54 protein-coding genes (2 of these 54 cut by a window edge) are annotated in these 55,414 nt (G+C 72.9%); 29 read left to right on the top strand and 25 right to left on the bottom strand.

From position 1 onward, the window contains the following. Positions 1-217, bottom strand: partial view of a M48 family metallopeptidase gene (locus AC2TEW_RS25490; RefSeq protein ID WP_484625673.1) — the 5' end (the start) only. It extends 1,412 nt beyond the left edge of the window; the window shows 217 of its 1,629 coding nt (coding positions 1-217); the start codon lies at positions 215-217; the stop codon falls past the left edge of the window. A 154-nt stretch (positions 218-371) separates the two neighbouring features. On the opposite strand from AC2TEW_RS25490, the gene AC2TEW_RS25485 reads away from it, so the two are divergent. Further along, positions 372-1,526 carry a cystathionine gamma-synthase gene (locus AC2TEW_RS25485; protein WP_484625672.1) on the top strand — a complete coding sequence of 385 codons (1,155 nt, stop codon included), beginning with the start codon at positions 372-374 and terminating at the stop codon, positions 1,524-1,526. A 22-nt stretch (positions 1,527-1,548) separates the two neighbouring features. Here AC2TEW_RS25485 and AC2TEW_RS25480 read toward each other — a convergent pair whose 3' ends face one another. Beyond that, entirely contained in the window at positions 1,549-2,022 is a 474-nt protein-coding gene (locus tag AC2TEW_RS25480) for a MarR family winged helix-turn-helix transcriptional regulator (RefSeq protein ID WP_484625671.1), read from the bottom strand. 123 nt (positions 2,023-2,145) lie between these two features. Between AC2TEW_RS25480 and ilvA the strand changes: the two genes are divergently transcribed. The 3 genes from ilvA to AC2TEW_RS25465 all read left to right on the top strand — a co-directional run bounded on the left by ilvA (position 2,146) and on the right by AC2TEW_RS25465 (position 5,442). Beyond that, positions 2,146-3,357: a threonine ammonia-lyase gene (gene ilvA / locus AC2TEW_RS25475; RefSeq protein WP_484625670.1), complete on the top strand. Its 1,212-nt coding sequence runs from the start codon at positions 2,146-2,148 to the stop codon at positions 3,355-3,357. A gap of 218 nt (positions 3,358-3,575) precedes the next feature. Then, positions 3,576-4,583: an ATP-binding cassette domain-containing protein gene (locus tag AC2TEW_RS25470; RefSeq protein ID WP_484625669.1), complete on the top strand. Its 1,008-nt coding sequence runs from the start codon at positions 3,576-3,578 to the stop codon at positions 4,581-4,583. A 1-nt stretch (position 4,584) separates the two neighbouring features. Then, on the top strand, positions 4,585-5,442 hold the full coding sequence (locus AC2TEW_RS25465) for an ABC transporter permease (RefSeq protein ID WP_484625668.1): 858 nt from the start codon (positions 4,585-4,587) through the stop codon (positions 5,440-5,442). 174 nt (positions 5,443-5,616) lie between these two features. On the opposite strand, the gene greA is transcribed toward AC2TEW_RS25465, so the two are convergent. Further along, positions 5,617-6,114 carry a transcription elongation factor GreA gene (greA, locus tag AC2TEW_RS25460; protein ID WP_484625667.1) on the bottom strand — a complete coding sequence of 166 codons (498 nt, stop codon included), beginning with the start codon at positions 6,112-6,114 and terminating at the stop codon, positions 5,617-5,619. Positions 6,115-6,403: 289 nt separating this feature from the next. Beyond that, positions 6,404-6,820 carry a DUF4307 domain-containing protein gene (locus AC2TEW_RS25455; RefSeq protein ID WP_484625666.1) on the bottom strand — a complete coding sequence of 139 codons (417 nt, stop codon included), beginning with the start codon at positions 6,818-6,820 and terminating at the stop codon, positions 6,404-6,406. A 149-nt stretch (positions 6,821-6,969) separates the two neighbouring features. Between AC2TEW_RS25455 and mca the strand changes: the two genes are divergently transcribed. Both mca and AC2TEW_RS25445 read left to right on the top strand, forming a co-directional pair. Next, on the top strand, positions 6,970-7,839 hold the full coding sequence (gene mca, locus AC2TEW_RS25450) for a mycothiol conjugate amidase Mca (RefSeq protein ID WP_033825461.1): 870 nt from the start codon (positions 6,970-6,972) through the stop codon (positions 7,837-7,839). Positions 7,840-7,904: 65 nt separating this feature from the next. Further along, a complete protein-coding gene (locus AC2TEW_RS25445) occupies positions 7,905-8,096 on the top strand; it encodes a hypothetical protein (protein ID WP_051814248.1) in 192 nt (63 codons plus the stop codon). 169 nt (positions 8,097-8,265) lie between these two features. Here AC2TEW_RS25445 and AC2TEW_RS25440 read toward each other — a convergent pair whose 3' ends face one another. Further along, complete coding sequence (locus AC2TEW_RS25440; protein ID WP_484625665.1) at positions 8,266-8,832, bottom strand: Uma2 family endonuclease; 567 nt, start codon at positions 8,830-8,832, stop codon at positions 8,266-8,268. 290 nt (positions 8,833-9,122) lie between these two features. Between AC2TEW_RS25440 and AC2TEW_RS25435 the strand changes: the two genes are divergently transcribed. From AC2TEW_RS25435 to AC2TEW_RS25425, 3 genes are all read left to right on the top strand, one after another. Next, complete coding sequence (locus AC2TEW_RS25435) at positions 9,123-9,305, top strand: hypothetical protein (protein ID WP_484625664.1); 183 nt, start codon at positions 9,123-9,125, stop codon at positions 9,303-9,305. Between the two features lie 694 nt (positions 9,306-9,999). Beyond that, positions 10,000-12,039, top strand: a complete 2,040-nt coding sequence (locus tag AC2TEW_RS25430) for a thioredoxin domain-containing protein (protein WP_484625663.1) — start codon at positions 10,000-10,002, stop codon at positions 12,037-12,039. A gap of 45 nt (positions 12,040-12,084) precedes the next feature. Continuing rightward, positions 12,085-12,939 (top strand): GNAT family N-acetyltransferase, encoded by an 855-nt coding sequence (locus AC2TEW_RS25425; protein ID WP_484625662.1) that lies wholly within the window; start codon positions 12,085-12,087, stop codon positions 12,937-12,939. Between the two features lie 74 nt (positions 12,940-13,013). Here the strand turns inward: AC2TEW_RS25425 and AC2TEW_RS25420 are convergent, their stop codons facing one another. Continuing rightward, on the bottom strand, positions 13,014-13,946 hold the full coding sequence (locus AC2TEW_RS25420) for a hypothetical protein (protein WP_484625661.1): 933 nt from the start codon (positions 13,944-13,946) through the stop codon (positions 13,014-13,016). A gap of 324 nt (positions 13,947-14,270) precedes the next feature. On the opposite strand from AC2TEW_RS25420, the gene AC2TEW_RS25415 reads away from it, so the two are divergent. The 3 genes from AC2TEW_RS25415 to AC2TEW_RS25405 all read left to right on the top strand — a co-directional run bounded on the left by AC2TEW_RS25415 (position 14,271) and on the right by AC2TEW_RS25405 (position 16,612). Beyond that, positions 14,271-14,960, top strand: coding sequence for a papain-like cysteine protease family protein (locus AC2TEW_RS25415; RefSeq protein WP_484625660.1), 690 nt, complete (start codon positions 14,271-14,273; stop codon positions 14,958-14,960). 10 nt (positions 14,961-14,970) lie between these two features. After that, entirely contained in the window at positions 14,971-15,825 is an 855-nt protein-coding gene (locus tag AC2TEW_RS25410) for a hypothetical protein (protein ID WP_484625659.1), read from the top strand. A 505-nt stretch (positions 15,826-16,330) separates the two neighbouring features. Continuing rightward, complete coding sequence (locus AC2TEW_RS25405) at positions 16,331-16,612, top strand: hypothetical protein (protein ID WP_484625658.1); 282 nt, start codon at positions 16,331-16,333, stop codon at positions 16,610-16,612. On the opposite strand, the gene trhA is transcribed toward AC2TEW_RS25405, so the two are convergent. Continuing rightward, positions 16,583-17,278, bottom strand: coding sequence for a PAQR family membrane homeostasis protein TrhA (trhA, locus tag AC2TEW_RS25400; RefSeq protein WP_484625657.1), 696 nt, complete (start codon positions 17,276-17,278; stop codon positions 16,583-16,585). The genes AC2TEW_RS25405 and trhA overlap by 30 nt on opposite strands. Positions 17,279-17,554: 276 nt before the next feature. On the opposite strand from trhA, the gene AC2TEW_RS25395 reads away from it, so the two are divergent. Continuing rightward, positions 17,555-19,381: a phosphoenolpyruvate carboxykinase (GTP) gene (locus AC2TEW_RS25395; RefSeq protein ID WP_484625656.1), complete on the top strand. Its 1,827-nt coding sequence runs from the start codon at positions 17,555-17,557 to the stop codon at positions 19,379-19,381. A 377-nt stretch (positions 19,382-19,758) separates the two neighbouring features. Here AC2TEW_RS25395 and AC2TEW_RS25390 read toward each other — a convergent pair whose 3' ends face one another. After that, positions 19,759-20,973: a pyridoxal phosphate-dependent aminotransferase gene (locus tag AC2TEW_RS25390; RefSeq protein ID WP_484625655.1), complete on the bottom strand. Its 1,215-nt coding sequence runs from the start codon at positions 20,971-20,973 to the stop codon at positions 19,759-19,761. A 140-nt stretch (positions 20,974-21,113) separates the two neighbouring features. Here AC2TEW_RS25390 and AC2TEW_RS25385 point away from each other — a divergent pair, with 140 nt between their 5' ends. Next, a complete protein-coding gene (locus AC2TEW_RS25385) occupies positions 21,114-21,797 on the top strand; it encodes a prepilin peptidase (protein WP_484625654.1) in 684 nt (227 codons plus the stop codon). A 150-nt stretch (positions 21,798-21,947) separates the two neighbouring features. Here AC2TEW_RS25385 and AC2TEW_RS25380 read toward each other — a convergent pair whose 3' ends face one another. Continuing rightward, positions 21,948-23,537: a chitinase gene (locus AC2TEW_RS25380; protein ID WP_484625653.1), complete on the bottom strand. Its 1,590-nt coding sequence runs from the start codon at positions 23,535-23,537 to the stop codon at positions 21,948-21,950. 370 nt (positions 23,538-23,907) lie between these two features. On the opposite strand from AC2TEW_RS25380, the gene AC2TEW_RS25375 reads away from it, so the two are divergent. The 4 genes from AC2TEW_RS25375 to AC2TEW_RS25360 all read left to right on the top strand — a co-directional run bounded on the left by AC2TEW_RS25375 (position 23,908) and on the right by AC2TEW_RS25360 (position 29,331). Next, positions 23,908-24,702, top strand: a complete 795-nt coding sequence (locus tag AC2TEW_RS25375) for an isoprenyl transferase (RefSeq protein ID WP_484625694.1) — start codon at positions 23,908-23,910, stop codon at positions 24,700-24,702. Positions 24,703-24,905: 203 nt separating this feature from the next. Next, the gene (phoH2, locus tag AC2TEW_RS25370; protein ID WP_484625652.1) at positions 24,906-26,240 is read left to right on the top strand and encodes an RNA 5'-3' helicase PhoH2; all 1,335 of its coding nucleotides are present in this window, start codon (positions 24,906-24,908) and stop codon (positions 26,238-26,240) included. 464 nt (positions 26,241-26,704) lie between these two features. Continuing rightward, complete coding sequence (locus tag AC2TEW_RS25365; protein ID WP_484625651.1) at positions 26,705-27,388, top strand: aggregation-promoting factor C-terminal-like domain-containing protein; 684 nt, start codon at positions 26,705-26,707, stop codon at positions 27,386-27,388. 470 nt (positions 27,389-27,858) lie between these two features. Then, positions 27,859-29,331 (top strand): AI-2E family transporter, encoded by a 1,473-nt coding sequence (locus AC2TEW_RS25360; RefSeq protein WP_484625650.1) that lies wholly within the window; start codon positions 27,859-27,861, stop codon positions 29,329-29,331. Positions 29,332-29,416: 85 nt separating this feature from the next. Here the strand turns inward: AC2TEW_RS25360 and AC2TEW_RS25355 are convergent, their stop codons facing one another. Together AC2TEW_RS25355 and AC2TEW_RS25350 are read right to left on the bottom strand one after the other, a co-directional pair. After that, positions 29,417-29,953 carry an alkyl hydroperoxide reductase gene (locus tag AC2TEW_RS25355; RefSeq protein WP_033819732.1) on the bottom strand — a complete coding sequence of 179 codons (537 nt, stop codon included), beginning with the start codon at positions 29,951-29,953 and terminating at the stop codon, positions 29,417-29,419. A gap of 3 nt (positions 29,954-29,956) precedes the next feature. After that, positions 29,957-30,508, bottom strand: coding sequence for a peroxiredoxin (locus tag AC2TEW_RS25350; protein ID WP_033819747.1), 552 nt, complete (start codon positions 30,506-30,508; stop codon positions 29,957-29,959). Positions 30,509-30,713: 205 nt separating this feature from the next. Here AC2TEW_RS25350 and AC2TEW_RS25345 point away from each other — a divergent pair, with 205 nt between their 5' ends. The 3 genes from AC2TEW_RS25345 to AC2TEW_RS25335 are packed head-to-tail and all read left to right on the top strand — an operon-like array spanning position 30,714 to position 33,479. Further along, on the top strand, positions 30,714-31,658 hold the full coding sequence (locus tag AC2TEW_RS25345; RefSeq protein ID WP_484625693.1) for a LysR substrate-binding domain-containing protein: 945 nt from the start codon (positions 30,714-30,716) through the stop codon (positions 31,656-31,658). A gap of 46 nt (positions 31,659-31,704) precedes the next feature. Then, positions 31,705-32,748, top strand: coding sequence for an AAA family ATPase (locus tag AC2TEW_RS25340; RefSeq protein ID WP_484625649.1), 1,044 nt, complete (start codon positions 31,705-31,707; stop codon positions 32,746-32,748). Next, entirely contained in the window at positions 32,745-33,479 is a 735-nt protein-coding gene (locus tag AC2TEW_RS25335; protein WP_484625648.1) for an HNH endonuclease, read from the top strand. The genes AC2TEW_RS25340 and AC2TEW_RS25335 overlap by 4 nt, the downstream gene beginning before the upstream one ends. On the opposite strand, the gene AC2TEW_RS25330 is transcribed toward AC2TEW_RS25335, so the two are convergent. The 4 genes from AC2TEW_RS25330 to AC2TEW_RS25315 form a co-directional block, all read right to left on the bottom strand. Next, complete coding sequence (locus AC2TEW_RS25330; protein WP_484625647.1) at positions 33,462-34,121, bottom strand: hypothetical protein; 660 nt, start codon at positions 34,119-34,121, stop codon at positions 33,462-33,464. The two genes, AC2TEW_RS25335 and AC2TEW_RS25330, sit on opposite strands and share 18 nt — an antisense overlap. Positions 34,122-34,313: 192 nt before the next feature. Continuing rightward, positions 34,314-36,110: a SpoIIE family protein phosphatase gene (locus AC2TEW_RS25325; protein ID WP_484625646.1), complete on the bottom strand. Its 1,797-nt coding sequence runs from the start codon at positions 36,108-36,110 to the stop codon at positions 34,314-34,316. Positions 36,111-36,148: 38 nt separating this feature from the next. Beyond that, positions 36,149-36,808, bottom strand: a complete 660-nt coding sequence (locus AC2TEW_RS25320) for a class I SAM-dependent methyltransferase (RefSeq protein WP_484625692.1) — start codon at positions 36,806-36,808, stop codon at positions 36,149-36,151. 586 nt (positions 36,809-37,394) lie between these two features. Continuing rightward, positions 37,395-40,373 (bottom strand): AfsR/SARP family transcriptional regulator, encoded by a 2,979-nt coding sequence (locus AC2TEW_RS25315; protein WP_484625645.1) that lies wholly within the window; start codon positions 40,371-40,373, stop codon positions 37,395-37,397. A gap of 223 nt (positions 40,374-40,596) precedes the next feature. Between AC2TEW_RS25315 and AC2TEW_RS25310 the strand changes: the two genes are divergently transcribed. Continuing rightward, positions 40,597-40,821: a hypothetical protein gene (locus AC2TEW_RS25310; RefSeq protein WP_484625644.1), complete on the top strand. Its 225-nt coding sequence runs from the start codon at positions 40,597-40,599 to the stop codon at positions 40,819-40,821. 81 nt (positions 40,822-40,902) lie between these two features. Here the strand turns inward: AC2TEW_RS25310 and AC2TEW_RS25305 are convergent, their stop codons facing one another. After that, complete coding sequence (locus AC2TEW_RS25305) at positions 40,903-42,570, bottom strand: fumarate hydratase (RefSeq protein WP_484625643.1); 1,668 nt, start codon at positions 42,568-42,570, stop codon at positions 40,903-40,905. Positions 42,571-42,727: 157 nt separating this feature from the next. Here AC2TEW_RS25305 and AC2TEW_RS25300 point away from each other — a divergent pair, with 157 nt between their 5' ends. Together AC2TEW_RS25300 and AC2TEW_RS25295 are read left to right on the top strand one after the other, a co-directional pair. Next, positions 42,728-43,459: a DUF1707 SHOCT-like domain-containing protein gene (locus tag AC2TEW_RS25300; protein ID WP_484625642.1), complete on the top strand. Its 732-nt coding sequence runs from the start codon at positions 42,728-42,730 to the stop codon at positions 43,457-43,459. Between the two features lie 258 nt (positions 43,460-43,717). Continuing rightward, a complete protein-coding gene (locus AC2TEW_RS25295) occupies positions 43,718-44,110 on the top strand; it encodes a WhiB family transcriptional regulator (RefSeq protein WP_484625641.1) in 393 nt (130 codons plus the stop codon). A 60-nt stretch (positions 44,111-44,170) separates the two neighbouring features. On the opposite strand, the gene glpX is transcribed toward AC2TEW_RS25295, so the two are convergent. Beyond that, positions 44,171-45,211, bottom strand: coding sequence for a class II fructose-bisphosphatase (glpX, locus tag AC2TEW_RS25290; protein WP_484625640.1), 1,041 nt, complete (start codon positions 45,209-45,211; stop codon positions 44,171-44,173). A 205-nt stretch (positions 45,212-45,416) separates the two neighbouring features. Between glpX and AC2TEW_RS25285 the strand changes: the two genes are divergently transcribed. Then, complete coding sequence (locus AC2TEW_RS25285) at positions 45,417-45,938, top strand: DUF4245 domain-containing protein (protein ID WP_484625639.1); 522 nt, start codon at positions 45,417-45,419, stop codon at positions 45,936-45,938. Positions 45,939-46,013: 75 nt separating this feature from the next. On the opposite strand, the gene AC2TEW_RS25280 is transcribed toward AC2TEW_RS25285, so the two are convergent. The 4 genes from AC2TEW_RS25280 to AC2TEW_RS25265 form a co-directional block, all read right to left on the bottom strand. Further along, positions 46,014-46,607: a malonic semialdehyde reductase gene (locus AC2TEW_RS25280; RefSeq protein WP_484625638.1), complete on the bottom strand. Its 594-nt coding sequence runs from the start codon at positions 46,605-46,607 to the stop codon at positions 46,014-46,016. Between the two features lie 143 nt (positions 46,608-46,750). Further along, positions 46,751-47,035, bottom strand: coding sequence for an exodeoxyribonuclease VII small subunit (locus AC2TEW_RS25275; protein WP_484625637.1), 285 nt, complete (start codon positions 47,033-47,035; stop codon positions 46,751-46,753). A 39-nt stretch (positions 47,036-47,074) separates the two neighbouring features. Further along, entirely contained in the window at positions 47,075-48,286 is a 1,212-nt protein-coding gene (xseA, locus tag AC2TEW_RS25270) for an exodeoxyribonuclease VII large subunit (protein ID WP_484625636.1), read from the bottom strand. Between the two features lie 52 nt (positions 48,287-48,338). Next, on the bottom strand, positions 48,339-49,697 hold the full coding sequence (locus AC2TEW_RS25265; RefSeq protein ID WP_484625635.1) for an APC family permease: 1,359 nt from the start codon (positions 49,695-49,697) through the stop codon (positions 48,339-48,341). Between the two features lie 89 nt (positions 49,698-49,786). Here AC2TEW_RS25265 and AC2TEW_RS25260 point away from each other — a divergent pair, with 89 nt between their 5' ends. Together AC2TEW_RS25260 and ppgK are read left to right on the top strand one after the other, a co-directional pair. Next, positions 49,787-50,761, top strand: a complete 975-nt coding sequence (locus AC2TEW_RS25260; protein ID WP_484625634.1) for a 4-hydroxy-3-methylbut-2-enyl diphosphate reductase — start codon at positions 49,787-49,789, stop codon at positions 50,759-50,761. Between the two features lie 243 nt (positions 50,762-51,004). Continuing rightward, positions 51,005-51,748, top strand: coding sequence for a polyphosphate--glucose phosphotransferase (ppgK, locus tag AC2TEW_RS25255; protein ID WP_484625633.1), 744 nt, complete (start codon positions 51,005-51,007; stop codon positions 51,746-51,748). 98 nt (positions 51,749-51,846) lie between these two features. Here ppgK and AC2TEW_RS25250 read toward each other — a convergent pair whose 3' ends face one another. Then, positions 51,847-52,416 carry a DUF6542 domain-containing protein gene (locus AC2TEW_RS25250; RefSeq protein WP_484625632.1) on the bottom strand — a complete coding sequence of 190 codons (570 nt, stop codon included), beginning with the start codon at positions 52,414-52,416 and terminating at the stop codon, positions 51,847-51,849. A gap of 109 nt (positions 52,417-52,525) precedes the next feature. Between AC2TEW_RS25250 and AC2TEW_RS25245 the strand changes: the two genes are divergently transcribed. After that, a complete protein-coding gene (locus AC2TEW_RS25245) occupies positions 52,526-52,942 on the top strand; it encodes a VOC family protein (protein WP_484625631.1) in 417 nt (138 codons plus the stop codon). A gap of 76 nt (positions 52,943-53,018) precedes the next feature. Next, positions 53,019-54,092, top strand: a complete 1,074-nt coding sequence (gene ychF, locus AC2TEW_RS25240; protein ID WP_484625630.1) for a redox-regulated ATPase YchF — start codon at positions 53,019-53,021, stop codon at positions 54,090-54,092. Positions 54,093-54,198: 106 nt separating this feature from the next. Here the strand turns inward: ychF and AC2TEW_RS25235 are convergent, their stop codons facing one another. From AC2TEW_RS25235 to AC2TEW_RS25225, 3 genes are all read right to left on the bottom strand, one after another. After that, positions 54,199-54,462, bottom strand: coding sequence for a type II toxin-antitoxin system RelE family toxin (locus AC2TEW_RS25235; RefSeq protein WP_484625629.1), 264 nt, complete (start codon positions 54,460-54,462; stop codon positions 54,199-54,201). After that, a complete protein-coding gene (locus AC2TEW_RS25230; protein ID WP_007266282.1) occupies positions 54,455-54,724 on the bottom strand; it encodes a type II toxin-antitoxin system Phd/YefM family antitoxin in 270 nt (89 codons plus the stop codon). The genes AC2TEW_RS25235 and AC2TEW_RS25230 overlap by 8 nt, the downstream gene beginning before the upstream one ends. A gap of 488 nt (positions 54,725-55,212) precedes the next feature. After that, positions 55,213-55,414, bottom strand: the final stretch of a protein-coding gene (locus AC2TEW_RS25225; protein WP_484625628.1) for a Uma2 family endonuclease. It continues 380 nt past the right edge of the window; 202 of the gene's 582 nt are visible here — the last part of the coding sequence; its start codon lies beyond the right edge, outside the window; it ends in the stop codon at positions 55,213-55,215.

The following is a 55,414-nucleotide window of genomic DNA, read 5'->3' as shown; positions in this document are numbered from 1 at the left end:
CCACCCGCAGCACCGGGTAGACCACCAGCGCGGAGAGCGCCCAGATCTTCAGCAGGCCCGGCCGCAGATGGTCCGATTCGAAGTAGAGCGCGATGTCGAGAGCGAGCAGTCCGGCCACGATCGCGGCGGCGAACAGGTAGAAGCCGATCAGCAGCGCCACGGCCTGGACGGCCCTGGTCGAGGCGCGCAGAGCGGCGGGTTGCCGGGTCGCGGCCACGCGCGTCCACCCCCGTGAAGACGATGACCAGCTTTTCTGATCATGTGTGCAGAGGGGGGAGATCGTAGCGGTACGGCCGGGCCCCGCGGCAGCGGGTTTTCGCCGGGTTCCGGGTCGGCCGACCGGTCCGGCGTTCGCGCACTAGGCTCGTCGTATGACCGAGCACCAGCTTCCCCAGGGCTTCGAGACCCTCGCCATCCATGCGGGTCAGGAAGCGGACCCCCAGACCGGGGCCGTCGTCACGCCGATCTACCAGGTCTCCACCTACAAGCAGGACGGGGTGGGCGGCCTGCGCGGCGGGTACGAGTACAGCCGCAGCGCCAACCCGACCAGGACCGCGCTCGAGGAGTGCCTCGCCGCCCTGGAGGGCGGCAGCCGCGGCCTCGCCTTCGCCTCGGGCCTGGCCGCCGAGGACACCCTGCTGCGCACCGTCCTCAAGCCGGGCGACCACATCGTCATCCCGAACGACGCCTACGGCGGCACCTTCCGGCTGTTCGCCAAGGTGCTGACCCGCTGGGGCGTGGAGTTCTCCGTCGCCGACATGCAGAACCTGGCCGACGTCCGCGCCCAGCTGCGCCCGGCCACCCGCGCGGTGTGGGTGGAGACCCCGTCCAACCCGCTGCTGGGCATCGCCGACCTGGCGGGCCTCGCCGAGATCGCGCACGGCGCGGGCGCCATCCTGGTGGTCGACAACACCTTCGCCAGCCCGTACCTGCAGCAGCCGATCGCGCTCGGCGCCGACGTCGTGGTGCACTCCACCACCAAGTACATGGGCGGCCACTCGGACGTGGTCGGCGGCGCGCTGGTGGCGGCCGAGGCGGGCCTCGGCGAGGAGCTGGCGTACCACCAGAACGCGATGGGTGCGGTCTCCGGCCCGTTCGACGCCTGGTTGGTGATGCGCGGCATCAAGACCCTGGGCGTGCGGATGGACCGGCACAGCTCCAACGCCGAGAAGGTCGTCGAGCTGCTGAGCGGCCACGCCAAGGTGACCCAGGTGCTCTACCCGGGCCTGCCCGAGCACCCCGGCCACGACATCGCGGCCAAGCAGATGAAGGCGTTCGGCGGCATGGTGTCGTTCCGGGTGGCCGGCGGCGAGCAGGCGGCGGTCGAGGTCTGCAACCGCGCCCGGCTGTTCACCCTGGGCGAGTCGCTCGGCGGCGTCGAGTCGCTGATCGAGCACCCGGGCCGGATGACCCACGCCTCGGTGGCCGGTTCGGCCCTGGAGGTGCCCGCCGACCTGGTGCGCGTCTCGGTCGGCATCGAGTCGATCGACGACCTGCTGGCCGACCTCCAGCAGGCGCTCGGCTGATCCCCGCCGCGCCGACGGCCGGTCACTCCGGCCGCCCGGCCCAGTACGACTCCAGCGAGTCGTTGAACCGGGCCAGCAGGGTGCAGAAGGTCCGCTGCTCCTCGGCGGGCCAGCCGGCCGTCAGCGCGCGCATCAACTCCTCGCGGTCGGCCCGCACCTCGGCCAGCCGGCGCCCGCCGAGCGGGGTCAGCGCGAGGTGCACCGAGCGCCGGTCGGCCGGGTACGGCACCCGGCCCACCAGCGCCGCCCGGACCAGCGGCGCAGCCTGCCGGGTCACGGTCGAGGAGTCGATGCCCAGCGCCTCGGCCAGTGACTTGACGTTGGCCGGGCCGTGCCGCTGCAGGTGGTCCAGCAGCAGGTAGCCGGCCCGGTCCAGGGCGCCGACCGCGCCGAGCCGGGCCTGCTCCATCCGGCGGGCGAACACCGCGATCTGGTACTGGAGTTGGGAGTGCAACGGGTCGTCGGTTCCGATGGCCTGGGGCGAGGTGGTCGTCATCGCGGCTCACGATCGGGGTGCGGTGAGGGTGGCTCGTGGAGCAGCAGCGTACGCGCGCCGGGCGGGCCCGGGAACAGCGCCGACGTCCCGGCTTCCGGCGGGCGCCGCCCGTACCCTGACCGCATGCACAGTTGGCCGATCACCATCGACGATGTCCGCGGCGCCCAGAAGATGCTGGCCGGGATCGCCCGCGTCACCCCGATGGAGACCAGCCGGCACCTCGCCGCGCTGGTCGGCGCGCCGGTCCACCTGAAGTGCGAGAACCTGCAGCGCACCGGCTCCTTCAAGCTGCGCGGCGCGTACGTGCGGATCGCCGGGCTCTCCCCGGTGCAGCAGGCCGACGGGGTGGTCGCGGCCAGCGCCGGCAACCACGCCCAGGGCGTGGCGCTGGCCGCCGCGCTGCTGGGGGTGCGCGCCACCGTCTTCATGCCGCTCGCCGCCCCGCTGCCCAAGGTCGCCGCGACCCGGGGCTACGGTGCGGAGGTCCGGCTGCACGGCGCCACCGTCGACGAGGCGCTGCAGGCCGCGCAGCGGTACGCGGACTCGACCGGCGCGGTCTTCATCCACCCCTTCGACCACTGGGACGTGGTGACCGGCCAGGCGACCGTGGGCCTGGAGATCCTGGAGCAGTGCCCCGAGGTGCGCACCATCCTGGTCGGGGTGGGCGGCGGCGGGCTGCTGGCCGGGATCGCGCTGGCGGTGAAGCCGCTGCGGCCGGACGTCCGGGTGATCGGGGTGCAGGCCGCCGCGGCCGCCGCGTACCCGCCCTCGCTGGCGGCGGGGCGGCCGATCACGCTGGAACGGTTCGCCACCATGGCCGACGGCATCCAGGTGGGCCGCCCGGGCGACATCCCGTTCGAGGTGGTCAACACGCTGGCCGACGGCGTGCGCACGGTCTCCGAGGAGGCGCTGTCGCGGGCCCTGCTGCTCGGCCTGGAGCGGCTCAAGCTGGTCGTCGAGCCGGCCGGGGTCAGCCCGGTCGCGGCGCTGCTGGAGCAGCCGGACGCGTTCGAGGGCCCGGTGGTGGCGGTGCTGTCCGGCGGCAACATCGACCCGCAGCTGATGCAGCGGGTGCTGCGGCACGGCCTGGTGGCGGCCGGCCGCTACCTCTCGCTGCGGGTCCGGCTGACCGACCGCCCCGGCTCGCTGGCGGAGCTGCTGGGCGTGCTGACCCGGGCGGACGCCAACGTGCTGGACGTGGCGCACGTGCGGATCGACCCGCGGCTCGGCCTCGCGGAGGTCGAGGTCGACCTGCACCTGGAGACCAAGGGGCCGGAGCACTGCGCGGCCGTCGTCGGCGACCTGCGGGACGCCGGGTACGTGGTCACGCAGTAGACGGCCGACGGGCGGCCGTTGTCAGTGGCGGCTGCGATGGTGGGGACCGCGGTCCCGGTGTCCGGCGCCCGATGGAAACACCTTGACGCGATATATCGCGAACTGCCAAGCTCGCGATGTATCGCGAGCTTGGCGGGCAGCCTGCTCGGGTACGGCTATCCACAGCCAGTGGACAAACAAGTCAAATCAGTCATTTCACAACGGGAATGAGGCGGCTCATGGCGCCAGCCATCCAAGCCGAGAACCTGGTGAAGACCTTCGGTGACGTCCGCGCGCTCGACGGCGTCAGCCTCGACGTGCCCGAAGGCACCGTCCTCGGACTGCTCGGCCCGAACGGCGCCGGCAAGACCACCACCGTCCGGGTGCTGACCACCCTGCTGCGCCCCGACTCGGGCCACGCCACGGTGGCCGGGGTGGACGTGCTCAAGCACCCCAACAAGGTCCGCAGCCTGATCGGCCTGTCCGGCCAGTACGCCGCGGTCGACGAGTACCTGACCGGCCGTGAGAACCTCCAGATGGTCGGCGAGCTCTACCAGATGACCCCGCGCGACGCCAAGGCGCGCGCCCTGGAACTGCTCGAGTGGTTCAACCTCACCGAGGCCATGGACCGCACCGCCAAGACCTACTCCGGCGGCATGCGGCGCCGGCTCGACCTGGCGGCCGCCCTGGTCGTCCGCCCGCCCGTGATGTTCCTGGACGAGCCCACCACCGGCCTCGACCCGCGCAACCGGCTGGCACTGTGGGAGGTCATCGAGACCCTGGTCGAGCAGGGCACCACCCTGCTGCTCACCACCCAGTACCTGGAGGAGGCCGACCGCCTCGCCCACGACATCGCGGTGGTCGACCACGGCAAGGTGATCGCCCGCGGCACCGCCGACGAGCTCAAGGCGCAGATCGGCGGCGAGCGGGTCGAGGTGGTCGTCCACGAGCGCGGCGACGTCACCGAGGCGCTGGCCGCCCTCGCCCCGTACGCCAAGGGCGACCCGGCGGTGGAGAAGAACACCCGGAAGATCACCGTCCCGGTCAGCGGCGGCGCCAAGGTGCTCGCCGACGTCATCCGCGAGCTGGACTCCCGGTCCATCGAGATCGACGACATCGGCCTGCGCCGCCCCACCCTGGACGACGTCTTCCTCTCGCTGACCGGGCACGCCACCGAGGCCGAGGACACCGACGAGGAGCAGCAGCCGCCCGCCAAGGGCCGCAAGGGCCACGGAAAGGACGCCTGAGATGACCACCGCCACCTCGCACGCCATCGGCGGCGCCGTCCCCCGCCAGCGCAGCGGCCCGGCCGCCATGGCCCACGACTCCTGGGTGGTCGCCAAGCGCAACCTGCGCCGGATGACCCGGATCCCCGAGATCGTGGTCTTCGGCCTGATGCAGCCCGTGATGTTCGTGCTGCTGTTCTCGTACGTGATGGGCGGGGCGATCCGGATCCCCGGCGCCGAGTCCAGCTCCTCGACGTACACCCAGTTCCTGATGGCCGGCATCTTCGCGCAGACCGTCACCTTCGCGGTGGCCGGCGCCTCGGCCGGCATCGCGGAGGACATGACCAAGGGACTGGTCGACCGGTTCCGCTCGCTGCCGATGACCCGCTCCGCGGTGCTGGTCGGACGCACCCTCGCGGACCTGGTGCAGACCGCCTTCACCCTGCTGGTGCTCGCCATGGTGGCGCTGCTGGTCGGCTGGCGGATCCACGAGGGCTTCCCGAAGGCGCTCGCCGCGTTCGGGCTGCTGCTCCTGCTGGGCTACGCGTTCTCGTGGATCGGCGCGCTGATCGGTCTGTCGGTGCGCAGCCCGGAGGCCGCCACCTCGGCCGGCCTGATCTGGCTGTTCCCGCTGACCTTCATCTCCAACGCGTTCGTGCCGGTCTCCTCGATGCCGAGCTGGCTGCAGCCGATCGCCTACTGGAACCCGTTCAGCGCCACCGTCCAGGCCTGCCGCGAGCTGTTCGGCAACCAGGTCGGCCCGACCCCGGACTCCTGGCCGATGGAGCACGCGGTGGTGGTCTCGGTGGTGTGGTCGATCGTGATCATGGCGTTCTTCTCGTGGCTGTCGGTGCGCAAGTACCGCTCTGCGGTCGGGTAGGCAGGGTCGCTCCGCGGTCGGGTAGGGATAGGCGGGGGCCGCTCCGGCCTCTCCGTCGCAGGCCCGCCCGCAGCGGGAACGCCGGAGCGGCCGTGACGTACGCACGCGTCACGGCCGCTCCGGCGTTGCTGCCCGGGCCCCGCCGCCCGGGTGGGGTGCTCGGGTCAGCTCGGGTCAGCCGTTGTAGGGCTTGGCCTGGAGGATCTTCACGGTGGCCTGCTTGCCGTTGGGCAGCTCGTAGCTGGCCTCGGCGCCGACGGCCTTGCCGTTGATGCCGCGGCCGAGCGGCGACTGCGGCGAGTACACGTCGAGCGAGTCGTCGGTGACCTCGCGGGAGGCCAGCAGGAACTCCATGGTGTCGTCCGGGTCGCCGTCGAAGGCGACCGTCACCAGCATGCCGGGGGCGACCACACCGGAGTCCGCCGGGGCCTCGCCGACCTTCGCACGCTCCAGGAGCTGGGTCAGCTGGCGGATCCGGGCCTCGGTCTTGCCCTGCTCCTCCTTGGCGGCGTGGTAGCCGGCGTTCTCCTTGAGGTCACCCTCCTCGCGAGCCGCCTCGATCTTCTGGGCGATCTCGACGCGCCACGGGCCGGTCAGGTACTCCAGCTCGGTCCTGAGCTGGTCGTAGTGGGCCTGAGTGAGCCAGGTCACGTCATCGCTGGTCTGGGTCACAGGTGCTCCTCGTCGGTGCTGGGGCGGTGCTGAGGGTTTTACGTCAGCAGTCGGTCATGGCGGTGATATCGGGCTTACTACAAAGCAACGCCCGCATCCGAGCCGACGGCCGGGAAGGGGCGAAACCACGAGCCTAACAATTTCCGCGTTCGGGTGGGAGAGTGATCGACGGAGCGTTAACGCGCGGTTGCGCCGGGATGGACCCGGCCCTTCGGTACCGGTTCCCGCTCCAGGTGTCGAATATGCGCCCGATCGGGTGAGCTGCCGTCGGCGCGCCGCCGGGCCGCGCTCACTTCGCGGGCGTGCAGCCCAGCACCTCGGCGGTGGTCCCGCGGGCGGAGGTGCGCAGGGTGACCACCGCGCTGTAGCGGCTGCCGGCCGCCGGCACCGGGAAGTCGGACAGTCCGACCACCGAGCCGTCCGCGCCCTGCGAACGGACCGTGCACGCCCCGGCGGTCCCGTCGCTCTTGCTCACCGACAGCTGGAGCTGCAGCTCGCCGTCCGAGACCGCCTCGAAGGTCGGCACGGTCGCGTTCATGGTGGTCTCGCGCAGCAGGTACGAGCCGCCCAGCCAGCCGAACAGGCCCAGGAACAGCACGCCGCAGACCACCGCCGCGATCCGCAGCCTGCGGTCCGCCTCCTGGTCGGTGCGGCGGCTGTAGCGGCCCTCGGGCACGCCCGGGGTGGTCCTGGTGCTGGAGGCCATGGCTGGCTCGGTCCTTTCGCTGAGAGGCCCTAGGTCGGCAGCGGGAATCGACGGGCCCTCCAGTCCGTCACTATAGGAGGGGCACGTCCGCGCCGACGGCGGCGGGGGAGCCGCCCCACGAACCGGACATACCTGGAAGGAACCAGGCGTTGACTGAGCAGTTGCGACTGATGGCGGTACACGCGCACCCGGACGACGAGTCCAGCAAGGGCGCGGCGACCATGGCCATGTACGTGTCCCAGGGGGTGGACGTCCTGGTCGCCACCTGCACCGGGGGGGAACGCGGTTCCATCCTCAACCCGAAGCTCCAGGGCGACGCCTGGGTGGAGGCCAACATCCACGAGGTGCGCCGCAAGGAGATGGACGCGGCCCGCGAGATCCTCGGCGTCGAGCAGGCGTGGCTCGGCTACGTCGACTCGGGCCTGCCCGAGGGCGACCCGCTGCCGCCGCTGCCGGAGGGCTGCTTCGCCCTCCAGGACGTGGACGAGGCCGCGGGCGCGCTGGTGAAGCTGATCCGCGAGTTCCGCCCGCACGTGATCACCACGTACGACGAGAACGGCGGCTACCCGCACCCCGACCACATCATGACCCACAAGATCAGCATGGTGGCCTTCGACGCCGCCGGTGACCCGGAGGCGTACCCGGAGGCGGGCGCCCCCTGGCAGCCGCTGAAGCTGTACTACAACCACGGCTTCCCGATGGGCCGGATCCGCGCCCTGCACGCGTACCTCACCGAGCACGGCATCGACTCCCCGTACGGCGAGTGGATCGCGGGCTGGGAGAAGAGCGGCCGCGCCGAGCGGGAGATCACCACCCGGGTCAAGTGCGACGACTGGTTCGAGGTCCGGGACAAGGCGCTGATCGCGCACGCCACCCAGATCGACCCGGACGGGCCGTGGTTCCGTGTCCCGATCGACGTCCAGCGCGAGGTCTGGCCGACCGAGGACTACGAACTGGCCAAGTCGCACCTGGACACCGACCTGCCCGAGGACGACCTCTTCGCCGGCCTGCGCAAGTAGCCCGCCCGCACGACACGCACCACCCCGGTGACCCGGCCCGTGTAGGGCCGGGTCACCATGGAGAGATGAGCACCCCCGTGACCCTCACCCACCTCGCCGCGCCGCTCGCCCTCGACGAGACCAAGGTGACCCCCGGCCTGCTGGGCTTCGTCGTCTTCGCCGCCCTCGGGGTGGCCACCTGGTTCCTGCTGAAGTCGATGAACACCCGCTTCAAGAAGATCGACTTCGTCGAGGAGCCCGAGACCCCCAAGGAGTGAGGGTTCCCTCCTCGCGCCCGGCTGATGGTGACCCCGACCCGGGGCGTTTCCATCGAGCGCCGGGCTCGGTGCGTACGGTGACCGGCTGCGCGGCGACACCGGGCGGCCGGGTCGAAGACCGGCCGGCCGCCTCGCCCGGGGTCTGGCCCTGCGCATGGCCCGGGGCGGGTCAGACCGTGGTGAGGTCGATCTCGACCGCGAACGGTGCGGCCGTCCGGATCACGCCGGTGAACATGTCCGCGTCGCGGTAGGACCGGCTCGCAGGGTCGAGGACGTAGGTGTAGACCAGCGGTACACCGTTGGCGGCCTGCTCGATCCGCCAGTAGAAGGCGATTCCGGCCTGGGCGTACTGATCCACCTTCACGATGCGGTCGGTGGTCTCCGAACCCGGTGACACGACCTCGACGACCAGGAGGACGTGCTCCGGCCGGGTGGGGGCGACGTCGATGGTCTCGGCCCGGTAGACCACGACATCGGGCCGCCGGTTGGTGAGGGGTACGTCCTGCAACCGGACATCGAAGTCCGTGTCGGCGTTCCAGTCCGGACCGGCGGCTGCATCCAGGGCGTTCGCCAGGATCCGGGCCAGGCGGTTGTGCCGCTTGGACGCACTCGGGCTCACGACGACCATCCCGTCCACGATCTCGACACCCGCGCACTGCTCCGCGGACCAGGAGTCGTACTCGTCCGCGGTGATCTGCTGGTGCATCCACTCGGGAGCGACCATCTCGGCGGTCATCGGCGTACCTCCCCGGGGGCTCGACGGGCTCGGTGCTGGTGGGCCCAGCGTACTGTTCTGCGGCTCCGGCCCGGTGCTCTTCGGATCAGGACCTCTCCGCGCCCGGCGCTGATGGTCCTCCATGCGGGTAGCTGTGCGCGCACGAGACCTCGCCGTTTCTCCAGCAGCACGCCGACAATCCCGTCGACCGGTGGGAGTGGGGCCCCGCGGCGCAGGCTGACGCGATCACCAAGGCCATCGACTCCGACACCCTCGATCCGCTCCGGGGGTTCCTCCTGCGATGGGCCGCCGTGGTCGAGATCGAACGGCATCCGGAGGCGGCCTCCAAGATCCGCCGAGCCGATTACCTCATGCAGGTGGCGGATGATCCTGATGACTCCCGGCGTCATGCCCTCACCGCCGCCGAGATCGTCCGAGCCGCCTACCGGGTGCTGGGGGCACATGACGTGATCCGGGGAGTACCTCCCCAGTGAGGACCACGTGATCGGCGGAGCACCGCCGGCCTTCGTCGCCGGAGTCGAGAAGAAGGCTGACGAGTTGATCCGAGCTGCGGAAGCCCGCTACCTCGACGGGACCTCGTTTCGGGGCTGGAACCCCAAGAGCAGAACCGCCGATGTCCCCGGCGGCACGAGCAGATCTACATCGTCCAGGTCACTTACTTCGAGGCTTGCAGCGAGAAGCTCAAGGAGCCACTGCCCGTCGCCCGGCGGAGAACATTGTTGCCGCCGTGGTCCAGCGAGGGTCACCAGTTCAGGGACGACCTTGTGCCCGTGGGGAAGTCAGAAGCGGTGTCCACGGCCACCGAGGCAGTGTTCAGCGTTCTGCGTCCGACTCCGCCGCCGCGTTTGTCCGGGATCCCAACCGTGGTGGACACGTTGGCTTGGCGCTCTCGCAGGCCGGTCAGCGGAGCTGACGAGGCTTGGGACGCTGCAACAATCGATGCCGCGGTGCCGACGATCGCCGAGGAAGTCACTCCGAGATTCATGCAGCATTTCCAGGCTCCGGGAGATAGTCGGCTGTTCTGATGCGGAGTCTGAGCTCGCTTCTCGGCGACGTGGTTGTCGCCACGGCCGACGATGCCGGAAGGGCGCAGTCCGGCGCGGTCGGCCCCGGCGTGTTTGGAGGGACAGTCTTCGCAGGTTGGGAGGCTGCTGGGATAATGCCCCCATGGTGAACCGGTTGGCGCACGCGACCTCTCCGTACCTCCAGCAGCACGCCGACAACCCCGTCGACTGGTGGGAGTGGGGCCCCGAGGCGTTCGCGGAGGCGGAGCGGCGGGGGGTGCCGGTGCTGCTGAGCGTCGGGTACGCGGCGTGCCACTGGTGCCACGTGATGGCCCACGAGTCCTTCGAGGACGAGGCGTTGGCCGCGTACGCCAACGAGCACTACGTCGCCGTCAAGGTCGACCGCGAGGAGCGGCCGGACGTCGACGCCGTGTACATGGAGGCGGTGCAGGCCGCCACCGGGCAGGGTGGCTGGCCGATGACGGTGTTCCTCACGCCCGACAAGGAGCCGTTCTACTTCGGCACCTACTTCCCGCCCGAGCCCCGGCACGGCATGCCCGCCTTCCGGCAGGTGCTGGAGGGTGTCACCGCCGCCTGGCGGGACCGCCGCGAGGAGGTCGGCGAGGTGGCCGGCCGGATCCGGGCCGAACTGGCCGAACGGGCCTCGGTCTACACCGCCGCCGCCCCCCACCCGCCCGCCGACGCGGACCTGCACCAGGCCCTGGTCGCGCTCAGCCGCTCCTTCGACGACAAGCGCGGCGGCTTCGGCGGCGCCCCCAAGTTCCCGCCGTCCATGGCGATCGAGTTCCTGCTCCGCCACCACGCCCGGACCGGCTCCGAAGCGGCCCTGGAGATGGCCGCCCGCACCTGCGAGGCGATGGCCCGCGGCGGCATCAACGACCAGCTCGGCGGCGGCTTCGCCCGCTACTCGGTCGACGCCGGCTGGGTCGTGCCGCACTTCGAGAAGATGCTGTACGACAACGCCCTGCTGCTGCGCACCTACCTCCACCTGTGGCGCACCACCGGCGACGAGCAGGCCCGCCGCACCGCCCTCGCCACCGCCGACTTCCTGCTGCGCGAACTGCGCACCCCCGAAGGCGCCTTCGCCTCCGCACTGGACGCCGACTCGCTCGACCCGGCCACCGGGAAGTCCGCCGAGGGCGCCTACTACGCCTGGACCCCCGAGCAGCTGACCGCCGCCCTCGGCGCCGAGGACGCCGCACTCGCCGTCGGGCTCTTCGAGGTCACCGGCACCTTCGAACACGGCAGTTCGGTGCTCCAACTGCTCCGCGACCCCGAGGACCCCGAGGCGTACGAGCGGATCCGCGCCCGGCTGCTGGCCGCCCGCGCCGAGCGCCCCGCCCCCGCCCGGGACGACAAGGTGGTCGCCGCCTGGAACGGCCTGGCCATCGCCGCCCTCGCCGAGACCGGCGCCCTGCTGGCCCGCCCCGACCTGGTCGAGGCCGCCGAACGCGCCGCCGACCTGCTGCTCGCCGTCCACCTCACCCCCGACGGCCGGCTGCTGCGCACCTCCCGCGACGGGCGCCCCGGCGCCAACGCGGCCGTGCTCGAGGACTACGCCGACACCGCCGAGGGCTTCCTCGCGCTGTACGCCGTCACCGGTGAGAGTTCCTGGCTCGACCTGGCCGGCGGCCTGCTCGACACCGTCCTCGCCCACTTCGTCGACCCGGCCTCGGGCGCGCTCTACGACACCGCCGACGACGCCGAACAGCTGATCCGCCGCCCCCAGGACCCGACCGACAACGCCACCCCCTCGGGCTGGACGGCCGCCGCCGGCGCCCTGCTGACCTACGCCGCGTACACCGGCTCCGCCCGCCACCGCACCGCCGCCGAACGGGCGCTCGGCATCGTCGGCGCGCTCGCGGCCAAGGCGCCGCGGTTCATCGGCTGGGGCCTCGCCGTCGCCGAGGCGCTGCTGGACGGACCGCGCGAGGTCGCCGTGGTCGGCCCGGCCGGGGACCCCGGCACGGCCGCGCTGCACCGTACCGCCCTGCTCGGCACCGCCCCCGGCGCGGTGGTCGCCGTCGGCGCGCCGGGCAGCACCGAGGTTCCGCTGCTGGCCGACCGACCGCTGCTCGGCGGACGGCCCGCCGCGTACGTGTGCCGCCACTTCACCTGCGACGCGCCCACCGCCGACGCCGCCGACCTGGCCGAGCGGATCGGGGCGCGCCCGGCGGACTGAGGCAATCCGGGTGCGCACGATCCCGGCCTCGGCCAGGATGGCGGGATGACCTGGACCGTGAGTTCCTCGCCGACCGAATTCCACAGCAGGGCGGGCGAGTTCCTCGCCGCGCACCGGGCCGGGAACACCGTGCTGCTCACGCTGGCCCACCGCCTCGGACGGGACGGCCTGCACGCCTTCGGCCCGCAGCCGCCCCGCTTCGGGTGGTGGCGGGCCGAGGGCGGGGAGAGCGTCGGTGCGGCCTTCCTGTGGACGCCGCCCTTCCCGCTGCGCCTCGGCCGGATGCCGGTGCCGGCCGCCCGGGAGCTGGCGACGGCCCTGCACGGGCGGGGTGAACGGCTCTCCGGGGTGGGCGGGGAGAAGGCGGCGGTGGCCGCGTTCGCCGAGGTCTGGCAGCGGCTGACCGGGGCGGCGGCCGAGCTCGAGGTCGAGGAACGGCTCTACCGGCTGGTGGAGTTGACGCCGCCGGTGCCGGCGCCGGAGGGGCTGGCCAGGCCGGCCCGGGCCGACGAGCACGGCCTGCTGACCCGGTGGAGCGAGGCGTTCTTCACGGAGGTCGCGGTCCCGGCGGTGCCCGACATCCCGGGGGTGATCGCCGGCCGGATCGCCGACGGCACCCTGCAGGTCTGGGAGGAAGGCGGCCGGCCGGTCTCGATGGCCGGGGTCAGCCCGGTGCTCGCCGGGATGTCGCGGATCGGACCCGTGTACACGCCGCCCGAGCTGCGGGGGCGCGGCTACGCGGGCGGGGTGGTGGCGGCGGGGTGCGCCCGGGCGGTGGCCGCGGGTGCGGCGGAGGTGCTGCTGTACACCGACCTGGCCAACCCGACCAGCAACTCCCTGTACCAGCGGCTCGGCTTCCGGGCGGTCGAGGACTGCGTCGTCCTGAACTTCGGCCAGTGACATTCGGCCAGCGATAACGGGCCCGGGGGCTCGTGCGGGGCCGGCGTCCTGCCGCGGCGCGGGACCGCGGAGGCTCAGTCCCAGTCCCAGCGGATGCCGAGGATGCACGGGGGGAGCGCGGTGGCGACCAGGTGGACGCAGTGGTGGCCGTCGAGGGTGAGGTCCTCGGTCTCGTAGGGGCGCCCGCCCGGGGCGCGGCTGGTGAACCGGTGGCAGCGGACGGGTAGGGCCGCGGGGTGGAAGGCGACCTGGAGGACGTACTGTCCGGCGCCGGCGTTGAAGCCGCGGACGTACTCGCTGCTGGGCTCGGGCCCGGGGACGTCCTCGAAGCCGTAGCCGAGCAGGTGGGTGTCGCCGGTGCGCAGACGGCGGTCGAGGAGGAGTTCGGCGACCAGCAGGCCGGCCGCCGGGTCGCGGCGGACCCGGCCCGGCCGGCAGTTCTCCTCCGCGCGGAGGGTGACGCGGGTGATGTCGCAGCCGGGGTCGCCCTGGTAGATCGCCAGGTAGCGGTCGATGCCGTCGTGGTGGGCCCGCAGGACGTGCTGGGAGCTGCGGCGGAGCTGGCGGCGGTCGGCGCCGATGGTGATCCGTTCGATGTGGGTGACGGTGTGCAGGCCGGTGCCGGGCGGACCGGCGATGGTGGCGAGCAGTCCGTCGACGGCCTCGGCGGGGCGGATCAGGTCGCGGTACGGCCGGGTGGCGGGTCCGGCGGCCGCGGTCCCGGCGCTCCGGCGGGGGCCGAGCAGCCGGGTGAGCGAGTGCGCGGGGAGGTCGAGGACCTCCTCCAACTGCTGGACGGCGCGCAGTGATTCGGCCCGCTCGGGCCGGCGGCGGCCCTGCTGCCAGTAGCTGAGGGTGGTGACGCCGACCCGGACGCCGCGGCGGGCGAGGTGCTGCTGCACCCGGTGCAGGGCGAGGCCACGGGTGGCGATGGCGGTGCGCAGCGCGACATGGAACGGGCCGGTGCGCAGGGCGGCGGCGAGTTCGGGCCGGACGGTGTGCTGCATGCGGCTGCCTCCGTTCCTGGGGGTGAATATTCACACCTGGCACCGGAGTTGTCACCAGGCCGGGGGATCGCCGCAGGCGGGGGCGGTCGCGTTCACACCCGGTGGGGTCCGTTCACACCGGGGCCCTCTTGCGTTCCGCGGCCGTTGACCCTGGTCGGGCGGCGGCCCGATGCTCCTCGCAGCGCGTCCGGACGCCGCCACCCCCCCCACATCCCCACTCCTGCGTAGCCGCAAGGAGGAGATTCCCCCATGCCATCACCCCGGACATCCCGGATATCCCGGGCGCCCCGGACACCCCGGCCGCCCCGGCCGCGCCTGCGTCGCGTGGTCGCCGTGCTGGCGCTCGGCGTCCTGGCGCCGAGCCTGACGGTGGCCGCCGCCGCTCCGGCGGGCGCGAGCGCCCGCCCCTTCACCGGTGCCCCCGCCGCATCCGCCCTGACCTCCGCCGTCGGCCCGACCGCCCCCACCGGTCAGCCCGATGCCGCCGGTCAGCCCGCCGTGGCCGGTGCGGCCGACCGGTCCGCATCGGCCGCCACCTGGCGCAAGCTCAACATCACCATGCAGCAACAGCAGCAGAGCAACTGGTGCTGGGCCGGCAGCGGAAACACGGTGGCCGCGTACTTCGGCTACACCTACAGCCAGAACCAGTTCTGCAACGCCGCGTTCAACCGGTCGATCAACTCGACCTGCCCCAACAACCAGGCCACCCTGGGCAACGTGCAGACCGCGCTCGACTGGATCGGCATCAACCCCGGCTCGTACGTCACGGGCTACCTGCGCTACAGCACGGTGCAGACCGAGATCGACGCCGACCGGCCGGTCGAGACCCGGATCCAGTGGAGCTCCGGCGGCGGCCACATGCAGCTGATCTACGGCTACGACGTCTCCAGCAACTGGGTCTACTGGGGCGACCCGTGGCCGTCCAACTCCCGCTACAACTGGGCGGACTACTCGTACTACGTGAGCAACGGCTCGTTCTCCTGGACCCACTCCCTGTACCGGATCGGCGCGTGAGGAGACAGCCATGACCGACAACCGGAACCGGAACCACCTGCGGCGGGCCCTCGCCGCCGCCGTGCTCGCCGCGGGACTCTCGTCGGCCGCCGCCCCGCTCGCCCTGGCGGCGGACGGACCGGCGCCGGCGGCACCCGCGGACCTGGCGCCCGCGGACCTGGCCGCCGCCCGGGCCGCCGTGCAGGCGCCGGCCGTGCTCGACCGGCTCGGCCAGTTCTTCGCCCGCGGCGGTGTCCCGCCGACGCGGGGACCGGCGCTCACCCCGGCCGACGAGGAGCGGGCCGCGGCCGCGGCCGCGCCCCGGCTGACCGGGGAGAGCGCGACCGTGTTCACCCTGGACGCGGGCTTCGTGGCGGGGACGGCCGGCGCGCCGGTGGCCTCGCCCGACTTCGTGGCCACCAAGGCGGTGTCGGCGGACGGGCGGACCGCCTCGGTGTGGACCGTCCGGCAGGGCGCCGGCTGGCGGGTGGTGAACATCGCCACCGGCGGCGACGAGACGGACTACCCGGCCAGGGCGGCCGGCACCGGCGGCGGCACCGCGTTCCGGGAGCCGCAGCTGGACGCCTGGTACGTGCTGCGCGGCGGCCGGGTGCTTCCGCTGGACGAGCAGGCCCGCCGTTCGGTGGGCGCGGACGGGCTCAGCGTGGCGGCGTACCAGAAGCTGGTGCACCAGCGGTACGGCGACAAGCTGCCGGGCAGCGCGTACGACCGGGCGGGCACCGGCGGCGGATTCGACACCGCGGCGCCCGCCCGGGACGGCGGACGGCTGACGGCGCTGTCTGCGCTGACGGCGGGGGCGGCGCTCGGTGCGACCGCGCTGACCGGTGCCGCGCTCGCGGCCCGCCGCCGGTCCGCCCGGCGGTAGCGGCGGGAGCGACGGCGCCCCGGGCGGCCACGGATGGGCGGCCACGGCGGGCCACCACGGACGGGCGCTACGGAAAGGTGCTACGGACAGGGCAGCGGCCCGGCGGATCGGCTCGCCGGGCCGCTGCGCCGTTTGCCGGGTCCGGCCCGCCCTGTCCTGCGGGCCGGCCGGTCCTGCGGTCCGCCCTGTCGCCCGGCCCCTCGTGCGGCCCCGGGGCGCGCCGTACCCCGGGTGGGCGGGCCGTCCCGGTAGGGTGCGGCATCAACGGGGCGGTGCCCGTCGGCGGAGTGCTCCGCCTGACGGGTCCTCACCGTCCGGTGTCCGTACGGCGATGGGTGGCGGCCCGGTGCGGGCGGCCGCGGCCGGCTTCCCGGCAGGGTCCGCACAGTAATTTGGCGCAGCGTTGATCCCCTGTTCGCCCCGGAGCGTGGTGCGGATGTCACCTTGGGTGGGGAGATGTTCCGGTCCGTGGTCATGCGGCGGTCATACGGCGGAGAGGATGCCGATGGCGAACAGGGATGTGCAGTTCTGGGGCGGGCTGCTGGCGCTCGTCGCCGCGCTCGCCGTGGTGGCGGGCTACCTGCTGGGCGGGCCCCGGCTGGTCTGGGCGGTGTCCGCGGTCGAGGTGCTGCTGGTGATGGGGCACGTGGCGGTGCGGTTCCGTGCCAAGGCGCACCTGCGGACGGCAGGCGACGGGCCCGACGCGGCGCACTGCGAGCGCTGCCGGCGGGCCCGTGAGCGGCTGGACGCGCGGGTGTCAGCCGGCCGCGGTGTACGCGACCAGTGAGATCCCCACGTACTGCACGGTGAACGCGCCGAGGGTGAAGGCGTGGAAGACCTCGTGGAAGCCGAACCAGCGCGGTGAGGGGTCCGGCCGCTTCAGGCCGTAGACCAGCCCGCCCAGGGTGTAGAGCACCCCGCCGACCACGATCAGGGTCATCACGGCCACGCCGCCGGTGTGCAGGAAGTCCGGCAGGAAGAAGACCGCCGCCCAGCCGAGCGCGACGTAGCACGGGGTGTAGAGCCAGCGCGGTGCGCCGACCCAGAACACCCGGAAGCCGATCCCGGCCAGCGCGCCGCCCCACACCACCCAGAGCAGGACCTGCTGTGCGGTGCCGTGCAGCAGCAGGATGGTGAACGGGGTGTAGGTGCCCGCGATGATCAGGAAGATGTTCGCGTGGTCCAGCCGGCGCAGGACGGCGTCGCCGCGCGGGCCCCAGTCGAAGCGGTGGTAGACCGCGCTGACGCCGAACAGCAGCCAGGCACTGACCGCGTAGACCGTGCACGCGAGCCGCGCCGCGGTGGAGTCGGCCAGGCAGATCAACACGATGCCGGCGGCGAGCGAGGCCGGGAACATCCCGGCGTGCAGCCAGCCGCGCCACTTGGGTTTGACCCACTCCGCCACGGTCGCGGCGGCCGGGTCGGCAGGTAGGGGCTCCTCCACCAGAGTCATGGAGGTCATCCTACTTACGGGACCGTAGGTTACTAGTCCGTAGGAAGTGGCGATGCTCACTCTTGTACATTTCGTAGAAGTTGGCCGTGGTGGCGTCGGTCACGGGGCTGGCCGGGAATGCCTTGTTACTGGCAAGTAGATGGACGGAGTGTAGTAAAAGTTCACCCGATTGCGCCGTTACGCCGCAAAGAGGGGTCGTAGGCGGAGCTACGCTGCTTACACCCTCAACCCCCGCGATGCCGTCTCCTGGCCGAGATGGTGTGAAACGGAGCGATCGTGTCGTCTTCGAACTCTGCGCTCGCCGAGTCCGCGCCCACCCGCCACAAGCGTCTGCTGGCCTGGGTCGCCGAGATCGCCGAGCTGACCCAGCCGGACCGCGTCGAGTGGTGCGACGGTTCCGAGGAGGAGTACCTCCGCCTCGCCGAGCTGCTGGTCGCCCAGGGCACTTTCAAGAAGCTCAACACCGAGAAGCGCCCGAACTCCTACTACGCCGCCTCGGACCCCACGGACGTGGCGCGCGTCGAGGACCGCACCTACATCTGCTCCGAGCAGGAGAAGGACGCCGGCCCGACCAACAACTGGAAGGCCCCGGCAGAGATGCGGGAGCTCTTCTCGGGCGCGAACGGCCTGTTCAAGGGCTCGATGAAGGGCCGCACGATGTACGTCGTGCCCTTCTCCATGGGCCCGGTCGGCTCCCCGCTGGCCGCGTACGGCGTCGAGATCACCGACTCGGCCTACGTCGCCGTCTCGATGCGCGTGATGACCCGGATGGGCCAGGCCGTGATCGACCAGCTCGGCGAGGACGGCGACTTCGTCAAGGCCGTGCACACCGTCGGCGCGCCGCTCGCCGAGGGCCAGGCCGACGTCGCGTGGCCGTGCAACACCACCAAGTACATCTCGCACTTCCCGGAGACCCGCGAGATCTGGTCCTTCGGCTCCGGCTACGGCGGCAACGCCCTGCTCGGCAAGAAGTGCTACGCGCTGCGGATCGCCTCCACCATGGCCCGCGACGAGGGCTGGCTGGCCGAGCACATGCTCGTCCTCAAGCTCACCCCGCCGGCCGGCGAGGCCAAGTACGTGGCCGCCGCGTTCCCGTCCGCCTGCGGCAAGACCAACCTCGCCATGCTCCAGCCCACCATCCCGGGCTGGAAGGTCGAGACCATCGGCGACGACATCGCCTGGATGCGGTTCGGCGCCGACGGCCGGCTCTACGCCATCAACCCGGAGGCCGGCTTCTTCGGCGTCGCCCCCGGCACCGGCGTGGACACCAACGCCAACGCGATCGACACCCTCTGGGGCAACACCGTCTTCACCAACGTCGCGCTCACCGACGACGGCGACGTCTGGTGGGAGGGCCTCACCGAGGAGCCCCCGGCGCACCTGACGGACTGGCGCGGCAACGACTGGACCCCCGAGTCCGGCACCCCCGCCGCCCACCCGAACGCCCGCTTCGCGGTGCCGGCCTCGCAGTGCCCGACCATCGCCCCCGAGTGGGAGGACCCGGCGGGCGTGCCGATCTCGGCCATCCTGTTCGGCGGCCGCCGCGCCAGCGCCGTCCCGCTGGTGACCGAGTCCTTCGACTGGCAGCACGGCGTCTTCCTGGGCGCCAACATCGCCTCCGAGAAGACCGCCGCCCAGGAGGGCACCGTCGGCGAGCTGCGCCGCGACCCGTTCGCGATGCTGCCGTTCTGCGGCTACAACATGGGCGACTACTTCGGCCACTGGCTGAAGCTGGGCGCGCAGGCCGACGCCGGCAAGCTGCCGAAGATCTACTACGTCAACTGGTTCCGCAAGAACGGCGAGGGCAAGTTCATCTGGCCGGGCTTCGGCGAGAACAGCCGGGTCCTCAAGTGGATCGTCGAGCGGCTCGACGGCGCCGGCCAGGGCGTCGAGACCCCGATCGGCGTGCTGCCGACCGTGGACGCCTTCGACCTCGAGGGCCTCGACATCCCGCAGTCCGACCTCGACCTGCTGTTCTCCGTGGACGCCGACATCTGGCGCCAGGAGGCCGCACTCATCCCGTCCCACCTGGAGCTGTTCGGCGAGCACACGCCCACCGAGCTCTGGGACGAGTACCGCGCCCTGGTCAAGCGCCTGGGCTGACCCCGCCCCACCCCCAGCCTCCGCCGCCCCCGCCCTGACCGGGGGCGGCGGTGCTGTGTTCTCGCCCGTTCGCCTCCGGCCGCTCCGGACCCGACGCCGGCACTCCTCGCTCCGGCGCTCGCTGCGCTCGCTGGTCGTTCGTCGCTTCCGGCGTCGGCGCGCCCTTCGGCTCAGGGCGGGCCGTTCCCGCCCGTTCGCCTCCGGGCGCTCCGGGCCCGACGCCGGCACTCCTCGCTCCGGCGCTCGCTACGCTCGCTGGTCGTTCGTCGCTTCCGGCGTCGGCGCGCCCTTCGGCTCAGGGCGGGCCGTTCCCGCCCGTTCGCCTCCGGCCGCTCCGGACCCGACGCCCTCGCCCGTGGGCGGGGGTCGTTGGGGCGTCAGGGCTGGACGTAGCCGCTCAGGAAGTCGCCGATGCGGGTGACCGCGTCGGTGATCTCCTCCGGGCGGGGCAGGGTGACCAGCCGGAAGTGGTCCGGATCGGGCCAGTTGAAGCCGGTGCCCTGGACGATCAGTATCCGCTGGGCGCGCAGCAGGTCCAGCACCATCTGCGCGTCGTCCTTGATCTTGTACACCTGCGGGTCGAGCCGCGGGAAGGCGTACAGCGCGCCCTTGGGCTTGACGCAGCTGACGCCCGGGATCTCGTTCAGCAGTCGGTACGCCGCGTCGCGGGACTCCAGCAGCCGGCCGCCCGGCAGCAGCAGGTCCTTGATCGACTGCCGTCCGCCGAGCGCGGCGGCCACCGCGTGCTGGGCCGGCATGTTGGCGCACAGCCGCATCGAGGCCAGGACCGTCAGCCCCTCGATGTAGCTGCGGGCCCGGTGCCGGTCGCCGGAGAGCACCATCCAGCCCGAGCGGAAGCCGGCCACCCGGTACGACTTGGACATGCCGTTGAAGGTGACGCAGAACAGGTCCGGGGCGAGCGTCGCCAGCGGGACGTGCTCGGCGTCGTCGTAGAGGATCTTGTCGTAGATCTCGTCCGCGTACAGCACCAGCTGGTGGCGGCGGGCGATCTCGACGATCCCCTCCAGCACCTCGCGCGGGTAGACCGCGCCGGTCGGGTTGTTGGGGTTGATCACGACGATCGCGCGGGTCCGGTCGGTGACCTTGGACTCCAGGTCGGCCAGGTCCGGGTACCACTCGGACTGCTCGTCGCAGCGGTAGTGCACCGCGGTGCCGCCGGCCAGGCTGACCGAGGCCGTCCACAGCGGGTAGTCCGGGGCCGGGACCAGCACCTCGTCGCCGTCGTCCAGCAGTGCGGTCATGGCGAGCTGGATCAGCTCGGAGACGCCGTTGCCGAGGAAGACGTCCTCGACGGTGAGCCCGTGCAGGCCGCGCTCCTCGTAGCTCATCACCACCGCGCGGCGGGCGGCGAGCAGCCCCTTGGAGTCGCCGTAACCGTGTGCCGAGGAGAGGTTCTTCAGGATGTCCTGGAGGATCTCCGGCGGCGCCTCGAAGCCGAAGGCGGCCGGGTTCCCGGTGTTCAGCTTGAGGATGCGGTGGCCCTGGTCCTCCAGCCGCATCGCCTCGTCGAGCACCGGACCGCGGATGTCGTAGCAGACATTGGCGAGCTTGCTGGACTGGATGACCTGCATACCCCCTTACTTTACGGCGCCCCTACGCCGATACCGCAGTGGGATGGGCCACAGGTCACCCGGTCGACCCGACGGATTCCCCGGCCGCTTCCCCGTAGGCTCGGCCGGGTCGGCCTCGCCGGCCGGAGGGGGAGAGGGACATGATCGCGGTGGTGTCGGGTGCGGCGGCGGGTCTGCTGGCGGCGCCGTTCCTGCGGGCGGCGGCCGCCCGCTACGCGGTGCCGGACGGCGAGCCCTGGCGGGAGTGCTGTCCGCTCGGCCGCCGGCTGCACCGCCCGGACGGCCGGTGCCCGCGCTGCGGTGCGGGCGGCGGCCCGGGCGCGTGGCGGATCGAGACCGTCGCCGCGGCGGCCGGCGCGGCGATCGGCGCCGCGGCGTCCTGGCCGGTGGTGCTGCCGCTGGCCTGGGTGGCGCTGTTCGGGGTGGTGCTGGCCTTCGTCGACGCCCGGGTCAGCCGCCTGCCGGACGTGCTCACCCTGCCGCTGGCCGCCGGCACCGCCGTCCTGCTGCTGTTCACCGCGCCCGGCGGTGCGGTGCTGCTGCGCTGCCTGTACGCGGCGCTGGCGCTCGGCGGCGGCTACTTCCTGCTCGCCCTGGTGGCACCGGTCGGGCTCGGTGACGTGAAACTGGCGCCGTCGCTGGGCGCGCTGCTCGGCTGGTACGGCTGGTCCGCGGTGGCGGGCGGTTTCGTCCTGACCTTCCTGGCGGCCGCGGTGTGGGCCGTGGCGCTGCTGGTCTCCGGCCGGGCCGGCCGGGGTGACGACCTTCCGCTCGGGCCGTGGATGCTGCTGGGAACCCTGCTGGCGGTGCTCGCCGCGGCCTGATCGGACGAGCGGGCCGGGGCCCGGCCGGAAGGCCGGAGCCCGTCCCCGCCGGTGCGGCGGCGGGAACGGGCTCCGGGGTGGCGCGTCCTGCCCCACCCTCAGGGGGAGGCGCGCCGGGGGAGTAGCGGCAGAGGGGTCGGGCCGTACGGGTTACGGCATGGCGTGGGCGTGGGCGCCGACGTTGGTGGAGAAGTCGTTGCCGTTGGCGGCGTCCCAGTTGGTGGACCAGGTCATCGCGCCGCGGATGGTCGGCCACTTGGCCGGCGGGACGAAGCTGCCGCAGTGGGTGCCGGTGGCCAGGCAGTCCAGCGCGTTGTTGACCACGGTCGAGTTGACGTAGCCGCCGCCCGCCGCACGGGTCGACGCCGGGACGCCGATGCCGACCTGGTCGGGCCGCAGCCCGCCCTGGATGTGGGTGCAGACCTGGGCGGTGATGAAGTCGATGGTGCCCTGGGTGTAGACCTTGCCGTCGCAGCCGTTCATGCCGCCCGAGTTGTAGAACTGGGTGTTGACGACGGTCAGGATGTCCTTGGTGTTCAGCGCCAGCTGGAAGTAGTTGCCGGCGGTCGAGTACATCCCGATCGTCTCGGGGGCCATGGTGAGGATGAAGCCGGGGCCGACCTTGCTCTGCAGGGTGTGCAGCGACTGCGCCATGTAGACCGGGTCGACGCCGTTCTCCAGGTCGATGTCGACGCCGTCGAAGCCGTACTGCTGGATCAGCGCGTAGGCGGTGTTGGCGAAGGTGTTGGCCGCGGCGGAGTTGTTCACCACGATGGTGCCGTTCTGGCCGCCGATCGACAGCACGACCTTCTTGCCGGCCGCGTGCTTGGCCGCGATGTCGGCCTTGAAGTCGGCGTCGCCGTAGCCGCCGAGCTTGGTGGAGAGCGCCGGGTCCAGGGTGAAGCTGATGCCGCCGGCGGTGGTGGTCGCGTCGGCGAAGGAGACCGCGATGATGTCGTACGCGCTCTGCACGTCCCGCAGCCGCTGCACGGTGGCGCCGTTGTCGAAGTTCTGCCAGTAGCCGGTGAGGGCGTGCTTGGGCAGGCCGGTGGCCGGCGGGGGGGTGGTGGCGGTCGGCGACGGCGAGGTGGGCGCGCTGCTGCTGGCGGACGGCGAGGGGGAGGCCGGGGCCGAGCTGGAGGCGGAGGCCGACGGGGACGGCGAGGCCGGTGCGGAGGAGGAGGCCGACGGCGAGGGCGAGGAGGTGCCGCCCGGGCCGGTCAGCGTGATGTCGTCCGCGGCGTAGGCGGCCTGGCCGTACCAGCCGTGCACGTACAGGGTGACGCTGGTGGTGCTCGCGCCGGTGGTGAAGGTGGTGGAGAGCTGGTTCCAGCTGCTCTGGCTCGACCAGGTGCTCGGGTCGGCGCCGCCGGTGCCGGTGGCGCCGAGGTAGACGTACGGACCCTGGACCCAGCCGGCCAGGGTGTAGCTGGAGTTGGGCAGCACGCTGACGGTCTGCCGGCACTCGGCGGTGTCGGAGGCGCTCGGGGTGGCGTTCAGGGCGGCCGCGCCGGAGTGCGCGGGGGCGCCGGCCACCGCGGTGCCGGTACAGGTCCAGCCGGACAGGCCGGACTCGAAGCCGCCGTTGCCGACCAGGTTGCCGACCGCCGCGCTGGCGCCGCCGGCGAACAGCGCCAGGCCGGTGCCGGCCACGGCGAGGGCGGTGGCGCCCGCGCCGAGGACGGTCGGGAGGTTGGTGCGCCGGCGCCGGTGGGACGGCTGCTGCAGCGTACGGGCCATGTGCGAACTCCTGTGGGAGGAGGGGGAGCCGCCGCGGTGGGGGTCGCGGCGGCTCCGCGTGGGGGAGGGAAGGTCCGCAGTGGTGCTGTGGGGGTGCGGCGGGTGGGGTCCGCCGTGTCCTGCGTCACAAGCTGGACTAGACCAATGCCGGGCGTCAAGGAGTCGGCGCCCGGCTTAGGGGTCGTTTAAGGAACCGGATACCTTTCCGTGTCCGAGCCCGCACAGCCGTGACCAAACGCGTCCGAACGGTTTCGCGACGTGCTCGTGACACCTTCGGTACCTGCGGCTTTACCTCCCCGCGCCCTCCGGGAGTAGGCTGCGCCAGGGGATTTCGCACCCGGGGGTAATGAGCTCGGAGGGGCAGTACGACATGGGTCTGCGCGATGTGGTCGAGCGCACTCCAGGGCTTCGCACCCTGCTGGACAACGCGTACTCGCTGTACGGCCGCCGGGTCGAGGTGCACCTCGACAACACCCCGAACCACATCGGCGTGATCCTCGACGGCAACCGCCGCTGGGCCAAGGCCACCGGCGGCACCACCGCCGACGGTCACCAGCGCGGCGCCGACAAGATCAGCGAGTTCCTGGGCTGGTGCGACGAGACGCACGTCCAGGTGGTCACGCTCTGGATGCTCTCCACTGACAACCTCTCCCGCCCGGCCGACGAGCTGGTGCCGCTGCTCGGCATCATCGAGGACACCGTCCGCCGGCTCGCCGCCGACGGCCGCTGGAAGGTCAACCCGGTCGGCGCGCTCGACCTGCTCCCCCAGCAGACCGCCGACACCCTCAAGTCGGCGGCCCAGGCCACCGCCCACATCCGCGGCATCACGGTCAACGTGGCCGTCGGCTACGGCGGCCGGCACGAGATCGCCGACGCGGTGCGCTCGCTGCTCCAGGAGCACGCGGGCCGCGGCACCTCGATCGAGGAGCTGGCCGAGATCCTCTCCGTCGAGCACATCGCCGAGCACCTCTACACCACCGGTCAGCCCGACCCGGACCTGATCATCCGGACCTCGGGCGAGCAGCGGCTCTCCGGCTTCCTGCTCTGGCAGAGCGCGCACAGCGAGTTCTACTTCTGCGAGGCGTACTGGCCGGCCTTCCGCAAGGTCGACTTCCTGCGGGCCCTGCGCGACTACCAGCTGCGCAACCGGCGGCTCGGGCTCTGACGGCCGCCCTGACAGCCGGTCAATCCGAATACCCGCAGGCCAGCCCGCCAAACGTTCACCATTTGTGATCCCGCCGTTCTTCCCGGCGGGTATGCACCACGCCGACCCTGGGAATAGACCAGTCAAGACCGGTACCCCGGCCACCGGGGTCGCGGGGACCGGTGAGCCGCGGATGACGCTGGGTCATCCGCTCTGGAGGCCTAGTGGTCAGTACCAAGAGCCGCCGGACACCAGACCGGCGCACGTACGTTCTCGACACCAGCGTGCTCCTGGCGGACCCCCTCGCCATGACACGATTCGAGGAGCACGAGGTCGTCCTCCCGGTGGTGGTGGTCACCGAGCTGGAGGCCAAGCGGCACCACCCGGAGCTGGGCTACTTCGCCCGCCAGGCGCTCCGCCTGCTCGACGACTTCCGGGTCCGCCACGGCCGGCTCGACGAGCCGATCCCGGTCGGCGAGTTCGGCGGCACCATCCGGGTCGAGCTGAACCACTCCGACCCCTCGATCCTCCCGGCCGGCTACCGCGCCGGCGGCGGCGAGGCCGACACCCGCATCCTGGCCGTGGCCCGCAACCTCCAGGCGGAGGGGTACGACGTCACCGTCGTCTCCAAGGACCTGCCGCTGCGGATCAAGGCCAGCTCGGTCGGCCTGCTCGCCGAGGAGTACCGGGCCGAGCTCGCCATCACCTCCGGCTGGACCGGGATGACCGAGCTGCACGTCGCCGGGGACACGGTGGACTCGCTCTTCACCGCCGGGCACGACGTCGCGGTCGACATCGAGGGCGCCGCCGAACTCCCGGTGCACACCGGCCTGGTGCTCACCTCCGAGCGCGGGCGCGCGCTCGGCCGGGTCACCCACGACGGACGGGTGCGCCTGGTGCGCGGCGACCGGGAGGCGTTCGGGCTGCGCGGGCGCAGCGCCGAGCAGCGCATCGCGCTGGACCTGCTGCTCGACCCGGAGGTCGGGATCGTCTCGATGGGCGGCCGGGCGGGCACCGGCAAGTCCGCGCTGGCGCTGTGCGCCGGGCTGGAGGCGGTGCTGGAGCGTCAGCAGCACCGGAAGGTGATGGTCTTCCGTCCGCTGTACGCCGTCGGCGGCCAGGAGCTGGGGTACCTGCCCGGCTCCGAGGCGGAGAAGATGGGCCCCTGGGCCCAGGCGGTCTTCGACACCCTCTCCGCGGTCACCACCCCGGACGTGATCGAGGAGGTGATCTCCCGCGGGATGCTGGAGGTGCTGCCGCTGACCCACATCCGGGGGCGTTCGCTGCACGACGCCTTCGTGATCGTGGACGAGGCCCAGTCGCTGGAACGCAACGTCCTGCTGACGGTGCTGTCCCGGATCGGCCAGGGGTCCCGGGTGGTGCTCACCCACGACGTCGCCCAGCGCGACAACCTGAGGGTGGGCCGCTACGACGGCGTGGTCGCGGTGGTGGAGAAGCTGAAGGGGCACCCGCTGTTCGCCCACATCACGCTGACCCGCTCCGAGCGTTCGCCGATCGCCGCGCTGGTGACCGAGATGCTGGAGGACGTCGGCCCCTGACCCCACCGGGTGCGCCGACCGTCTGAAGGCGGGTACGAACGGTACGAAAACGCCCAGGACAAAATCAGACAATCCACCATGAAGGGGCCTGTCGCCGAGCGACAGGCCCCTTGCCTGCCATCACAACTGACGGCGCCTTGTCCACGGATCGGCCGAACTCGGCGCCCGCGAAGATTGTGAGATGCGCCACGCAACCGGGAATTGCGTAGACATGGCCCGGTGCGGCATGGTGAGGGTTCTGTCAGGCCCCGCGTACGGCAGAACCCACCGCTCGGCAACTCCGGTTGGCGAGTACAGAACTGAACATCGATGAGTCGTACGCCGCCCGATCCGTTCGCCGTTCCGAGTCCCTCGGGCCGGCGCCGGGCCAGTGCCTCCCGTGACCAGAGCAGGGGTGGAGGCCAGCGCCAAGGGGCAGATTGCGCCCGCACGGTCACGCGTGGGCGACGCTGGAAGGAAACCATGTGACTCGGATCTCGGTCCGGGGAGTCGCTGTGGCCTCCGCCACCGCGGTCACCGCTGTCGGTGCCGTCGTCGGCGCGGCCTCGGGCAGCGAGGGCAAGGCCGTCACGACGGTCGATGTCGCGAGCGCCACGCTGCTCGCCGACGTTCCCTCGGGTGCCCAGGCGCAGACCGTCAGCGACAACTTCAGCGAGCAGGCCAACGCCCAGCAGGTGTCGGCCGACGCGGCTGCCAAGAAGGCCGCCGAGGAGGCCGCGCGCCAGAAGGCCGCCGCCGACGCGCAGGCCAAGGCCGACGCGGAGAAGGCCGCCGCCAAGGCTGCCGATGACAAGCGCAAGGCAGACGAGGAGGCCGCCAACCGCGACAAGGCTCGCACCACGCTGGCCGCCGTCAGCCCCGGCTCCGTCCAGGACATGGCGCTCCAGATCATCGGCGACGACTCGCAGTTCCAGTGCTTCAGCCAGATCGTGAAGCGCGAGAGCGGCTGGAACTACACCGCCACCAACGCCTCCTCCGGTGCCTACGGCCTGGTCCAGGCGCTGCCCGGCTCCAAGATGGCCTCGGCCGGCGCCGACTGGCGGACCAACCCCGCGACCCAGATCAAGTGGGGCCTGAACTACATGAACAGCCGCTACGGCAGCCCCTGCGGCGCCTGGTCGTTCTGGCAGTCGCACCACTGGTACTAGACAGTCCGCGGACGTCCCCGGGGCCGGTCACCACTGGTCCGGGACGCCGCCGGCCGTGTCGTACCGAGAGCCCCCGGCCCGAGTGGCCGGGGGCTCTCGTCGTGCCGCGGTGCGGCGGGCCCGCTGTGGGTGCCGGACCGGCTGCGGGCGGGCCGCGCCGCCCGGGCGGCGCTGACCAGTGCGCTCACGGGCGGTGCGGTCCTGTGCGGACGCGGGGAGCCGGAGAGGGTCCTGGTGTCTCCGGCCCCGGCCGGTCCGCCGGCAGTTGGTCCGGTGGTACCGGTCTCCTCCCCGCTCTCTGCGGTGTGAAACCATATGGTTCGTACCTGTTCGACCCTTTTCGTCCCCCGGCGCGGGCGGTTCCGGCGGCCGGGGGAGGCAGACCGGGCGGCCGGGGGGCAGGTAGCGTCGTCCCGGACGATCGTGGCGGGCCCACGGCACGGTGACCTACCGGGGAGCAGGTAGCGGGGATGGCGCGGGACTCGAAGGCGTGGAAGGGACTGGCCAAGGCCGGTGCGGTGACCGCCGGCGTACTGGCGGCGCTCGAACGCCGCCGCCGGGCGGCCGCGGCGGAGGCCGCCGCCGAGGCGGCCCTGGTGGCGGCCGCCGCGCTCGGCGAACTGCGGGCCGTGGAGCCGGGGCTGCACGTCCTGGCGCCCGCGGCCGGGCCGCAGCCGGAGGAGACCGGCGGTGAGCCGGACGCCGGCCCGGCCGCCGCGCCGGCGGCCCGGGAGGGCGGCCGGGTCCCGGCGCCCCGCCCGGCCGGGGTCCGGCCGCGCGCCGCCCACCCCAGGGGCTTCCCGCCCGGCCGCCCGGCCGACCCGGTGGAGGCGGTGCCGTGGGGGCTGCGGGTGGCGGCGGAGTCGACCTGGCGGCTGCTGCTGCTGGGGGTCGCCCTGTACGTGCTCTTCCGGGTCGTCGACATGCTGCGGCTGGTCGCGTTCGCGGTGCTGGCCGCCCTGCTGATCTCCGCGCTGCTCGAGCCGACGGTCTCCTGGCTGCGGCGGCTGGGGGTGCCGCGCTCGCTGGCGGCGGCGGGCACCTTCCTCAGCGGCATCGCCGGCATCGGCCTGGTCGGCTGGTTCGTGGTGTGGCAGGTGAGCACCAACCTGGAGTCGGTCACCCGCAAGGTGCAGGCCGGTGTCAACCAGCTGCGCGACTGGCTGGTGGACGGCCCGCTGCACCTGACCCAGCAGCAGATCGAGGACTTCGCCCGGCAGATCTCCACCGCGATCGGCACCAACTCGGAGCAGATCACCTCGGCCGGCTTCACCGGGGTGACCATCGCCGTCGAGGTGCTGACCGGGGTGGTGCTGGCCGCCTTCACCACCTTCTTCCTGCTCTACGACGGCGCCCGGATCTGGGGCTGGGCGCTGCGCGGCCTGCCCAGCCGCTCCCGGTACGCGATGGCGGGGGCCGGTCCGAAGGCGTGGGCCACGCTGACGGCGTACGTGCGCGGGACCGTCTTCGTCGCCTTCATCGACGCGCTCTGCATCGGCATCGGCATCCAGTTGCTGGGGGTGCCGCTGGCGCTGCCGCTGGCCGTGATCATCTTCCTGGGTGCCTTCGTGCCGCTGGTCGGCGCGCTGGTCACCGGCACCATCGCGGTGCTGATCGCGCTGGTCACGGTGGGGCCGTTCACCGCGCTGATGGTGCTGGTGGTGCTGGTCGCGGTGCAGCAGATCGAGGGGCACATCCTGCAGCCGCTGATCCTCGGCCGGGCCGTGCGGGTGCACCCGCTGGGTGTGGTGCTCGGCGTCGCGGCGGGCTCGATCGTCGGCGGGATCGCCGGGGCGATCGTCGCGGTGCCGCTGATCGCGGTCACCAACACGGTGGTCGGGCACCTGCGCCGGCGCAACGCGGCGGGCCTGGAGGTATTCGTGGCCCTGGAGGCCGCCCGGGAGGCGGCCGAGGCCGAGGGCGCGGCCGCGACCACCGGCTGAGCCGAACCCCGCCGGAACGCCCGGAGGGCCCCGCCGTCCGGCGGGGCCCTCCGTGGTGTTGCTGCGGTTCGATCCCGCGGTGCGCTCAGAGCGCGGCCAGCACGGCCTCGGAGTCGAGGGTGGCGGCCACCGCCTGGACGACCGCGGCGATCTTCATGGAGGCCTGGATGACCTCGCGCTCGACGCCGGCCTTGCGCAGCACGGCCTCGTGCGAGTCGAGGCACTGGCCGCAGCCGTTGATCGCGGAGACCGCGAAGCACCACAGCTCGAAGTCGGCCTTCTCGACGCCCGGGGTGCCGATGATGTTCATCCGCAGACCGGCCCGCATGCTGCTGTACTCCTTGTCGGAGAGCAGGTGCAGGGTCCGGTAGTAGACGTTGTTCATCCCCATGACGGCGGCGGCGCCCTTGGCGGCGTTGTACGCCTCCGGCTTGAGGTTCGCCTTGGCCTCGGGCTCCAGCTCGCGCAGCACGGAGGGGGAGCGGGTGGCCATCGCGCAGGCCAGCACCGTGCCCCAGAGCTGCTGGGCGGGGAGGTCGGAGTTGCCGATGACCGCGCTCAGGTTGAGCTTGAGGTCCTTGGCGTAGTCCGGGAGGGCGGCCTTCAGTTCGTCGAGGGCCATGGGTCAGCCGGCCAGCAGGGCTTGGGCGTCGAGGGTGTCCTCGCCCTTGGTCCAGTTGCAGGGGCACAGCTCGTCGGTCTGCAGGGCGTCCAGCACCCGCAGGACCTCCTTGGGGTTACGGCCGACGGAGCCGGCGGTCACCATGACGAACTGGATCTCGTTGTTCGGGTCCACGATGAAGACGGCGCGCTGGGCGGTGCCGTCCGCGGCCTCGACGCCGCAGTCCTGCATCAGCTCGTGCTTGACGTCGGCCAGCATCGGGAAGGGCAGGTCGCGCAGGTCCTTGTGATCCTTGCGCCAGGCGTGGTGGACGAACTCCGAGTCGCCGGAGACGCCGAGGATCTGGGCGTCGCGGTCGGCGAACTCCTCGTTCAGCTTGCCGAACGCGGCGATCTCGGTCGGGCAGACGAAGGTGAAGTCCATCGGCCAGAAGAAGACGATCTTCCACTTGCCCTCGTAGGACTTGTGGTTGATGTCGGCGAAGGCGCTCGCGGGGTCGAGGTCGACGCAGGCCTTGAGGTCGAACTCGGGGAACTTGTCACCGATCGTGAGCACGTTCACTTCTCCTGGTGTGAGAAATTGAGGGGTTTTCGTCCGATCTGCCTATGATTCGACGGTTTCGGACGCGTTCCAGGGTTACACAACCGGCACTGATCAGGGAAATAGCTAGACTCGATGCATCTGATCGGAGAGAGCTATCAGTACTCATCGCCCGGCCCCCCGCACGGACCGCTCCCGCAAACCCGACCCCGGTGTGTCGATCACCACACCCCGCTCGCCGCGCACCCCCACCGTCGCCCAGCTGCGCTCCTTCCTGGCCGTGGCCGAGCACCGGCACTTCCGGGAGGCCGCCGCCGCCATCGGCGCCAGCCAGCCCGCGCTGTCCGGCGCCGTCGCCGCGCTGGAGGAGGCGCTCGGGGCCCAGCTGGTGGAGCGTACGACACGGAGAGTCATCATCACCCCGCTGGGGGAGCGCGTCGCCGGGCACGCACGCCGGGTGCTGTCCTCCCTGCACGCACTGACCGAGGAGGTCGAGGCGGCCCGCCGGCCGTTCACCGGACCGCTCCACCTCGGCGTGATCCCCACCGTCGCGCCGTACCTGCTGCCCGCCGTGCTCCGGCTGGTCCGCAGCAGCCACCCCGACCTCGAACTGCACGTCCACGAGGAGCGCACCCCCTCGCTGCAGGAGGGCCTGGCCACCGGCCGGCTCGACCTGCTGCTGCTCGCGCTGCCCACCGGCGGCGCCGCCCCGACCCACGACATCCCGCTCTTCGACGAGGACTTCGTCCTGGTCACCCCGCCCTCCCACGAGCTGGCCGGCCGCCGCGACGTGGCTCGCGACGTGCTGCTCGACCTCGACGTGCTGCTGCTGGAGGAGGGCCACTGCCTGCGCGACCAGGCACTCGACATCTGCCGCGAGATCGGCGCCGACCCCGGCGGCGGCTCCACCCGGGCGGCCGGCCTGTCCACCCTGGTCCAGCTGGTCGCCGGCGGACTCGGCGTCACCCTGCTGCCCGCCACCGCGCTGGACGTCGAGGCCGGCCGCACCGACCGGCTCGCCACCGTCCGCTTCGCCGACCCCGCCCCCGGCCGGCGGATCGGCCTCGCCACCCGGGCCGGCTCGGCCCGCTCCGCCGAGTACGACCGGTTCGCCGCCGAACTGCGCGACGCGCTGCGGGAGCTCCCGGTGCGCATCGTGGAGTGATCCACCGGGCATACCTGGATGGGTGGTTCCAGCCTGAGGGGGTGCCGTGGACGTCTCCCGGATCAAGGTGTCCGGCCTGAAGTGCTTCAGCGGTCCGCGCGAGGTCGACCTCGACCTCGCCCGGCCGGACGGTACGGCGGCCGGCTGGACCGTCCTCGCCGGGCCGGGCGGCTCCGGCAAGACCACCCTGCTGCAGGCAGTCGCCCTGGCCCTCGGCGCCCACCCCGCGGTGGCCGCCGAACGCTGGCTGGCCGCCGGCCACCCCGGCGGAGCCGTGGAACTCAACGGCGGCGCCACCTGGCGGATCACCGGCGCCGTACCGAGAGCCGAACGCAGCGGACCGTTCTCCGCCCGCCACCGCTACTTCGGGCCGACCCGGCCCCCGGCCGCCGCCCCGGTCCGCGGCGCGGCCGCCGCCCTGGTCGAGGACGGCCTGCTGCCCGACGGCTGGCGGATCGACCCCGGACACACCGAAACGCCCTGGGTCCGCCGCGCCGGCCTCGCCCTGCCGCTCGCCGAACTCGGCGACGGCGTCGCCCGGCTGACCGCGCTGGTCACCGAACTGGCCGCGGTCACCCGCCGCACCCGCCCCGAGGACGTCGACGGCGTCCCCACCCTGCCGGTCCGCGCCACCGTGCTGATCGACGACGTCGACAGCCACCTGCACCCGGTCTGGCAGCAGCGCATCGGCAGCTGGCTCACCACCCACTTCCCGCAGGTCCAGTTCATCGTGGCCACCCACAGCCCGTACGTCTGCCAGGCCGCCGACCCCGGCGCGCTGATCCGGCTGGCCGGCCCCGACGACGAACCCGCCGGCCCCCGGCTGCTCGGCGAGGACCTGCACCAGCGGGTCCTCTACGGCAGCGGCGACGACACCGCGCTGTCCGAACTGTTCGGCCTCACCAGCGCCTACTCACCCGCCGCCGAGGCCGAACGCCGACTGCTGGTCCGCCTCGAGCGCAAGCTCTACGCGGGCGACGCCTCCGCCGCCGAACTCGCCGAGTACCGGGAACTCGGCGCCAAGCTCAACAGCTCGCTCACCGCCCGGGCCGACGAGGCCACCGCCCGCCTGCTCGGCCGGGACCGGTGATCCCGCTCCAGCGGCCGCCGCTCAGGCCCGCCCTGCTGGCCGAACTGGAACGCCGCACCCGGGCCATCGACACCGCCGGACCCACCACCGCCACCGGCCGGGCCGCCTGGCGCAACGCCCGCCAGCCCAAGGCCCAGCTGCGCCTGATGCTCCGGCAGATGGCGCCCGGCCTCGAGCGCTGCATGTACTGCGGGGACAACCTGGGCACCGACATCGACCACTTCGAGCCGATCGCCCGGGCGCCGCTGCGCACCTTCGACTGGCAGAACCACCTGCTCGCCTGCGCCCACTGCAACAGCAACCACAAACGCGACCGCTTCCCGCTGGACCCGGTCACCGGCGCCCACCTGCTGGTCGACCCCTCCCGCGAGGACCCCGCCGACCACCTGCTGCTCTACCTGGAGTCCGGCGCGTACGACCCGCTCACGCCCAAGGGCGAGGCGACCATCGACGTGTTCGCCCTCAACGCCCGGGCCGAACTGGTCCGCGGCCGCCGGATGATGTTCACCGTGGTGAAGGCGGTCCTGGCGGCCTGGCACCGCAGCCACCTGGCCGGCGCCCCCGCCGAGGCCGGCGAGTACCTGGACGCGCTGCGCCTGCTCAACCACGCCGACGTGCTGCGCGCCGTGCTCCGGCTGCGGCACCGGCCGGCCCTCGCCGAGGCGGTGCTGGGGCCGCAGGTGCTGCTCGCGCTGGAACAGCTGGTCAAGGTCTCACGGGAGTTCGGCTGAGCCGGAGCCGGGCGCGGGGCTGCGGCCGGAGCCGGGGCCGGGGCCGGGGCCGGGGTCAGGGCCGGGCGCGGACGGGGAGCCGGGCGCGGCGTCCGGCGCCGCCGCCGGTTCCGTCGACCGTGCCGCCGTCCTCGGCGCCGGCAGGACGGCGCCCTCGGCCGGCCCGGGCTCCGGCTCCGCGCGGGGCTCCGGCGGCAGCGGTACGGTGCCCGCGGCCTGCAAGGTGTCGCGGGTGAGCAGCCAGGCCACCCCCAACCCGGCCGCACCGGCCATGACGCACAGGTAGTCCGGGGCGCCGGCCCAGACCGCGGCCGCCGCCATGCCGACCGCCAGGCACAGGTGCGCGAGGCTGACGATCAGGATGGCGAAGGCCGCGGGCAGCAGCGGGCCGCTGCTGCCCGCGGTGTGCATCTCGGCCTCGATGCTCAGCCCGGAGCCCAGCCCGAGGTGGACGGCGACCTTGGCGGCGTCCGAGTCGGGATGCTCGCCGTGGTCGCCCGGACCGCAGTGGTCGCAGTGGTGGTCGTGGTGCCCGTCCTGCTCCGCGCCCGGGTGGTGGTGGGGGCAGGCCGACCCCGGTCCGCCCGTACGGTCCGCTGCGCCCCCGCCGTCCGCTGCGCCCGTTCCGTCTGCTCGGCTCACCCTGGCTCCAGTCCTCGCCGCCGCTCCACGGTTCCCATCGGTACGGCAGGACGGAACCACGGCAGGACGGAACCAAGACCTGCGACGCTCCGTACCGGACCGGCATGTTCCCCTTACCCGTTCCGGCGCCGGATCGTGCACCAACCGGTGGAGCAAACGCCCGACCGGGGATCCGGTCCGGACGCGGACGGGCTACGGCAGCCGCTGCTCGAACCACACGACCTTGCCGGCCCCCAGCCGGGTCGCACCCCAGCGGTCCGCGCACCGCGCCACTATCTGCAGCCCGCGGCCGCGCTCGTCCTGCGGCCCCGCCCGGCGCGGCCGCGGCAGCGCCGCGTTGTCGTCGCCGACCTCGCACCGCAGCAGCGAGGTCCGCACCAGCCGCAGCGTCACCGGGCGGGTGGCGTGCTGGATCGCATTGGTCACCAGCTCACTGACCATCAGCTCGGTGCTCTCCGCCAGCCCCTCCAGACCCCAGCGGCGCAGCGCGTGCGAAGCGAGCCGGCGGGCCCGGCTCGGCGTCTCGTGCCGCGGCTGCAGGAACCAGTACGCCACGTCCTCGGCCGGGATGCCGTCGAAGGCGGCCGCCAGCAGCGCGATGTCGTCGCCGCGGTCGCCGGGCGGCAGGATCCGCAGCGCCTCCTGGCAGAGCTGCTCGGGCGTGTGCCGGTGGGTCGCGGCCAGCCGGCTGCGCAGCAGCTCCAGGCCGGTCGACAGCGGGCGCCGCCGGGTCTCCACCAGGCCGTCGGTGAACAGCAGCAGCGCCGAGCCGGGCGGCGCCGGCAGTTCCACCGAGGAGAAGTCCACCCCGCCGACGCCGATCGGCGCCCCCGACGGCAGGTCGAGCAGGTCGCTGCGGCCGTCCGGCTGGACCAGCACCGGCGGTACGTGGCCCGCGTTGGCCAGCACCACCCGGTTGGCGATCGGGTCGTAGACCGCGTACACGCAGGTGGCCAGGTGCTGCTCCTGGCCGAGCCGCTGCGCCTGCTCGTCCAGGTGGTACAGCACCTCGTGCGGCGGCAGGTCCAGGCCGGCCAGGGTCTGGGCGCTGGTGCGCAGCTGGCCCATGATGGCGGCCGAGGTGAGCGAGTGGCCCATCACGTCGCCGACGATCAGGGCGACCCGGTTGCCGGGCAGCGGGATCGAGTCGTACCAGTCGCCGCCGACCTGGGCACCGCTCTCACCGGGCAGGTAGCGGTGCGCGAGGCGGACGCCGTGCGGCTGCGGCAGGTGGGCCGGCAGCATCGAGCGCTGCAGCTCGTCGGCGATCTCCCACTCGCGGGAGTACCGCAGCGCGGTGTCCACCGCCAGCCCGGCCTGGGTGGCCAGGTGGCCGGCGGTCGCGGTGTCGGCGGCGTCGAACCGGGCCGGCTTGTCCTGCCGGGGCCGCCGGATCAGCAGCAGCATGCCGAGCACCGACTTGCGGCCGCGCAGCGGCAGCGCCAGCAGCGCGGTGCCGGGACGCAGCCGGCCGAGGGTGCGCCCGCCGAGCAGTTCGGCGGGCAGCGGGTGGCGCGGGCCGTCCGGGGCCGCACCGAGGACCATCGGTCCCACCGGCCCCGGGAGCGCCAGCGCCCGGGCGAGCGGGCCGCCGGGCCGGACCGGACGCGGCCCGCCGCCCCGGCCGAGCCGGGTGCCCTGGGTGTGGTGGATCAGCAGCGAGGTGGGGATCCCCGGATCGCGGTCCACCTCGGGCAGCGGGTCGCGGAGCAGCACCACGGCCGCGTCCGCGAGCGCGGGCACCAGCACCCGGCCGAGGTCGCGCAGGGTGGCGGGCAGGTCGAGCGAGCTGTTGATCCGGCGGGCGGCGCCGTCCAGGTAGGCGAGGCGCTCGGCCAGCAGCAGCCGGTCCGCGGGGCCGTCCGGCCGGTCCGCCGGTCCGTCCGTCCGGTCCGCCGGTCCGTCCGTCCGGTCCTGGGGTGGTGGTGGGTGCCGCTGGACGGGGACGGCCGGCGGCTGCGCCGCGGTGGGGGTCGGATGGTCGCGCACTGGCCGCCCGTTCTGGAGGTGTCGAGGAGGAGGACTGGTCAGCTGACGCGCCGGCATCGCAGGAACAGCTGCTCCTCGGGGGGCAGGGTGGTGCTGGCCGGTGCGTACGGATGGCCGGAACCCGACTCCACCGCGAAGCCGGCCGCGGCGAGGGCCTGCGCGAGGTCCTCCCGCAGGTAGCCGCTGATCCTCAGCTCGTGGCCGAGGAAGGGGATCGGGGCGTGGTCGAGGTCCGCCTCGACCATGCCGAGGGCCAGCAGCCCGCCGGGGCGCAGCAGTTCGCGGATCCGGCCGAGCACCACCGGGATCTCGTCCTGGGGGAGCAGGATCAGCGAGAAGAACGCGGTGGCGGCGGCGAAGCCGCCCGCGCCCGCCGGGCCCAGCCCCGGTGCGCCCCAGGCCCGTCCGGCCCGCTCGGTGGCCAGGTCGTACATGTCGATCCGGTGGAACGCGGCCTGCGGTACGGCCTGCCGGGCCAGCCGCAGCATCCCGTCGGAGAGGTCGATGCCGGTCATCGCCAGTCCGCCGTCGGCCAGCTGGCGGAGCGTCGGCTCGCCGGTGCCGCAGCCGATGTCGAGCACCCGGGCGCCGGGTTCCAGCTCGTCCAGCAGCCATTCGCCGCACGCCAGCTGGCCGGATTTCGCCGGGAACGCCTCGCCGTAGCGGGCGCCGATCGAGTCGAAGGCCAGCGCCTGCAGGGCGCGTTCGGCGCGGCGGCGGCAGAGTCGGGCGGCCTCCCGGGAGGCGGCGGTCGCGGAGGCCGGGCCGTGGCCCCGGGCGGGATCGGATATCTGTCCGGTCGTCACGATTCGCAAGGCACCTTTCCACCCTGGCCGCCGACCGGCCGACTGCCCCTGCCCGCGGCGGCCGTCCCACTCCCCGTGTGCACCACCCCGGTCCCCGTACCGACGCGTCCACCTGCCGCGTCCACTCCTGTGGACCGGCCCGCGCGGGCCGGTCGGTGCGTGCACCGGCCTTCGAGAATATGCGTGATCACTGCGCGATGGGGTCCCTTTCCGGCCAACTCGTGCCCGAGGGGGTGAATATCGCCGGGTGGCGGAAGCACTCGGGTGTGCCCGGGGTGGTGCAGGGCCGGCCCGCACGCCGCATGGCGCGCACCATGGCGCGGCTGACCTGCGGCGATGCGGGGGCCCCGGGCCGTTTATCGGATGTCAATCGGGACCTGGCAGAGTTCTGGTCAGCGCCGGGGAAGCGCACAGCGTTCCCGCAGCCGGGGGGCTGCGGGAACGCTCACGCTGGGGGATGCACCCGTTGGGGGACGGGTCACGGCGCGGGGGGTGCGAGGGGCTCGGTGTGCTGTTGCACGTCGATGAGGCTCTGCACGGGGAGAGCCTCCGGCACACCGAGCCGCGTGAAGATCGAGTGCGCCTCCTGAAGACAGGCCAGCCCGCGCGCAGGCTGACCCAGCTTCAGGAGGGCCTCGCCCAAGGCGGCGTCGGCCAGGCCCTGGCAGTACGCGGCGTCGATCTCCTGCGCGATCAGCAGCGACTCCTCGGCCGCCTCGGCCGCCTCCGGGTACAGCCCGGCACTGCTCAGACAGGCGGCCAGCCGCGCGAGCGAGTAGCCCTCCCAGATCCGGTGCTGCTGCGACCGGTACAGCTGGTGCGCCTCCCGCAGATGGCCCGCGGCCTCGGCCGGCGAACCGGTCGAGCGCAGCACCACACCGAGCTGGTACAGGGTGTCCGCGAGGCACGGCGCGTTGCCGGACGCCCTGGCGGCGGCCACCGCGGACCGGGCGGCCTGGACGGCCGCCTCGACCTGGTCGAGCCCGAGGTGGGCCCGGGACATGTTGCCGAGCAGCCGGGCCTCGCTGATGGTCGCGCCCAGGCTCCGGCTGATCTCCAGGGCCTCCGTGTAGAACGGCAGCGCCTCGCCGGACCGGTCGGCGATCACCAGGACGACGGCGAGCTGGTTGGTCACCGACAGCCGCAGGTGCGGGTTGTCGTCCGTGGTCTGCAGCTCGATGCTCTGCCGGAACGACACCTCGGCGTCCTTGAACTCCCCGGCGACGTGCTGGAGGTACCCGAGCGCGAAGCGGATCCTGGCCAGCGTGTCGGTGTCCTCGTGCGCGTGGACGTTGTCGGCGGCCCGCTGCAGCGCGGCCCGGATCCGGCGGCCGTGCGTCGGGTCCTCGACGATCGCCCGCAGCACGATGAACAGGTCCACGGCCGGCCGCAGCAGGGTCAGTTCCGCCTGGACGGCGACGTCGACACTGCTCAGCACGAGGGCGAGCTCGGACTGCAGCCACGCCCCCGCCGCCGCGCTGTCCTCGAACCGGATGCCGTGCGCCGTCGAGCGGTGCATCGGCTCCGGCAGGACGTCGTGCGGCTCGATGACCTGGGCCGCGTTGCGCATGGTCGCGAGCAGCAGGTCCAGCAGCCGCAGCTGCGCGGCCTGCTGCTCGGCGCGGTCGTTGAGCTGCGCGCTGCGGTGCTGCGCGTACAGGCGCAGCAGGTCGTGGTAGCGGTAGCGGCCGGGCGTGAAGCACTCCAGCATGTTGGCCTCGACCAACGCCTCGGCGAGGGCCTCGGCCCGCTCCTCGTCGATGCCGAGCAGCGCGGCGACCGCGGGCAGCGGCAGGTCCGGCGCGTCGATCACGGCGAGCAGCCGGAAGGCGCGGGCCTCGTCGGGCTGCAGCTGGGCGTAGCCGAGGCCGATGGTGGTCTCCACCGCCAGGTTGCCCAACTGGAGCTCGTGCAGGCGGTTGCGCTGGTCGGCTAACCGGCGGGCCAGGTCCGAGACGCTCCAGCGGGGGCGGCTGGCCAGCCGGGCCGCCGCGATCCGGACGGCCAGCGGAAGGAAGCCGCACGCGGTGACCACCGCCAGGGTGGCCTCCGGCTCGGCTGCGACCCGCTGTTCGCCGACGATCGCCGAGAACAGCGCCAGTGCCTCGTCCGGGGTGAGCTCCTCGACGTCGAACAGGTGCGCGCCGGGGATCCCGGCCAGCCTCGACCTGCTGGTGACCAGCACCGCGCTGCCGGAGACCCCGGGGATCAACGGCGTCAGCTGGTGGGCGTCCTTGACGTTGTCCAGCAGGATCAGCATCCGGCGGTCGGCGAGGATCGAGCGGTAGAGCGCGGCGCGCTGGTCGAGCGAGTCCGGGGTCTCCGTCGCGCCCAGCGCGTGCAGGAAGTCGCCGAGCACCACGGCCGGGTCCGCGGGAGAGGCGCCGGCGCCCCGCAGATCGACGTACAGCTGCCCGTCCGGGAACTCGGGCCGCAGGCTGTGGGCGACGTGCACCGCGAGCGTGGTCTTGCCGACGCCGCCGATCCCGGCCAGCGAGCTGACCACCACCGCCTGGCCCGAGCCGCTGCGGAGCACCTCCCGCAGTTCCTCGACCAGCTTGGAGCGGCCGCTGAAGTCGGAGACGTCGGCGGGGAGCTGGGCGGGCGGGACGAACGGCAGCGCGTCGTCCTGGTCGCCGCTGCGGACCGGGCCGACGGGCGCGCTCATCAGGGCCGGGTCGGCGGCCAGGATCCGGGCGTGCATGGCGGACAGCCCGGCGCCGGGCTCGACCCCGAGCTCGTCGATCAGCAGCCTGCGGGTGTCGGCGTAGAGGCCCAGCGACTCCGCCTGCCGGCCGGACCGGTACAGCGCCAGCATCAGCAGCTCGCGCAGCCGCTCCCGGAGCGGGTGCTCGGCGGCCAGTGTGCTCAGCTCGGAGACGATCTCCAGGTGCAGGCCGATCTCCAGCGCGGCGGAGCAGCGCTCCTCCCACGCCGTGATCTGGCGCTCGCCCAGCCGGTTGCGCTGCCCGTCCGCGTACGGCCCGGGGACCCCGGGCAGCGGGCGGCCCTGCCACAACGACAGCGCGGAGACCAGGAGCTGATGGGCCGTGCGGAAGTCACCGGCCGCCCGGGCATCCGCGGCCTCGGCGAATTTCCCGTCGAAAATGGACAGATCGATGGAATCCGGCGGGATCCGAAGGCTGTAGCCGTCCGTCACCGAGACCAGGATCTCGGCGGGTTTCCGGGCCTCTCGGGTGGGTTCGATAACCGTCCGGAGTCTGGACACATAGGTGCGCAGAGCTGCCACGCCCTGTGGCGGAGGACTGTCACCCCAGAGCCCGAAGATCAGGTCCTGGGTGGTGACCGGCCGGCCGTGATTGAGCAGAAGGGCCACCAGGACGGCCTGCTGCTGCGGGGACCCGAGCGACAGGGGCTGATCGCCCCGCCAGGCCTGGACGGGGCCGAGTACCTGGAAACGCAGCACCTGGGCGTGCGGCTTCTCCTGAAGCTCCAACTGGATCCCCCGTCGGCCTTGTTGTCGGTGCTTTCCGAGCACGGCGCTCGTCGATCTGCGGTGAGGTGAGGTGCCAGCTTAGGACGTGCCGCGCAAACGTTGGAGAAGTGGAGAGGCGGTGGGATGTTTATAAGTCATTTAGTAGCCCCTACGATACTGTCCCCGCGGCCGTCCTGGTCCGGGCCGTCCGCAGGAGATCTGACACCCCGAAAGGCGGCTCCCCATGGCCGAGACCGAGAACACGACCGCGGCCGGGACGGCCGCCGAGCCGGTGGCCGCTCCTGTCGAGCACGAGGTCACCGCCGTCGACCCGAGCCCGATCCTCAACGTGCTGAAGGGCCTGTCCACCGAGGACGAGGAGCCGGCGGAGGACGGGCCGGGCACCGCCGCCAAGCCCAAGTCCGGCGAGGTCTTCGAGCCGCTCGGCAACATCGGCAACTGCCCGTAGTCCCGAGGCCGGTGACGGCGCGTGTCCCGCCCCCGTGGGGGGGGGTGGGACACGCGCCGTTGCGCGGAGCGACCGTGCCCGTTACTCCGCAGAGCGGACGCGCAGGCTGGTGATCAGCGGCCCGTCCGTGACCTCGGCGAAGAAGTCGTTGCCCTTGTCGTCGACCACGATGAAGGCCGGGAAGTCCTCGACCTCGATCCGCCAGACCGCCTCCATGCCGAGCTCCGGGTACTCCAGCACCTCGACCTTCTTGATGCAGTCCTGGGCGAGCCGGGCGGCCGGGCCGCCGATCGAGCCGAGGTAGAAGCCGCCGTGCTCGTGGCAGGCCTTGGTGACCTGCTTGGAGCGGTTGCCCTTGGCGAGCATCACCATCGAGCCGCCGGCCGCCTGGAACTGGTCCACGTAGGAGTCCATCCGCCCGGCCGTGGTGGGCCCGAACGAACCGGAGGCGAAGCCCTCGGGGGTCTTGGCGGGGCCGGCGTAGTACACCGGGTGGTCCTTCAGGTACTGGGGCATGCCCTCGCCGCGGTCCAGCCGCTCCTTGATCTTGGCGTGGGCGATGTCGCGGGCCACCACCAGGGTGCCGCTGAGCGAGAGCCGGGTCTTCACCGGGTACTTGGCCAGCTGCGCCCGGACGTCGGCCATCGGCTGGTTCAGGTCGATCCGGACCACCTCGTCGTCGAGGTGCTCGTCGGTGGTGTCCGGCAGGTACTTGGCCGGGTCGGTCTCCAGCTGCTCGAGGAAGATCCCCTCGGCGGTGATCTTGCCGAGCGCCTGGCGGTCGGCGGAGCAGGAGACGGCCATCGCGACCGGCAGCGAGGCGCCGTGCCGCGGCAGCCGGATCACCCGGACGTCGTGGCAGAAGTACTTGCCGCCGAACTGCGCGCCGATGCCGATCTTCTGGGTCAGCTCGGTGACCTTCTGCTCCAGCTCCAGGTCGCGGAAGCCGTGCCCGGTGGCGGCGTCGCCCGAGGTGGGCAGCTCGTCCAGGTAGTGCGCGGAGGCGTACTTGGCGGTCTTCAGGGCGAACTCGGCGCTGGTGCCGCCGACCACGATCGCCAGGTGGTACGGCGGGCAGGCCGCGGTGCCGAGCGAGCGGATCTTCTGCTCCAGGAAGGCCAGCATCGAGTCCTCGTTGAGGATCGCCTTGGTCTCCTGGTACAGGTACGACTTGTTGGCGCTGCCGCCGCCCTTGGCCATGAACAGGAACTTGTAGGCGCCGCCGTCGGTGGCGTACAGCTCGATCTGGGCCGGCAGGTTGTTGCCGGTGTTCTTCTCGTCCCACATGGTGACCGGGGCCATCTGCGAGTACCGCAGGTTGAGCCGGGTGTACGCGTCGAAGACGCCGCGCGCGATGGCCGCCTCGTCGCCGCCCTCGGTCAGCACGTTCTGGCCGCGCTTGCCCATCACGATGGCGGTGCCGGTGTCCTGGCACATCGGCAGGATGCCGCCGGCCGAGATGTTGACGTTCTTCAGCAGGTCCAGCGCCACGAACCGGTCGTTGGGGCTGGCCTCCGGGTCGTCCAGGATGCGGCGCAGCTGGGCCAGGTGGGCCGGGCGCAGGTAGTGCGAGATGTCGTGCATGGCCTCGGCGGTCAGCCGACGCAGGGCCTCCGGCTCGACCTTCAGGAAGGTGCGGCCGTCCGCCTCGAAGGTGGACACGCCCTCCGAGGTGATCTTGCGGTACGGCGTGGGGTCCGCACCGATCGGGAGCAGGTCACGGTAGGCGAACTCTGGCGTGGCGGCCATGGCGAGGTCCTCAAGTCTTTCGGCTGCGTCGACGAAGCACCCTCCAGGGTAGGCGCAGCGGCCCGGGGGCCCGAGCGAAGGTCGGCCTGCGTGACCGGAGTCACGCGGACGAATGAAACTCTCGTTCGGCGCGGGGTCGACTGGCTAGTCTTTCCCCGTGGACAACTCGCCGTCGCAGGACGCCCCGGAGCACCAGCCCGTACCCATGAAGAAGGCCGAGCCGGCGCCCCCGGCGCGCGCCGAGGCGGCCCCGGTCGCCGAGGCCGAGCTGCGTGCCTCGGACGCCGACCGCGAGGTGGTCGCCGAGCTCCTGCGGGACGCCTACGCCGAGGGCCGGCTCTCGGTGGAGGAGCACGCCGAGCGGATCGAGGCGGCCTACAGCGCCAAGACCTTCGGCGAGCTGGCCCCGCTGACCAGGGACCTGCCCGCGCAGTCGCGGATCTCGATGGAGAAGCCGCCGCTGGGCGAGGCCGCCCGGCCGCAGGGCGCGCCGCGGCCGCCGGCCCGGACCGAGTCGCCGTCGATGGTCGCGGTCTTCGGCGGGGCCAGCCGCAAGGGCCGCTGGCGGGTGGGCGGGCACCTGCGGGCGATCGCCGTGTTCGGCGGTGTGGAGATCGACCTGACCGACGCGGTCTTCGAGTCGCCGGAGGTGGTGATCGAGGTGACCGCGATCTTCGGCGGGGTGGACATCAAGGTCCCGGAGAACGTCAGCCTGCACGGTGGCGGCGTCGGGATCTTCGGCGGCTTCGACGTCAAGGAGCAGACCGCGGCCGACCCGTACGCCCCGGTGGTGCGGGTGAAGGGCGCGGCGGTGTTCGGCGGCTGCGAGGCCCGGCCGCGGCGCGGCAAGAAGCTCAAGGAGTGGGTGCGCAAGCAGCTCGACGGCTGACCGCGGCCCGCTCCCGGGGGCCGGGCGGGGCGTCAACTGCCGGGTTGGCACCGGGCGTTGCCATGAGTGCAGACCGTGTTCGGTTGCGTGCGCTGTGCATGAATCGGGCGGTGGCGGGGTAGTTCCCCTCGCACATCGTTCCTGTGAGGCTGTGATCCCGGGCGTCGGCGTGCCGACGCCGCGGCGGGGTGAGCGCGGGGCAGCCGGACAGGGGCGCGAGCCTTCCCCCCGAGTCTTGAGCCTGGTCAGGAGTACGCCGTGCTGCATCCGATCGAGTCCACCGCCCCCGGTGCCGTCGCCGCCCGCCGCAGTCCGTCGGCCCCGGCGGGGCAGCAGCTGGGCCACCTGGACGACAATCCCTGGCACACCGGGGCGGCCTGCCGCAGTGACGAGGCGGGGCTGTTCTTCGCGCCGTCCAAGGAGCCGACCGCGGCCCGCCTCGCCCGCGAGGAGCAGGCCAAGCGGGTCTGTGCCCGCTGCCCGGTGCTGCTGGAGTGCCGGGAGCACGCGCTGGCCCAGCCGGAGCCGTACGGCGTGTGGGGCGGGCTGACGGCGGCCGAGCGCCGGGTGGTGCTGAGCCGCCGGCGGCGCCGGGACGGCGAGCTGCGCGAGGCCCGGCGGGTCGGGGTGGAGCGCCGGATAGCCGGCTGAACGCGGCTGCGGCGGCCGCCCGGTGCACCGGGGGCCGCCGCAGCTGTGCGCCGGGAGCCGTCAGTTGGCCCGGTCGAAGTCGATCGCGCTGTACGCCCGCAGCTTGGAGAGCTTGTGGGTGGAGTCGATCTGGCGGATCGTGCCGCTCTTGGAGCGCATCACCAGCGAGCTGGTGGTGGCGGTCTCCTGGCGGTAGTGGACGCCGCGCAGCAGTTCGCCGTCGGTGATGCCGGTGGCGACGAAGAACACGTTCTCGCCGCTGACCAGGTCGTCGGTGCTGAGCACCCGGTCCAGGTCGTGCCCGGCGTCCAGCGCCTTGCGCTTCTCGGCCTCGTCCTTGGGCCACAGCCGGCCCTGGATCACGCCGCCCATGCACTTCATGGCGCAGGCCGCGATGATGCCCTCGGGGGTGCCGCCGATGCCCATCAGCAGGTCGACGCCGGTGCCCTCGCGGGCGGCCATGATGGCGCCGGCCACGTCGCCGTCCGAGATGAACTTGATCCGGGCGCCCGCCTCGCGGATCTCCCGGACCAGGCCGTCGTGGCGCGGGCGGTCCAGGACCACCACGGTGACGTCCTCGACGGCGCTGCCCTTGGCCTTGGCGACCCGGCGGATGTTGACCGCCGCGGGGGCGGTGATGTCGACGAAGTCGGCGGCCTCGGGGCCGGCCACCAGCTTGTCCATGTAGAACACGGCGCTGGGGTCGAACATGGTGCCGCGGTCGGCGACCGCGAGCACGGCCACCGCGTTGTTCATGCCCTTGGCGGTCAGCGTGGTGCCGTCCACCGGGTCCACGGCGACGTCGCACTCGGCGCCGGTGCCGTCGCCGACCCGCTCGCCGTTGTACAGCATCGGGGCCTCGTCCTTCTCGCCCTCTCCGATGACGACCACGCCGTTCATCGAGACGGTCGAGACGAGCGTGCGCATGGCCTTCACGGCGGCGCCGTCGGCGCCGTTCTTGTCGCCGCGGCCGACCCAGCGGCCGGCCGCCATGGCGGCGGCCTCGGTGACCCGGACGAGCTCCAGCGCGAGGTTCCGGTCGGGAGCCTCGGGGGCCACCTCCAGGGCGCTGGGCAGGTTGTGCGAGTACTGCGTGGTCATCGTCGTTACCTCTCTGTACGCGACGGCCAGTGAGCGCTCGACTACTGCCTGCGTCGAACGCCGTGGTGAGGGTGGTGCGATCGTATCTGCCCCCCGGACGGGTGTCTGTGGCGCACTCCTCGCCCACCTGCGACTACGGGCGCCCGAGGGGCCGGCGGGGACCCCGGGTGACAGTGGTGCGCCCGTGATGGGTCACCATGGGTGGGTGGCAGGCAAGAGCAGCATGAGAAGCCGGCAGTCGGTGCGGGACATGGTCCTGTCGATGCTGGCGGTCGGTGGCGTGGTGGCGGTCGGCTACCTCTTCATTCCGCACGACGGGGGCGACGGCGTCCACCAGGTCGACTACCGCTCGGCGCTGGCGTCGGCGAAGCGCGCGGCGCCGTACCCGGTGCTCGGGCCGCAGGGGCTGTCCGACCGGTGGCGGGCCACCTCGGTGGAGTACCGCAAGGACAAGAGCGGCCACAACGTCTGGCACCTGGGCTTCGTGACCCCCTCCGGCGAGTACGCGGCGGTGGAGCAGAGCAACGCGGCCAAGGCCGACGTGCTGGCCGAGGTGGTCCCCGGCGGCGCCGCCGACGGCAGCGCCCCGGTGGCGGGCCAGGACTGGGAGCGCTACCAGGGCACCCGCTACCGCGGCCTCACCCGGCAGGACGGCACCGCCACCACCGTGGTCACCGGCAGCGCCTCGTACGACGAGCTGGCGCAGCTCGCCCAGGCGCTGAAGTAGCCGGGCGGACGCCCGAAGGGCCCCCGGCGGAACCGGGGGCCCTTCGTCGTGCCGCCGCTGCCCGCGGCGGCCGGGTCAGACGGTGGTGACGACGTCGTCGTAGGCCAGGCGCGGGCCGCGCGGGTACCAGGCGTCCTCGCCCGGCTTGCCGATGTTGATCACGGTGACGACCGAGTGCTCGCCGTCCGCGAAGAACTCCTTGTTGATGCCCGCGGCGTCGTAGCCGAGCATCGGGCCGGCGGCCAGGCCGGCGGCGCGCACGCCGATGATGAAGTACGCGGCCTGCAGGGTGGCGTTCATCGCGGCGGAGGCCTCACGGGCCGGGCGCTCGGCGAAGACGACGTCCTTGGCCTGCGGGAAGTGCGGGAACAGGGTCGGCAGCTCGTGGTGGAACTCGTTGTCCGCGGCCAGGATCGCGACCAGCGGGGCGCTGGCGGTCTTGGCCTTGTTGCCGTCCGACATCAGGTTGACCAGGCGCTCGCGGGCCTCGGGGGAGCGGACCAGGGTGATCCGCAGCGGCTGCTGGTTCATCGCGGTCGGCGCGAACTTGACCAGGTCGTAGATGGCCTGGATCTGCTCGTCGCTCACCGGCTCGTCGGTGAAGGTGTTGGCGGTGCGGGCCTCACGGAAGAGCAGGTCCTGGGCGGCGGCGTCGAGTGCCAGGGTCATGTCTGGTCCTACCTTGATCACAGGGGTTCGGGGAAGCGGCCCGACGCGGTGCGCCGTGCGGTAGTCCCCAACGGTCTGTGAACGTTAAACAATTCCATCCGCGCGATGTGACATCCCTCACCCGCCGGTGCCGCGCCCCGGTGTCACTCCCCGCCCTCGGGGCCCTCCTCGACCGCCAGCGCCGCGTCCAGCCGGGCCCGCGCGCCGTCCAGCCAGCGCTGGCAGACCTTGGCCAGCTGCTCGCCGCGCTCCCACAGCGCCAGCGACTCCTCCAGCGGGATCCCGCCGCTCTCCAGCCTGCGCACCACGTCCAGCAGCGCGTCCCGGGCCTGCTCGTACCCCAGGCCGTCGTCGGCCCCGGCCGCACCCGGCTCCCGGCCGTCCGCCGGCCCGTCCGCCCGCTGGTCTGCTGCCCGCTGATCTGCCATGGCGCCAGCGTAGGGGTTCGCGCCGACAATCCGGAGCCGTCAGCCCCCGTCGGCCGTGACCCCGAAGCCGCCGCCCGCCACCCGGGCGTGCAGCCGCTCCGCGGCCGCGACCTGCGCCGGATCGGTCACCACCGTCCCGTCCGCCCGCTGCAGCACCGCGTACCCGCGCTCCAGCGTCGCCAGCGGCGACAGCGCCACCACCCGGGCCAGCGTGTGCCCGAGATCCGTCTCGGCGTGGTCCAGCCGGTGGCCCAGCACCCGCCGGGCCCGCTCCACCAGCGCCGTCACCTCCGCCGCCGGGCCCTCCACCAGCCGGTGCGGCGAGGCCAGCACCGGCCGGCTGCGCACCCCCTCCAGCCCCGCCTGCTCGCGCTCCACCCGGCCGGTGATGTACCGCCGGGCGCGGTCCCGCAGCTGGTGCACCCGGGCCAGTTCCTCGCCGACGTCCGGCACCACCCGCTTGGCGGCGTCGGTCGGGGTGGCGGCCCGCAGGTCCGCCACGAAGTCCAGCAGCGGCTGGTCCGGCTCGTGCCCGATCGCGCTCACCACCGGCGTACGGGCGGCCGCCACGGTACGGATCAGCTCCTCGTCCGAGAACGGCAGCAGGTCCTCGACGCTGCCGCCGCCGCGGGCCACGATGATCACGTCCACCTCGGGCGCCGCGTCCAGCTCCCGGACCGCCGCCGCCACCTGCCCCGCCGCACTGGGACCCTGCACGAGGACGTTGCGCACCTCGAACCGGACCGCCGGCCAGCGCCGCCGGGCCACCTCCAGGACGTCCCGCTCGGCCGCCGAACCGCGGCCGGTGACCAGCCCGATCCGGTGCGGCAGGAACGGCAGCGCGCGCTTGCGCTCCGCCGCGAACAGGCCCTCGCCGGCCAGCCGCTTCTTCAGCTGCTCCAGCCGCGCCAGCAGTTCGCCCAGCCCGACCAGCCGGATCTCGGACGCCCGCAGCGACAGCGAGCCGCGCGCGGTGTACCACTCCGCCTTGGCGTGCACCAGGACCCGCGAGCCCTCCTGCACCACCTCGGCCACCCGCTCGAAGACCGACCGGAAGCAGGTGACGGTCAGTGAGACGTCCCGGTCCGGGTCACGCAGCGTCAGGAACACCATCCCCGCGCCGGGCCGCCGGTTCAGCTGCGCGATCTGCCCCTCGACCCACACCTCGCCCAGCCGGTCGATCCAGCCGCCGATCAGCGCGGACACCTTGCCGACCGGGATCGGCGCCTCGGGAGAGCTGGAGTTGGTCATGCCCACGAGGCTAGCGCCGCCACCCGACAGCCCGCTGCCGCCGCGGGCGGGCCTAGCCCCGCCGCCCGCCCCGGCGTCCCTGCACCCCCAGCACCACCAGCCCCGCCGCCAGCCACACCGCGCCCACCACCTGCGCCACGTGCGACGCCTCCACGAGCACCGCCACCAGCACCGCGATCCCCAGCACCGGCACCACCAGGTGCCGCAGCCACGCCCGCGACCGCCGCCGCACCACGTACCACCCGACCACCGACGCGTGCAGCAGGACGAACGCCGTCAGCGCGCCGACGTTCACCACCGACGCCAGCCGGTCGAGACCGTCGTCCCGGCGGGCCGCCCACACCGCCGCCACCAGGGTGATCACCGCCGCGGCCAGCAGCGCCCGCTGCGGCACCCCCGACCGGCCGTCCACCGCCCCGAGCACCCGCGGCAGCCGGCCCTCCCGCGCCATCGCGAACACCAGCCGCCCGGCCGCCGCCTGCCCGGCCAGCGCCGCGAACGCCGCACCGACCGCCTTGGCGGCCGCCACCAGGGTGTGCAGCCAGTGCCCGACCGCCGAGTCCACCGTGTCGTAGAACGCCGAACCCTGCGCCGCCGGGTCGGCCGCCAGCTCCTGCGGGCTCATCGGCTCCAGCAGCGCCGCCAGGTAGGTCTGCGCCACGAACAGCAGCCCGGCCAGCGCCAGGCACCACAGCACGGCCTTCGCGACCGCCGCCGAAGCACCCACCGCCTCCTCCACGAACGAGGCGATCGCGTCGAACCCCAGGTACGACAGCACGGCCACCGACACCGCCGACACCACCGCCGACCAGGAGAAACCGCCCACCGCGGTCAGCGGCGACCACCAGTCCCGGGCCGCGCCGTGCCGGACCAGCTCCACCGTCGCCGCCACCGTGAACACCGCCAGCACCGCGACCTCCAGCGCCAGCACCGCGAAACCCACCGCGGCCGCCGTCCGCACCCCGGCCAGGTTGAGCGCCGTGGTGACCAGCACCGCCAGCGCCGTCCACACCCACCGGGACACGCCCGGCACCAGCGAGTTCAGCGCGATCCCGGAGAACAGGTACGCGACCGCCGGGATCAGCAGGTAGTCCAGCATCGCCATCCACCCGGCGACGAACCCCGGCGCCTCGCCCAGCCCGGCCCGTGCGTACGCGAACACCGACCCCGCCCGCGGCACCGCCCGCACCATCTCGGCGTACGACAGCGCGGTGAACCCCATCGCCACCGTCGCCGCCAGGTACACCGCCGCGACCGCGCCGTGGCTCTTCGCGTCCAGCACCCCGAACACGCCGACCGGGGCCATCGGGGCGATGAACAGCAGCCCGTAGACCATCAGGTCCCGCACGCCGAGGGTGCGCCGCAGACCGTCCGACCCGCCCGACCCGGCTTCCTCGTTCACCCCGCCCATTTGATCACCTTCGCCGATCGGTTCCGCCGCTTCGCGTCCGAGCGGCGACACGCGTTGGCCCGCCCCGCCGCCGCCCGTACGATGGAGCCATGTCCACCACTGCTCAGCGCCGTGTCCTGCTCGCCGCCCCCCGGGGCTACTGCGCGGGCGTCGACCGCGCCGTGATCGCCGTGGAGAAGGCCCTGGAGCAGTACGGGGCACCGATCTACGTCCGCAAGCAGATCGTCCACAACAAGTACGTCGTGCAGACCCTGGAGAAGCGCGGCGCGATCTTCGTCGACGAGACCCAGGAGGTCCCGGAGGGCTCGATCGTGGTCTTCTCGGCCCACGGCGTCGCCCCGGCCGTCCACGACGAGGCCAAGGCCGGCAAGCTCGCCACCATCGACGCCACCTGCCCGCTGGTGACCAAGGTGCACAAGGAGGCCGTGCGCTTCGCCGACGAGGACTACGACATCCTGCTGGTCGGCCACGAGGGCCACGAGGAGGTCATCGGCACGATGGGCGAGGCCCCGGACCGGATCCACCTGGTGGACGGTGCCGAGGACGTCGCCAACGTGCAGGTCCGCGACGAGTCCAAGGTGGTCTGGCTGTCCCAGACCACCCTGTCGGTCGACGAGACCATGGCCACCGTCGGCGAGCTGAAGAAGCGCTTCCCGCTGCTGGTCAGCCCGCCCAGCGACGACATCTGCTACGCCACCCAGAACCGCCAGGTCGCGGTCAAGCAGATGGCGCCCGAGACGGACCTGCTGATCGTGGTCGGCTCCAAGAACTCCTCCAACTCGGTCCGGCTGGTCGAGGTCGGCCTGGAGTACGGCGCCAAGGCCGCGTACCTGGTCGACTTCGCCGACGAGATCGACGAGGCCTGGCTGGAGGGCGTCACCACGGTCGGCCTGACCAGCGGCGCCTCGGTGCCGGAGATCCTGGTCGACGGCGTGCTCGCGTTCCTGGCCGAGCGCGGCTACGCGGACGTGGAGACCGTCAAGACGGCCGAGGAGCACCTGATCTTCTCGCTGCCCAAGGAGCTCCGCCGCGACCTGCGCGCCGAGGCCGCCGGCCGGCTCTGAGCCCTGCCGGCCTCTGCCGCTCCCTCCCGCTCCTCCCACCGAGCCCGGGGCCCACGGGGTCCCGGGCTCCGTGCTGTCCCGCGCTCCGTGCTGTCCCGGCGCGGTGCGGTCCGGCCACCGGGCCGGCGGCGTACCGGCGTCGTACCGGCGTCGTGTCGGCGCACCCGGGGTATCAGCAGGCGGGGGCGGTCCTGCGCCCGTACTTTTGTGCACAGGCTGTGGAAAACGGAGGGTGGCTGCGGCATGACGACGGTCTTCGGTGTGGACATCGGCGGCTCCGGCATCAAAGGCGCGCCGGTCGACCTGGAACGCGGTGCGCTGGCCCAGGAGAGACACAAGGTGCTGACGCCCCACCCCGCCTCCCCGGAGTCGGTGGTGGCGGCGGTCGCCGAGGTGGTCGGACACTTCGGCCACCAGGGCCCGGTCGGGCTGACCTTCCCGGGCGTGGTGGTCGGCGGACAGACCCGGACGGCCGCCAACGTGGACAAGCGCTGGATCGGCGAGGACGCCGCCGGCCTGTTCTCGGACGCCCTCGGCCTGCCGGCCACCGTGCTCAACGACGCCGACGCCGCCGGCCTCGCCGAGCTCACCTACGGGGCCGGGCACGGGCACGGCGGGGTGGTCCTGGTGCTCACCTTCGGCACCGGCATCGGCAGCGCGCTCTTCGTGGACGGCGCCCTGGTGCCCAACACCGAACTCGGCCACCTGGAGCTGCGCGGCAAGGACGCCGAGCACCGGGCCGCCTCGGCCGCACGGGAGCGGCACGACCTCAGCTGGCCGCAGTGGGCCGAACGGGTGGACGAGTACCTCGGCATGGTCGAGCGGCTGTTCTCGCCGGAGCTGATCATCATCGGCGGCGGGGTGAGCCGCAAGCACGAGAAGTTCCTGCCGCTGCTCACCCGGCGCGAGGCCGAGGTGGTCCCGGCCGAGCTGCGCAACGACGCGGGCATCGTCGGCGCGGCGATGGCCGCCGCCAAATCCGGCTGAGCGGCGGGCCGGGGCCGGGGCCGTGGGTAGGGCCGGGGCCGGGGCGTCGGCGGAGTCCTAGGTGACTGCGGCTGCGGCTGTGACTGTGGCCGCGGCCGTCACCGGCTCCGGCGGATCCGGCGCTGGGCGAGGAAGCGGGCGCCGACGATCAGTACGGCCAGCCCGGTGCCGGCGAACAGCCACCCGGCCCGCAGGGCCAGCCCGGCGGCCAGCGACACCACGTGCCCGGTGATCCCGTGCGCCGGGTCCGGCTGGCAGAGCACCAGGGCGGCGGCGAACGCGATCGGACCGCTGATCGGCGCGGCCGGCAGGTCCGACAGCCGTACCCGCACCGCCAGTTGGAAGCAGACCGCCAGGTAGCCCAGCCCGAACAGCACCCCGAGGCCGCCGAACAGCAGCCGGTCCACCAGCGCCACCGCCAGCGTGGCCAGCACCGCGACCACCCCGGTGCCGACCGCGGTCAGCCGGGTCGGCCGGCCGCCGCGCCGCCGCGGGGCGGCCGGCAGCCGCAGCCGGATCCGGGGCGCGGTACGGGGGCGGGGGCCGGAGGCGGTGCGCAGCCGGGAGTCGGGGGGCGTGGCGGGCCCCGGTACGGCGGCCTCGGCGGCGGCCGGGGTCGGCGGCCGCCGTCTCGGCCCGGGCGGCTGGGTACGGATGCTCTGCTCCACCCGACCAACGTACGGTCCGATCATCGCCACACTGTGTAATGCCCGCGGATTGCTTCCCCCGTGTCCGGAAGGGGGCTAAGGTCTCCGGCCGGGGGAGAGGCGGACCGGCATGGCGACAGGCACGGGACCCGGCATGGGGGACTTCACGTTCGAGCGGCTGCACCACGTCCAGCTGGACGTGCCGCGGGGCTCCGAGGAGCGCTGCCGGGAGTTCTGGGCGGGCGTGCTCGGGATGGCCGAGCTGGCGAAGCCGCCGGTACTGGCGGCCCGCGGGGGCTGCTGGTTCCGGGGCGGCGGGGTCGAGGTGCACCTCGGGGCGGTCGACGGTCACGTGCCCTCGCCCAAGGCGCACCCCGGCATCCTGGTCGGCTCGCTGGACGCGCTGGCGGCCCGGCTGGCGGAGCACGGCAGCCCGGTGCGGTGGGACTCCGGCCTCCCCGGGTACCGCCGCTTCCACTCGGCGGACCCGTTCGGCAACCGGCTGGAGTTCCTGGAGCGGATCCCGGAGCCCGACCGGTCCGCGTGACGGCGCCCCGTAGACTGGGGGATCGGCCCGGACCGGTGCCGTTCCACCTCCCTCCAAGCCCACGGGACATCGCTACATGTCGCTCACGATCGGAATCGTCGGTCTGCCGAATGTCGGCAAGTCGACCCTGTTCAACGCCCTGACCAAGAACGACGTGCTGGCGGCCAACTACCCGTTCGCCACCATCGAGCCCAACGTCGGCGTGGTCGGCGTCCCGGACGCCCGGCTGGCCAAGCTCGCCGAGATCTTCGGCTCGCAGCGCATCCTGCCCGCGACGGTGGACTTCGTGGACATCGCCGGCATCGTGCGCGGCGCGTCGGTCGGTGAGGGGCTGGGCAACAAGTTCCTCGCCAACATCCGCGAGTCGGACGCGATCTGCCAGGTCATCCGGGCCTTCGTCGACCCGGACGTGGTGCACGTGGACGGCAAGGTCTCGCCCAAGGACGACATCGAGACCATCAACACCGAGCTGATCCTCGCCGACCTGCAGTCGATCGAGAAGGTGCTGCCCCGCCTGCAGAAGGAGGCCCGACTGAAGAAGGAGTCGGCGGCCACCCTGGCGGCGGCCGAGGCGGCCCAGAAGGTCCTGGAGTCCGGCAAGACGCTCTTCGAGGTCGGCTTCGACGCCTCCTCCGTGCGCGAGCTGCACCTGCTCACCACCAAGCCGTTCCTCTACGTCTTCAACGTCGACGAGGACGAGCTGACCGACGAGGCCTTCAAGGACGAGCAGCGCGCGCTGGTCGCCCCGGCCGAGGCGATCTTCCTCAACGCGAAGATCGAGTCCGAGCTGATCGGCATGGACGAGGACGAGGCCCTCGAACTCCTCCAGTCCATGGGCCAGGAGGAGACCGGCATGGCCACCCTCGGCCGCGTCGGCTACGAGACCCTCGGCCTCCAGAGCTACCTCACCGCCGGCCCCAAGGAGACCCGGGCCTGGACCATCAAGAAGGGCGCCACCGCCCCCGAGGCCGCCGGAGTCATCCACACCGACTTCCAGAAGGGCTTCATCAAGGCGGAGGTCATCTCCTTCGACGACCTGGTCGAGACCGGATCCATCGCCGAGGCCCGCGCCAAGGGCAAGGCCCGCATCGAGGGCAAGGAGTACGTCATGCAGGACGGCGACGTGGTGGAGTTCCGCTTCAACGTGTAGTCGACGCCTCGCCAGGCCGGAAGGGGCCGGACTCCGTCGAGTCCGGCCCCTTCGCCGTCGCCGTGCTGGATGGGTGCTGGATGTTCTGGCGCAGGGTCGGTGGCGATCATGCCTCGTAGACTGTGGACCGGTGTCCCACGTGAACGACCCAGACCACCAGCTCCCCGTTGTCGATCGTGTAGACGACGCGGTAATCGCCGACTCGCAGGCGGCGACGCTCCGGCTGGGACACGAGTGCGGTGGTGTTGAAGCCGAGCGGATCGCTTTCCAGCTCGGTCAGCTTGGCCAGGATGCGCAGTGCCATGTCGCGGGGGATCTTCCGAAGCTCGGCCTGCGCCTCGGGGCGGAAGACGGTTCGGTACTCACTCACTGCGCGCCAGTGTCTCCCTCATGATGTCCTCGATCGGGATACCTGGTGCGGGGTTGGCCATGCGCTCGTCGATGATCCGGTTGATCTCGCGCTCTTCCCACTCCTGGTACTTGCGCAGCACTTCGATGGAGACGACGGCGGCGACCTCCTTGCCGCGGCGTGTGATCACCGTGGGCACGTCGTCCCGGTCGGCACGCTCCACGACCTCGGCGAGGTGTGCACGCACGTCGCGGATGGACTCTATGGGCAGCGGCTGCGTCATGCGCCCAAGTGTACCGAGTGTCCCATGTGTACACAATAGGCGTTCGTGGGAATGGTAGGCCTCCTTCAACGAGTAGTCGACGCCTCGCGCGCGCGGGCCGCGAAGGGGCCGGACTCCGTGGAGTCCGGCCCCTTCGCCGTGCTGCTACTCCGCGGACGGTTCGAGCATCGGCTCGAAGGCGGGCTCCTCCTCGCCGGGGACGTGGGGGAGGAACCCGTCGGGGACGGTGCGGGCGGCGGTGGTGAGCAGGCGGTCCAGGACTTCCCGGTCGGTGGCCGGCGGGAGCCGGAGTGCGGCGAGGAAGCGGTCGCGGACGGCGGGGTGGTCCGGGTGGTCCTCGAGGTGGTCGGAGTTGAGAGCCGGGGGCCGGGAGCCGGCCAGGGCGTCGTGCCAGGACGGCAGGACGATGGCCTGTGCCGGGAGTTCCGCTGCGATGTGCAGTCGGAGCGTCGCCCCCGCAGGTCGGGAGTGGTCGCCGTGCCGGCCCCTCAGCTGGTGCGGGGCGGTGTGAGACCGTCGAGGTCCACGCGGATCCCGAAGGGCACCGGGCGCTGGAGGGTGCCGCGGAAGATTCCGGCGGGGGCGTAGGCGGTGGTCGGTCCGTCGAGCTCGTAGACGTGGACCACGGGCGCCCCGTTCTCCTCTTCGATGCACCAGTAGTGAGGGATTCCGGCTTCGGCGTACTTGCGG

Source organism: Kitasatospora sp. NEAU-CNBT7 (assembly GCF_057220535.1).
Note: the sequence above shows the minus strand (reverse complement) of the source record. Positions and strands in the feature narration are given on the sequence as shown.

What these genes read in the sequence shown, in the direction of transcription:
- AC2TEW_RS25480 (WP_484625671.1), bottom strand. Translation starts at nt 2,022, where the DNA reads ATGACGACCACCTCGCCCCAGGCCATCGGAACCGACGACCCGTTGCAC.
- AC2TEW_RS25265 (WP_484625635.1), bottom strand. Translation starts at nt 49,697, where the DNA reads ATGGGCGGGGTGAACGAGGAAGCCGGGTCGGGCGGGTCGGACGGTCTG.
- AC2TEW_RS25410 (WP_484625659.1), top strand. Translation starts at nt 14,971, where the DNA reads ATGACCGACAACCGGAACCGGAACCACCTGCGGCGGGCCCTCGCCGCC.
- AC2TEW_RS25305 (WP_484625643.1), bottom strand. Translation starts at nt 42,570, where the DNA reads ATGGCCGCCACGCCAGAGTTCGCCTACCGTGACCTGCTCCCGATCGGT.
- AC2TEW_RS25420 (WP_484625661.1), bottom strand. Translation starts at nt 13,946, where the DNA reads ATGCAGCACACCGTCCGGCCCGAACTCGCCGCCGCCCTGCGCACCGGC.
- ppgK (WP_484625633.1), top strand. Translation starts at nt 51,005, where the DNA reads ATGACGACGGTCTTCGGTGTGGACATCGGCGGCTCCGGCATCAAAGGC.
- ychF (WP_484625630.1), top strand. Translation starts at nt 53,019, where the DNA reads ATGTCGCTCACGATCGGAATCGTCGGTCTGCCGAATGTCGGCAAGTCG.
- AC2TEW_RS25440 (WP_484625665.1), bottom strand. Translation starts at nt 8,832, where the DNA reads ATGACCGCCGAGATGGTCGCTCCCGAGTGGATGCACCAGCAGATCACC.
- AC2TEW_RS25360 (WP_484625650.1), top strand. Translation starts at nt 27,859, where the DNA reads ATGGCGCGGGACTCGAAGGCGTGGAAGGGACTGGCCAAGGCCGGTGCG.
- AC2TEW_RS25425 (WP_484625662.1), top strand. Translation starts at nt 12,085, where the DNA reads ATGACCTGGACCGTGAGTTCCTCGCCGACCGAATTCCACAGCAGGGCG.
- AC2TEW_RS25455 (WP_484625666.1), bottom strand. Translation starts at nt 6,820, where the DNA reads ATGGCCTCCAGCACCAGGACCACCCCGGGCGTGCCCGAGGGCCGCTAC.
- AC2TEW_RS25375 (WP_484625694.1), top strand. Translation starts at nt 23,908, where the DNA reads ATGGGTCTGCGCGATGTGGTCGAGCGCACTCCAGGGCTTCGCACCCTG.
- AC2TEW_RS25465 (WP_484625668.1), top strand. Translation starts at nt 4,585, where the DNA reads ATGACCACCGCCACCTCGCACGCCATCGGCGGCGCCGTCCCCCGCCAG.
- AC2TEW_RS25275 (WP_484625637.1), bottom strand. Translation starts at nt 47,035, where the DNA reads ATGGCAGATCAGCGGGCAGCAGACCAGCGGGCGGACGGGCCGGCGGAC.
- AC2TEW_RS25405 (WP_484625658.1), top strand. Translation starts at nt 16,331, where the DNA reads ATGGCGAACAGGGATGTGCAGTTCTGGGGCGGGCTGCTGGCGCTCGTC.
- AC2TEW_RS25230 (WP_007266282.1), bottom strand. Translation starts at nt 54,724, where the DNA reads ATGACGCAGCCGCTGCCCATAGAGTCCATCCGCGACGTGCGTGCACAC.
- ilvA (WP_484625670.1), top strand. Translation starts at nt 2,146, where the DNA reads ATGCACAGTTGGCCGATCACCATCGACGATGTCCGCGGCGCCCAGAAG.
- AC2TEW_RS25445 (WP_051814248.1), top strand. Translation starts at nt 7,905, where the DNA reads ATGAGCACCCCCGTGACCCTCACCCACCTCGCCGCGCCGCTCGCCCTC.
- AC2TEW_RS25245 (WP_484625631.1), top strand. Translation starts at nt 52,526, where the DNA reads ATGGCGACAGGCACGGGACCCGGCATGGGGGACTTCACGTTCGAGCGG.
- glpX (WP_484625640.1), bottom strand. Translation starts at nt 45,211, where the DNA reads ATGACCACGCAGTACTCGCACAACCTGCCCAGCGCCCTGGAGGTGGCC.
- AC2TEW_RS25310 (WP_484625644.1), top strand. Translation starts at nt 40,597, where the DNA reads ATGGCCGAGACCGAGAACACGACCGCGGCCGGGACGGCCGCCGAGCCG.
- AC2TEW_RS25260 (WP_484625634.1), top strand. Translation starts at nt 49,787, where the DNA reads ATGTCCACCACTGCTCAGCGCCGTGTCCTGCTCGCCGCCCCCCGGGGC.
- AC2TEW_RS25280 (WP_484625638.1), bottom strand. Translation starts at nt 46,607, where the DNA reads ATGACCCTGGCACTCGACGCCGCCGCCCAGGACCTGCTCTTCCGTGAG.
- AC2TEW_RS25430 (WP_484625663.1), top strand. Translation starts at nt 10,000, where the DNA reads ATGGTGAACCGGTTGGCGCACGCGACCTCTCCGTACCTCCAGCAGCAC.
- AC2TEW_RS25485 (WP_484625672.1), top strand. Translation starts at nt 372, where the DNA reads ATGACCGAGCACCAGCTTCCCCAGGGCTTCGAGACCCTCGCCATCCAT.
- AC2TEW_RS25470 (WP_484625669.1), top strand. Translation starts at nt 3,576, where the DNA reads ATGGCGCCAGCCATCCAAGCCGAGAACCTGGTGAAGACCTTCGGTGAC.
- AC2TEW_RS25390 (WP_484625655.1), bottom strand. Translation starts at nt 20,973, where the DNA reads ATGCAGGTCATCCAGTCCAGCAAGCTCGCCAATGTCTGCTACGACATC.
- trhA (WP_484625657.1), bottom strand. Translation starts at nt 17,278, where the DNA reads ATGACTCTGGTGGAGGAGCCCCTACCTGCCGACCCGGCCGCCGCGACC.
- AC2TEW_RS25380 (WP_484625653.1), bottom strand. Translation starts at nt 23,537, where the DNA reads ATGGCCCGTACGCTGCAGCAGCCGTCCCACCGGCGCCGGCGCACCAAC.
- AC2TEW_RS25385 (WP_484625654.1), top strand. Translation starts at nt 21,114, where the DNA reads ATGATCGCGGTGGTGTCGGGTGCGGCGGCGGGTCTGCTGGCGGCGCCG.
- xseA (WP_484625636.1), bottom strand. Translation starts at nt 48,286, where the DNA reads ATGACCAACTCCAGCTCTCCCGAGGCGCCGATCCCGGTCGGCAAGGTG.
- AC2TEW_RS25355 (WP_033819732.1), bottom strand. Translation starts at nt 29,953, where the DNA reads ATGGCCCTCGACGAACTGAAGGCCGCCCTCCCGGACTACGCCAAGGAC.